The 57,671-nt window shown below is 62.8% G+C and carries 50 protein-coding genes and 1 pseudogene (1 of these 51 running past the window's edge); 25 read left to right on the top strand and 26 right to left on the bottom strand.

Going from position 1 to position 57,671, the window contains the following annotated elements; all coding sequences use genetic code 11:
• The 4 genes from N826_RS23990 to fabI all read right to left on the bottom strand — a co-directional run.
• On the bottom strand, positions 1–495 hold the 5' portion of the coding sequence (locus N826_RS23990) for a DUF2279 domain-containing protein (RefSeq protein WP_169789411.1). Its footprint begins 360 nt before the window's first position; the window shows 495 of its 855 coding nt (coding positions 1–495); it begins with the start codon at positions 493–495; its stop codon lies beyond the left edge, outside the window.
• Positions 496–748: 253 nt separating this feature from the next.
• A complete protein-coding gene (gene ppk2, locus N826_RS23985) occupies positions 749–1,585 on the bottom strand; it encodes a polyphosphate kinase 2 (RefSeq protein ID WP_044432929.1) in 837 nt (278 codons plus the stop codon).
• Positions 1,586–1,664: 79 nt separating this feature from the next.
• Positions 1,665–3,794, bottom strand: coding sequence for a mechanosensitive ion channel family protein (locus N826_RS40450; protein ID WP_052831921.1), 2,130 nt, complete (start codon positions 3,792–3,794; stop codon positions 1,665–1,667).
• Positions 3,795–3,831: 37 nt separating this feature from the next.
• Positions 3,832–4,602: an enoyl-ACP reductase FabI gene (gene fabI / locus N826_RS23975; protein ID WP_044432927.1), complete on the bottom strand. Its 771-nt coding sequence runs from the start codon at positions 4,600–4,602 to the stop codon at positions 3,832–3,834.
• Between the two features lie 308 nt (positions 4,603–4,910).
• Between fabI and N826_RS23970 the strand changes: the two genes are divergently transcribed.
• Positions 4,911–6,050: an AI-2E family transporter gene (locus tag N826_RS23970; RefSeq protein WP_084721120.1), complete on the top strand. Its 1,140-nt coding sequence runs from the start codon at positions 4,911–4,913 to the stop codon at positions 6,048–6,050.
• A 105-nt stretch (positions 6,051–6,155) separates the two neighbouring features.
• On the opposite strand, the gene N826_RS23965 is transcribed toward N826_RS23970, so the two are convergent.
• Both N826_RS23965 and N826_RS23960 read right to left on the bottom strand, forming a co-directional pair.
• Positions 6,156–6,674, bottom strand: a complete 519-nt coding sequence (locus tag N826_RS23965; protein WP_044432924.1) for a hypothetical protein — start codon at positions 6,672–6,674, stop codon at positions 6,156–6,158.
• A 220-nt stretch (positions 6,675–6,894) separates the two neighbouring features.
• Complete coding sequence (locus N826_RS23960; protein ID WP_044432923.1) at positions 6,895–7,140, bottom strand: hypothetical protein; 246 nt, start codon at positions 7,138–7,140, stop codon at positions 6,895–6,897.
• A 1,056-nt stretch (positions 7,141–8,196) separates the two neighbouring features.
• On the opposite strand from N826_RS23960, the gene N826_RS23955 reads away from it, so the two are divergent.
• The 7 genes from N826_RS23955 to N826_RS23925 all read left to right on the top strand — a co-directional run bounded on the left by N826_RS23955 (position 8,197) and on the right by N826_RS23925 (position 16,304).
• Positions 8,197–10,065, top strand: a complete 1,869-nt coding sequence (locus tag N826_RS23955; RefSeq protein ID WP_044432922.1) for a tetratricopeptide repeat protein — start codon at positions 8,197–8,199, stop codon at positions 10,063–10,065.
• A gap of 253 nt (positions 10,066–10,318) precedes the next feature.
• Entirely contained in the window at positions 10,319–10,816 is a 498-nt protein-coding gene (locus N826_RS23950) for a Rap1a/Tai family immunity protein (protein WP_147040697.1), read from the top strand.
• A 38-nt stretch (positions 10,817–10,854) separates the two neighbouring features.
• Positions 10,855–11,133 carry a glycine zipper family protein gene (locus N826_RS23945; protein ID WP_084721137.1) on the top strand — a complete coding sequence of 93 codons (279 nt, stop codon included), beginning with the start codon at positions 10,855–10,857 and terminating at the stop codon, positions 11,131–11,133.
• Positions 11,130–12,071: a DUF2092 domain-containing protein gene (locus N826_RS23940; protein ID WP_063772303.1), complete on the top strand. Its 942-nt coding sequence runs from the start codon at positions 11,130–11,132 to the stop codon at positions 12,069–12,071. The genes N826_RS23945 and N826_RS23940 overlap by 4 nt, the downstream gene beginning before the upstream one ends.
• Positions 12,068–12,919, top strand: coding sequence for a hypothetical protein (locus N826_RS23935; protein WP_044432920.1), 852 nt, complete (start codon positions 12,068–12,070; stop codon positions 12,917–12,919). The genes N826_RS23940 and N826_RS23935 overlap by 4 nt, the downstream gene beginning before the upstream one ends.
• 41 nt (positions 12,920–12,960) lie before the next feature.
• Positions 12,961–14,877, top strand: coding sequence for an esterase/lipase family protein (locus N826_RS23930; RefSeq protein ID WP_052831917.1), 1,917 nt, complete (start codon positions 12,961–12,963; stop codon positions 14,875–14,877).
• The gene (locus N826_RS23925) at positions 14,874–16,304 is read left to right on the top strand and encodes a hypothetical protein (protein ID WP_052831915.1); all 1,431 of its coding nucleotides are present in this window, start codon (positions 14,874–14,876) and stop codon (positions 16,302–16,304) included. Before N826_RS23930 ends, N826_RS23925 begins: the two co-directional genes overlap by 4 nt.
• A 355-nt stretch (positions 16,305–16,659) precedes the next feature.
• On the opposite strand, the gene N826_RS40445 is transcribed toward N826_RS23925, so the two are convergent.
• The 6 genes from N826_RS40445 to N826_RS23895 all read right to left on the bottom strand — a co-directional run bounded on the left by N826_RS40445 (position 16,660) and on the right by N826_RS23895 (position 22,815).
• Positions 16,660–17,577, bottom strand: coding sequence for a ParB/RepB/Spo0J family partition protein (locus N826_RS40445; RefSeq protein WP_084721118.1), 918 nt, complete (start codon positions 17,575–17,577; stop codon positions 16,660–16,662).
• Positions 17,578–17,580: 3 nt separating this feature from the next.
• Positions 17,581–18,540: a ParA family protein gene (locus N826_RS23915; protein WP_052831912.1), complete on the bottom strand. Its 960-nt coding sequence runs from the start codon at positions 18,538–18,540 to the stop codon at positions 17,581–17,583.
• A gap of 968 nt (positions 18,541–19,508) precedes the next feature.
• Entirely contained in the window at positions 19,509–20,117 is a 609-nt protein-coding gene (locus N826_RS23910; protein WP_084721135.1) for a DUF3102 domain-containing protein, read from the bottom strand.
• Between the two features lie 74 nt (positions 20,118–20,191).
• Positions 20,192–20,809, bottom strand: coding sequence for a ParA family protein (locus tag N826_RS23905; RefSeq protein WP_044432919.1), 618 nt, complete (start codon positions 20,807–20,809; stop codon positions 20,192–20,194).
• Positions 20,724–21,875 carry a hypothetical protein gene (locus N826_RS43285; RefSeq protein ID WP_147040701.1) on the bottom strand — a complete coding sequence of 384 codons (1,152 nt, stop codon included), beginning with the start codon at positions 21,873–21,875 and terminating at the stop codon, positions 20,724–20,726. The genes N826_RS23905 and N826_RS43285 overlap by 86 nt, the downstream gene beginning before the upstream one ends.
• Before the next feature lie 25 nt (positions 21,876–21,900).
• Entirely contained in the window at positions 21,901–22,815 is a 915-nt protein-coding gene (locus N826_RS23895) for a helix-turn-helix domain-containing protein (protein WP_147040703.1), read from the bottom strand.
• Between the two features lie 946 nt (positions 22,816–23,761).
• On the opposite strand from N826_RS23895, the gene N826_RS23890 reads away from it, so the two are divergent.
• A complete protein-coding gene (locus N826_RS23890; protein WP_044432916.1) occupies positions 23,762–25,141 on the top strand; it encodes a replication initiation protein in 1,380 nt (459 codons plus the stop codon).
• A gap of 56 nt (positions 25,142–25,197) precedes the next feature.
• Here the strand turns inward: N826_RS23890 and N826_RS23885 are convergent, their stop codons facing one another.
• On the bottom strand, positions 25,198–26,391 hold the full coding sequence (locus N826_RS23885; RefSeq protein WP_044432915.1) for a dimerization domain-containing protein: 1,194 nt from the start codon (positions 26,389–26,391) through the stop codon (positions 25,198–25,200).
• A gap of 294 nt (positions 26,392–26,685) precedes the next feature.
• Between N826_RS23885 and N826_RS23880 the strand changes: the two genes are divergently transcribed.
• The 6 genes from N826_RS23880 (at position 26,686) to N826_RS23860 (ending at position 32,749) form a co-directional block, all read left to right on the top strand.
• The gene (locus N826_RS23880) at positions 26,686–27,798 is read left to right on the top strand and encodes a PDDEXK nuclease domain-containing protein (RefSeq protein WP_063772302.1); all 1,113 of its coding nucleotides are present in this window, start codon (positions 26,686–26,688) and stop codon (positions 27,796–27,798) included.
• Positions 27,767–28,897 carry a site-specific integrase gene (locus N826_RS23875; RefSeq protein ID WP_044432913.1) on the top strand — a complete coding sequence of 377 codons (1,131 nt, stop codon included), beginning with the start codon at positions 27,767–27,769 and terminating at the stop codon, positions 28,895–28,897. The genes N826_RS23880 and N826_RS23875 overlap by 32 nt, the downstream gene beginning before the upstream one ends.
• 506 nt (positions 28,898–29,403) lie before the next feature.
• Entirely contained in the window at positions 29,404–29,772 is a 369-nt protein-coding gene (locus tag N826_RS23870) for a DUF6481 family protein (protein ID WP_044432911.1), read from the top strand.
• Between the two features lie 834 nt (positions 29,773–30,606).
• A complete protein-coding gene (locus tag N826_RS43280) occupies positions 30,607–31,482 on the top strand; it encodes a PEP-CTERM sorting domain-containing protein (RefSeq protein ID WP_147040705.1) in 876 nt (291 codons plus the stop codon).
• 79 nt (positions 31,483–31,561) lie between these two features.
• The gene (locus N826_RS23865) at positions 31,562–32,530 is read left to right on the top strand and encodes an IS5 family transposase (RefSeq protein ID WP_044432910.1); all 969 of its coding nucleotides are present in this window, start codon (positions 31,562–31,564) and stop codon (positions 32,528–32,530) included.
• 6 nt (positions 32,531–32,536) lie between these two features.
• Positions 32,537–32,749, top strand: a complete 213-nt coding sequence (locus N826_RS23860; protein WP_044432908.1) for a site-specific integrase — start codon at positions 32,537–32,539, stop codon at positions 32,747–32,749.
• A gap of 142 nt (positions 32,750–32,891) precedes the next feature.
• Here the strand turns inward: N826_RS23860 and N826_RS23855 are convergent, their stop codons facing one another.
• Positions 32,892–33,818, bottom strand: coding sequence for a LysR family transcriptional regulator (locus N826_RS23855; RefSeq protein WP_044432906.1), 927 nt, complete (start codon positions 33,816–33,818; stop codon positions 32,892–32,894).
• Positions 33,819–33,963: 145 nt separating this feature from the next.
• Here N826_RS23855 and N826_RS23850 point away from each other — a divergent pair, with 145 nt between their 5' ends.
• Together N826_RS23850 and N826_RS23845 are read left to right on the top strand one after the other, a co-directional pair.
• Positions 33,964–34,977, top strand: a complete 1,014-nt coding sequence (locus N826_RS23850; RefSeq protein WP_044432904.1) for a zinc-dependent alcohol dehydrogenase family protein — start codon at positions 33,964–33,966, stop codon at positions 34,975–34,977.
• Positions 34,978–35,039: 62 nt separating this feature from the next.
• Positions 35,040–35,336 (top strand): antibiotic biosynthesis monooxygenase family protein, encoded by a 297-nt coding sequence (locus tag N826_RS23845; protein ID WP_044432902.1) that lies wholly within the window; start codon positions 35,040–35,042, stop codon positions 35,334–35,336.
• Between the two features lie 131 nt (positions 35,337–35,467).
• Here the strand turns inward: N826_RS23845 and N826_RS23840 are convergent, their stop codons facing one another.
• The 6 genes from N826_RS23840 to N826_RS23815 all read right to left on the bottom strand — a co-directional run bounded on the left by N826_RS23840 (position 35,468) and on the right by N826_RS23815 (position 42,714).
• Entirely contained in the window at positions 35,468–36,364 is an 897-nt protein-coding gene (locus N826_RS23840; protein WP_044432900.1) for an NAD(P)-dependent oxidoreductase, read from the bottom strand.
• Between the two features lie 205 nt (positions 36,365–36,569).
• Positions 36,570–38,489 carry a TRAP transporter large permease gene (locus tag N826_RS23835; RefSeq protein ID WP_084721133.1) on the bottom strand — a complete coding sequence of 640 codons (1,920 nt, stop codon included), beginning with the start codon at positions 38,487–38,489 and terminating at the stop codon, positions 36,570–36,572.
• A gap of 5 nt (positions 38,490–38,494) precedes the next feature.
• The gene (locus N826_RS23830) at positions 38,495–39,526 is read right to left on the bottom strand and encodes a TRAP transporter substrate-binding protein (protein WP_244619595.1); all 1,032 of its coding nucleotides are present in this window, start codon (positions 39,524–39,526) and stop codon (positions 38,495–38,497) included.
• A 423-nt stretch (positions 39,527–39,949) separates the two neighbouring features.
• A complete protein-coding gene (locus N826_RS23825; protein WP_044432898.1) occupies positions 39,950–40,987 on the bottom strand; it encodes a transketolase family protein in 1,038 nt (345 codons plus the stop codon).
• Entirely contained in the window at positions 40,984–41,829 is an 846-nt protein-coding gene (locus N826_RS23820; protein ID WP_244619596.1) for a transketolase, read from the bottom strand. Before N826_RS23820 ends, N826_RS23825 begins: the two co-directional genes overlap by 4 nt.
• 135 nt (positions 41,830–41,964) lie before the next feature.
• Positions 41,965–42,714 carry an SDR family NAD(P)-dependent oxidoreductase gene (locus N826_RS23815; RefSeq protein ID WP_044432894.1) on the bottom strand — a complete coding sequence of 250 codons (750 nt, stop codon included), beginning with the start codon at positions 42,712–42,714 and terminating at the stop codon, positions 41,965–41,967.
• 171 nt (positions 42,715–42,885) lie between these two features.
• Here N826_RS23815 and N826_RS23810 point away from each other — a divergent pair, with 171 nt between their 5' ends.
• The gene (locus N826_RS23810; protein WP_345769883.1) at positions 42,886–43,848 is read left to right on the top strand and encodes a LysR substrate-binding domain-containing protein; all 963 of its coding nucleotides are present in this window, start codon (positions 42,886–42,888) and stop codon (positions 43,846–43,848) included.
• A gap of 107 nt (positions 43,849–43,955) precedes the next feature.
• Here N826_RS23810 and N826_RS23805 read toward each other — a convergent pair whose 3' ends face one another.
• Entirely contained in the window at positions 43,956–44,552 is a 597-nt protein-coding gene (locus N826_RS23805; RefSeq protein ID WP_044432890.1) for a TetR/AcrR family transcriptional regulator, read from the bottom strand.
• 246 nt (positions 44,553–44,798) lie between these two features.
• Between N826_RS23805 and N826_RS23800 the strand changes: the two genes are divergently transcribed.
• From N826_RS23800 to N826_RS23770, 6 genes are all read left to right on the top strand, one after another.
• Positions 44,799–45,326: a (2Fe-2S)-binding protein gene (locus tag N826_RS23800; protein ID WP_044432888.1), complete on the top strand. Its 528-nt coding sequence runs from the start codon at positions 44,799–44,801 to the stop codon at positions 45,324–45,326.
• Positions 45,323–46,393 carry an FAD binding domain-containing protein gene (locus tag N826_RS23795; RefSeq protein WP_044432886.1) on the top strand — a complete coding sequence of 357 codons (1,071 nt, stop codon included), beginning with the start codon at positions 45,323–45,325 and terminating at the stop codon, positions 46,391–46,393. The genes N826_RS23800 and N826_RS23795 overlap by 4 nt, the downstream gene beginning before the upstream one ends.
• A complete protein-coding gene (locus tag N826_RS23790; protein ID WP_044432885.1) occupies positions 46,386–48,638 on the top strand; it encodes a xanthine dehydrogenase family protein molybdopterin-binding subunit in 2,253 nt (750 codons plus the stop codon). Before N826_RS23795 ends, N826_RS23790 begins: the two co-directional genes overlap by 8 nt.
• 175 nt (positions 48,639–48,813) lie before the next feature.
• Positions 48,814–50,877, top strand: a complete 2,064-nt coding sequence (locus N826_RS23780) for a prolyl oligopeptidase family serine peptidase (RefSeq protein WP_044432882.1) — start codon at positions 48,814–48,816, stop codon at positions 50,875–50,877.
• 48 nt (positions 50,878–50,925) lie between these two features.
• On the top strand, positions 50,926–51,309 hold the full coding sequence (locus N826_RS23775) for a nuclear transport factor 2 family protein (protein WP_044432986.1): 384 nt from the start codon (positions 50,926–50,928) through the stop codon (positions 51,307–51,309).
• A gap of 191 nt (positions 51,310–51,500) precedes the next feature.
• A complete protein-coding gene (locus N826_RS23770) occupies positions 51,501–52,706 on the top strand; it encodes an ABC transporter substrate-binding protein (RefSeq protein WP_044432880.1) in 1,206 nt (401 codons plus the stop codon).
• A gap of 243 nt (positions 52,707–52,949) precedes the next feature.
• Here N826_RS23770 and N826_RS23765 read toward each other — a convergent pair whose 3' ends face one another.
• A complete protein-coding gene (locus N826_RS23765; RefSeq protein WP_052831949.1) occupies positions 52,950–53,471 on the bottom strand; it encodes a YkgB family protein in 522 nt (173 codons plus the stop codon).
• Positions 53,472–53,598: 127 nt separating this feature from the next.
• On the opposite strand from N826_RS23765, the gene N826_RS23760 reads away from it, so the two are divergent.
• The gene (locus N826_RS23760) at positions 53,599–54,075 is read left to right on the top strand and encodes a MarR family winged helix-turn-helix transcriptional regulator (RefSeq protein WP_169789410.1); all 477 of its coding nucleotides are present in this window, start codon (positions 53,599–53,601) and stop codon (positions 54,073–54,075) included.
• A gap of 75 nt (positions 54,076–54,150) precedes the next feature.
• Here N826_RS23760 and N826_RS23755 read toward each other — a convergent pair whose 3' ends face one another.
• From N826_RS23755 to N826_RS45390, 4 genes and pseudogenes are all read right to left on the bottom strand, one after another.
• The gene (locus N826_RS23755; protein WP_044432876.1) at positions 54,151–54,990 is read right to left on the bottom strand and encodes a type 1 glutamine amidotransferase; all 840 of its coding nucleotides are present in this window, start codon (positions 54,988–54,990) and stop codon (positions 54,151–54,153) included.
• A 449-nt stretch (positions 54,991–55,439) separates the two neighbouring features.
• Positions 55,440–56,618 carry an HAF repeat-containing PEP-CTERM protein gene (locus N826_RS40440; protein WP_169789409.1) on the bottom strand — a complete coding sequence of 393 codons (1,179 nt, stop codon included), beginning with the start codon at positions 56,616–56,618 and terminating at the stop codon, positions 55,440–55,442.
• A 260-nt stretch (positions 56,619–56,878) separates the two neighbouring features.
• Positions 56,879–57,310 carry an FAD:protein FMN transferase gene (locus N826_RS45395; RefSeq protein WP_282183078.1) on the bottom strand — a complete coding sequence of 144 codons (432 nt, stop codon included), beginning with the start codon at positions 57,308–57,310 and terminating at the stop codon, positions 56,879–56,881.
• Between the two features lie 29 nt (positions 57,311–57,339).
• Positions 57,340–57,671, bottom strand: a pseudogene (locus tag N826_RS45390) (IS1 family transposase); the annotation flags it as partial.

Below are 57,671 nucleotides of genomic sequence, written 5' to 3'. Positions count from 1 at the left end.
CAACTCGGGGACCGACCAGAGCAGATACCCAGCCGCCACTCCCAAGGTGTTGAAGAGCATGTCCTGGTAGGAAAACCCGTACCGGTCGCTGAATGCGTCTCCCACCTCGATCAATCCCGTGACGCCAAGGCTGGACAGCGCACCCCACCGAATTGCCTGGTCCTTGTCAAAGTCCCATCGCTCGTACTGTCCGGCGAACAGGTGGCTGAACAGATAGGCCGTGTAGAGGTGCCCCAGCTTGTCGGCTCCACCCTCCTTCGTTTCCCGATCGAACCAGCCTTCATCCTGAAAGCGGGGGCCGCCCGAACCGTAATCCCAGTTGGCGAAGCCCCACCCGAGCACTGCCGCGCCGACCCCGAGATTTAGGGCCAATGCCTTGTCCTCCTTGGACCAATCCGAAAACCATCCGGGTTTGCCGTCAGTCTGAGTAATGGTTCGAGTGTCGGCCTGAGCGAGCACCCCGGTGCTGATATGGCTAATCAGTGCGACGAACAAGAAGCAATCCCGCAACACGATCATCAATGATACCCCTGCAGGGATACAATAATTGCTCTTCCTCCATAACAAGACAGCCTCGAAGGCATCTTATCCTGGATCAAGTCGGTCTTAGCCTGAGGAACTGTTCTTTGGTATTAAAGCCAGCAGAGATTGCGGTGGCTGTTTTGGCGAAGGGCGATCATGCAAGCTGCGTAGGGGTTGGGAGTAAACGGGCGAACAAAGCTATTCACGTTCAAGTCGCTGATCTTCTTTACCCAGTGGGCCACGCTTTCTCCGGTATGAACTTGAACGGGAAGTGAGAATCTTTATAGCCGTCCGGCCCCTGTCGTTTCGGCAGCTTTACTTTTTCTCTATGCAATTCCTCATAAGAAATATTGTCAAGCAAGTGACTGATGATGTTCAAACGCGCACGTTTTTTATCGTCCGATCGCGCAACGAACCACGGCGCCCATGAAGTGTCGGTCGCAACGAACATGTCGTCCCGAGCACGGGAGTAGTCATACCAGCGGCTATAGGATTTCAAGTCCATCGGTGACAGCTTCCAGATCTTCCGCCCGTCATTGATGCGCGCTTCCAGACGCCTCGTCTGCTCTTCGGGACTCACCTCAAGCCAGTATTTGAGCAAAATGACACCCGACTCAACGATCGCCTTCTCGACGCTCGGCACAGCGGTGAGGAATTTCCTTGTCTGTTCTTCAGTACAGAAGCCCATGACCCTCTCGACACCGCTGCGGTTGTACCAACTCCGGTCGAATATCACCACTTCTCCGGCAGCCGGGAGGTGTGGAATATAGCGTTGCAGGTACATTTGAGATTTTTCGCGCTCGGTCGGAGCCGACAGGGCGACGACGCGGAACACGCGCGGGCTTACACGCTCCGTGATGGCCTTGATTGTCCCGCCCTTGCCAGCGCCGTCGCGACCTTCGAAAACAATGCAGACTTTCAAGCCTTTATGGATGACCCACTGCTGCAGCTTGACCAGCTCGACATGCAGCAGGGCGAGCTCGTCGTTGTAGACCTTCGTCTTGAGCTTTCCGCCTGGCTGCGGGGACTCCATCCGGTTGGCATCCTTCTTGTTTTTCGCCATGTTCAATGTCCTCCCTGGTGTTGTTCGGATGGGCTGGACGCCGCATCGCGGTCAAACGGCCTGTCGGAGCCATCGAGCCTCAATCGGCCTTGGACTTATCGTCAAGCACGCCACGGATTGCCTGCGAGGCGGCGAAGCCGACCGCACGCTCGCCGGCATGGGAATCGTCTACCCGGACGACCACGCCACGGCCGACCAAGTCGATCCCGTTCTCCTTGAAAGCCTTGAGGATGCGCTGATAGGCTTCCCGCCGGATGACGAACTGCTCGCCGGGCTTGGTAACGTACTTGATGCCGATGATCACGGCGTCATCCTCCACGCGGCGCACGCCCTGCGACTTCAACGGTTCGATAAAGCTGGGACCCATTTCCGGATCGGCCTGAAGTTCCTTGCTGATCTGCTTGATGATGCGCTTGACCAGGGACAGGTCGGTATTCGGCGGAACGCGGAATTCCAGCCGCATCAGCGACCAATCGCGTGTCTGATTGGTTAAAGCCTTGATCTGGCCGAACGGCAGAGTATGGACCGCACCGCGGTGGTGGCGCAGCTTGAGCGAGCGCAGTGAGATTCCCTCGACCGTTCCGTGCAGATTGCCGACTTCCACGTAGTCGCCGATGTGAAATGCGTCCTCCAGCAGGAAAAACACTCCGGACAGCACATCTGCGATGGTCGATTGCGCGCCCAGCCCAACCGCTAGACCGACCACGCCGGCTCCCGCCAGCAACGGGCCGATGGCGATTCCCATCGAGGACAGGACGATCATCACGACGATTGCGATCAGCACGACCTGGAGGAACTTCCTGACCAGCGGCAGCAGGGTCGCCATGCGCTGGGCAGTGCGCTGGTCACCCACGCTATTGGGCGTCATCACGCGATCGAACGACCGGCCAAGCACCTCCCACCCGACATAGCCGAGCAGCAGGATGACTCCAATGTCGAACAGCAGGCGCAGGACGATAGCCCCTGGTCTGCCACGGTCGCTCGGGTCGAAGCCCCAGATGAAGGCTGTTCCCACCACTCCCAGAACCATCAGGGCCGCCCATACCGCGCGCATCAGCCGGAGGGCCGTTTTGCTGTCCGGTTGTTCGCCAACTGACTGGTAGAACCGGATGACAGGTGGCCGAAGCATCAACGCCAGCAATGGGACAGCTGCCGACAGGAACAGGCTCAGCAACAACCGCAGCCCTATCCCGGTTTCCAGCCGCAGGCAAGCGGCGGCGGCGGTAAGCCACAGTCCGACAAGATAGAGAGTTGCCAGGGCCAGGCCCAAGACGAGGGTCGGAACATCCCGAGGCCCGAGTCCGAGCTGGCCCCCAAGCGTTTGGACCATCGCGGACCGGCTGCTCCAGAGCCGATAGATCAAGTAGATGAACGGCGCCGTGCTGATCGGAAGAACCAGGGCGATCAGCGGATCATAGGCCATACCCAGCGCGCCGAGCAGATCCGCGAGACCCAGCGTCGTTGCAGTGAGTACGGCGGTGACAACAGCTGTCCGGTGGATGGATCGGGCGCCCTCGTCGCCTATCGGCAGCAGCCGCCTGTCCGGGTGGTCCGGCGCGCACAGGAACCGGCTTACCAGATCGGCGATGAATACGGTGACCGCCCCTTGCAACACCGCGATCAGGATTGCCGGGGCCGTGGGGTGCGATGGCCGCAGGATTGCGTAGCCCAGCAGCAGACCGATCAGGAATGCAGAGGCCCGCACCGCATGAATTCCGAGACTGCGGGCCGAGCGGGACAGGGCTGTGCCGCCGGACATTGCTGCGGGTTCGGGCAATAGCCGCCGGGTAATCAGCAAAGCCGCAGTCCCGACGGCAAACAGGAATAGGATCGACAGACCGAGTTTTGCAGGACTCGTTGCGGCATTCCGCCCGTTCGGCCGGGCAAAGGCATCCGCTATTGCCCCAGGCACCTGCGGGAGGGCAGCAGCCACGGCATCGATCCGGTGTGCATAGGCTGCTAATGGGGCTGCTAACGGTGCTGCTTCCGGCGGGAAGGGCTTGGCCCCTTCCGGGCCGGCCAGCAGGCGCGGCCGCAAGGCGCGGCGCAGTTCAGCCTCGTCCATCACGCCGAGCACGGCATCTGCCTGCTCCGGCGTCAGTCCATTGGGGAATGCTCGCAGCAGGGTATCGACTTGATTGCCGGGTGCGCCCTCCACCGGCTGCGCCGAGGCGGATGGCGACACCGGTGAAAACAGCAGAACAAGCATGGCCAAGGCGATAGCCAGGGGCTGACTCGGCCCGTTCCTACCCGACAATATGATAACCACCGTCGATATAGAGCGTGAGCCCGGTCAACTGCCTCGCGGCATCGCTCGCCAGGAATGCGGCACACGGGCCGATATCGTCGACGGTGACAAGGTGGTGGGTCGGCGCCCGCTCCGCAGTGCGCGCAAGCAACTCGTCGAACCGGTCGATGCCCGACGCTGCGCGCGTCGCCATGGCACCGGGTGACAAGGCATGAACGCGAATGCCCTTGCCGCCAAGTTCGGCCGCCATGTAGCGGACGGAACTCTCCAGGGCGGCTTTCACCGGTCCCATCATGTTGTAGTGTTCGACCACCTTTTCAGCGCCGAAGAACGTGACCGTCATCAGACAGCCGCCCTCGACCATCAGCGGCTCGGCCAGCTTCGTCATGCGGATGAACGAATGGCAGGAAACGTCCATGGCCAGGGCAAACCCCTCGGCCGAGCAGTCGACGACCCGTGCATGAAGGTCCTCGCGGGGGGCGAACGCGACGGAATGGAGAAGGAAATCGAGCTTGCCCCAGCGCTCGCGAATGACGTCGAACACAGCCTCAAGCTCACCCGGCTTCCTGAGATCGCAGGGCATGATCAGATCCGAGCCCAGCCTGATCGCCAACGGCCGCACATGGGGCTCCGCCTTTTCGTTGAGGTAAGTGACGGCAAGATCGGCGCCCACTTCCTTGAACGCTTTTGCGCAGCCATAGGCGATGCTGTGCTCGTTGGCTATGCCAACGACGAGCCCGCGCTTGCCTTGAAGATCAAGCATTGTCATGGAGTGCCTCCGTCGAGTAGCCGCAAGCGTCAACGCGCGACCTCCGGCTTTTGAAATGACGCCCGGACCGCAGCGGACTCTCAAGCAGAGGGCGCTGTGCCGCAACCCCGCAACGGTAACAGGTAACGGTATCCTGCTGGCCCGGCCGCCATGCGGCGCCTCGTTACGGTAAGCTACTTCCATCGGCGTACGGAGTCGCCGATCCTGAGACCTGCATCCTCATCCCAGCCATAACAGCCTCTTATCTCGAACGATGTTCGCCTTGCGACGTTGGTGGCTTCGTTTGCTTTGTCAGGGAACCGCCGAACATGATGAGCAGACACTTGGGACGCGAGGTCCACGCCGCCAGCCTTGGCAGCCGCCCTCGGAACAATCCAAGTAGCCATTTGATCGAGCGCGCGGTAGCGCTGGTTTGCCTGCTGATCCTGGCGGTCGGGGTCTTCCTGGTGATGCAGCCGTTCCTGTCGGCGCTGCTTTGGGGCACCATTCTCACCATCTCGACCTGGCCGCTGCACGTCCGGCTCACGCGCGCGCTCGGCGGGCGTACGGGTGCGTCGGCGGCTATCCTGACGCTGGCCGCTTGCGCTGTTTTCCTGATCCCGCTTGCTTTGCTTGGCCATAACTTGGCTGAGAACGTGGCGCAACTGGCCAGCAATCTTCAGGAGTGGCGAAGCAAGGGTCTTCCGGAGCCGCCATCCTGGGTGGCGCCACTGCTGCTGGTGGGGTCGCGGATACACGAATTCTGGTCGGACCTGGCCGGCGGCACTGTCGAGGCGACCGCCAAGCTGGAACCCTACATCCAGTATGCACGCACCCGGATCCTGGGCTTCGGCGCCTTGATCGGCTTCGGTGCGATGCAGATCTTCATCAGCCTGCTCATCGCCTTCTTCCTGTATCGTGACGGCCGCCGTGCCGCGGCGGCCCTCGACTCCGTGCTGCAAAGGCTTGCCGGACGGCGCGGCCCGCGTCTGCTGGGCGTCGCGGCGGGCACCCTGAAGGGCGTGGTGTACGGCATCATCGGAACGAACCTCACAGAGGCCATTCTGGCGGCCGTCGGCTTTCGGATCGCCGGAGTTCCCGGCGCATTTCTGCTCGGGTTCTTCTGCTTTTTCCTGACGCTGGTTCCCGTCGGGCCGGTCTTGATCTGGCTTCCGGCGACGATCTGGCTGTTTACCATCGGCGAGACCGGATGGGCCATATTCCTGATCGTCTGGAGCATCATGATATTCAGCGTGCTGGAGGCACTGCTCCGAACATTCCTGGTCAGCCGTGGCAGCGACCTCCCGATGCTCATGATCCTCCTGGGCCTGTTCGGTGGCCTGCTCACCTTCGGCTTTATCGGCCTGTTCCTGGGACCATGCCTTCTTGCCCTGGGATATGCGCTGATCAAGGAATGGATCGGAATGGAAAGAGAGAAAATGGCGTCGTCCGGCGATAGCGGCGTGTAGGTGTCGGGCAGCGTTTCCAATCGCACTATCGGTCCCTGGAGAGCAAAACGCTCCAGCAAAAGTCTTCAAGACGCTACTCTCAATCCAGGGACCGAAGTCATCCGCTCAAGGCATCATCGGCATTTGTGAAGCGATTTGAAGATCGACGATTTTCAGCAAGGGCATCTCGACCTGATAGAACTGTGCGGCACGTCTGTTGGTCAAGGCTTTCTGGAATTTCGGAAGGTATTGCTGTAGGAGGCTGGTTCGCAGAATATCCAGTTCGATGGCCTTGCTGGTCAGTTCGCCTGCCTTGTCTTCAGTCATGGTCTTGTAGTTGTCGGCGTAATCTTTGATCAAGGCGAGCTTTTCGTCGCCCAAACGGTTCAAATCGGCTTCATAGCGCTCGTAAACCGGCCAGAACTTCTCAGCTTCGTCCTGTTTGAACGTCATTTGCTGTCCGATTATCTCGCGTGCGTCCTGACGCACATCCCGTCGCACCAACTCGATATAGTGTTCGGAATTCAACTTCTCGGCCTCGCTGCTCTGGGTTGCCGCAGTGCTGGAGGAGATGGTGAAGCCCCCGATGACCAGACCGAGGACGGTGCCGGCCCTGATGATCAGAGATGACGTGGTGCGGCTCATGGCTTAGCTCCCGGAATGTGATTTTGTTTTTTGGAGAATATGCTCACGCATTGGGGACCGCGGAGTGGGCCACATACATGCGTTGAGGACCACAGGATGGGACTGGGCGCGGATCGGCGAAAGTGTGATACGGTAACAGATGTCAGGTCGGACTGGCGGTTGATCAGACGTGTGGGCGGCCCGCGCTCCGGTCACAAACCAAGCCTGCATGATCGGACCATCATCCGTTCCACTGATGCAGTTCAAGCAGGATTTCGCGTTCGAGGTCGAGGATGAGGGCGCGGCAGGCGTCGGCACGTTCGAAGGCTATCGAACTGTCCAAGTTCTGGCATTGATGCAGTGCTTCGACCGCCTCTCCGTAGTCCTCGCACAGCCCATGGAAAAAACGGTTGTCTGAACTGTACTGTTTGACGGCGTCCGCCAAATCCGGAAACCGCTCAACGACGTACCTTGCCCTCTCCGACATGGGTTCTCCCGCCGGCTGTAGAGTAAACCGATCAAGTCGATAGCATATGTAGAGTCCAATGAGCGGCAAGTCGCGATCCTTGCAAACACTCACTATGAGGACTTCAACATCGACACCATTGCCGCATTTCGGATCAGGACTGCTCTTTTCGCCGCCTCCACCGGCTTGATGTTTACATTGTATTCGAGAGTCCAGCCGTCCCAAGGGTCGAACTGGCTGGGAGTTCGATATGATGTGCGGACTGGTGCGCCGTCAATATATCGAGCCGGCCGCCTGCCACAAAGGCCGCAACTGTAACCTTGATACCGTAAACAAGCCTTACACGCTGTCGTCGTATAAAAGAAGATTGCCGCTGCCAATCGCTTCCGGTCCGCAGGCGTCAGGCTTCTTTGGATTTGGTCGGTTTCGGCTCAAGGGTAGCCATACGATCCAGCAACGCCAGGATCAGCGTGTCCTTGCCTCCCAAGTCCAGATGCGACAGGTCGAGCGTGTCAGACCGATGCTGATTCACATCCACACCGTCAAAGAACCCGTTCCTTCGCGTTCCCGACAGGCAGGTCCCGCCTGTAACCCGTCCTCCCCGGGGCAGCGGTCAACCATCTCCGGAAGTAATTATCATCCAAACATACGAGTGAGGATAACTCCAAAGGTTATGTCATGCATCAAGAATGCGTATGTTAACCGTATCAAAAGGCTTATTCTCAAAAGACTATAGAAACAAGCACACAATCAATAAATTTCAATAATACAATGGGATATCAATTAAGTTTATAATGTTACTATTTTCGTTATGTACATCATTTAGTTATCGTAGCGTAATCACTAATAAGAGGTATGCGGTGTAATTGCTAAATGTGAAGGTTCATGATAAAATTGGCTGGCGATTTGCCATTAACATACAGCCGACGCCGTACGATTCTTTGAAGATAATTGATTTCGATCAATCACACTCTTCGATTATCTTATAAAACTTAGGATCAGATGAACGCTGCCGTACCTGCAAAGCGCGATGTATGTCTTCCTGTTCGAGCATGACCAAACGGCTGGGCAAGACCAATGATACACGATACCAACGACGCGATCCCACATCAGCTTATTCATGACGCGCTTGAGCGTGTCATCAGCAGCCGGGAAATCGTCAATTCCGATCGGAAGAAGCGCTTTCTGCAGTTCATCGTGAAGGAAACGCTTGCCGGAAACGCCGACAGGATCAAGGCCTACACCATCGCTATAGACGTCTTTAACCGTGATTCGAGTTTCGACCCCATTTCCGACCCTGTCGTCCGGATCGAGGCTGGCCGGCTGCGCCGTTGCCTCGAGCATTACTATCTGGCCGAGGGGGCCGCAGACCGGCTTCAGATCATTATCCCGAAGGGCAGCTACGTGCCGCAGTTCGTCATGAGGGAAGTAGCCGCCCCTACCCTTCTCCGAGCCCTGGACGATGACAAACAATCGACCTCGGAGCGATTGCCGGAGATCGTTCCAGCCGAAGCAGAGTTCAGTCAAGCACCTGTAGCGGCGACCTCTTCCTATCAGCCTCCTGGCACGGCACCGTCACGCGTCCCCCTTCTGAAGCGTCCACGGCTCCTGGCGGGCCTTTGTTCTCTTTTGGCGATACTGACTATTGCTTTAGCGGGAACAACTCTTTTCCAGCGATACCAGGTTTCCGTGAGTAGCCGGGCAGTTCCCAGCCAAGTTCCGACCCTCATGGTTCTACCATTTGAAAATGACAGCAGCGATCCGGCGCAGAACATGTTTGCCAAGGGCGTCACCGAGGAAGTGATCGGTGCCCTGATCCTCTTCAAGAACATTCTAGTCCTCGGTGCCGACACCAGCTTCCAATTTCGGACGGAGACGGCTCTGCGCGACGCCGTTCCAAACGTGCCGATAGACTATGTGCTGAAGGGCAGCATCGACCGGACGGAGGGCCAGATACAGGTCAACGCCGCCCTGCTTCGGGCGGCGGATCATCAGTATCTCTGGTCCGGCAGCTTTCGCAAGGACTTCACATCTAAAAGCATGCTCGATCTCCGACGCGATATCGCTACGCAGGTCGCCCTCATCCTGGTGCAACCGCATGGCGTTATCGACAAGGCGGAACTGCAAAACACCGTCGGGCGCCCTTCGGAGTCGCTCACGTCATATGAATGCGTCCTGCGGACCCGTGAGTACTGGCGCCAGCCGAACGCGGAGATGCACAAGCAGGTCCGGACCTGCTTGGAACGGGCAGTCCGGATCGATCCCGACTACGCGGATGCCTGGGCAGCCCTCGCGTTCATTTACACCGATGAGGCGCGGATCGATTTCAACCCAAGTGCCGAGCGCCCCGATCCCACCCTTACGGCCCTGGAAATAGCCCGACGCGCCGTAGCACTGGCGCCAGACAGCCCCCTGCCCCTCCAGGCCCTGGGGATTGCCCACTGGCTCAGGCGCGAACCGGCCCTCAGCATTGCGGCGTACGAACAAGCGCGGGTCCTCAACCCGCATGACAGCGACATCCTCGCCGATCTCGGGAGGGCTTACAGCCTGACCGGTGACTGGGAAAAAGGCATTCCTCTCATAAGGGAAGCCTTTGATCGCAACCCGGCGCAACCCACCTGGTACCGGCTGTTCATCGCCCTGTATCATTATGTGAATGGGCAATACGCCGAGGCCTTGGCGCAGGCCCAGAAGATCGGAACGCCGAATCTCGTCTACACCCATGTCGTGCTGGCGATGATCTACGGCCAGACCGGGGACAGGGATAACGCCGACTACGAAGTCGATGAAATCCTGCGGCTCTACCCGAATTTCGGCGACAAAGCCGTGTTCGAGTTCGAGCGCCGGAACATCGATCCCGCCATCATCTCCAGGATGCTCGATGGGCTGAGGAAGGCCGGGCTCGATATGGACCCGGATCGGGAGGTGGCCAACGAGAAAGACTGAACGAGGCTGATTGAACGCCCACCAGTTCCTCAATCGCTTCGATGATACGGTTCATGTTACGGTATCACTGTTAAAATTGCCCGGATGTTACTTCTATTTTCAGTCCCGATTTGGTTAAATATTCCCGTGGCTTAGTAAAGCCATACGGTTTGCAAAGCAGGACAAAAGGTCCTCAAGTGCTTTGCCGTCAAGATCGCGAAGATCAATCAAATCTATAATTCATGAGATGCGCTGCCGACTGAGCAGGAGCCACATGAATACTGGCTACGCGCTCACAAAAGGCGGCCCGCTGAACCGCGACGCTTCGTCGCCGATGGTTGCTACAAAGGAGCGTACGATGAAACGCCGACAAAAGCCTTTTCTGCTGGCGGTCATGGCAGCCTTGGCGGTCATGACGATTATTCCTGCTGTACGCGCACAGCCGGTGGCCGATCCTACCGAAACCGATTTCCAAGTCATGACCACGGGCGATCTCGTACGGCTGTGCGAGGCCACGCCGGCCGATGCTACGGGAATCGCCGCGCTGCACTTCTGCCACGGCTTCGCTGTTGGGGCTTACCAGTACCATCAGATCGCTGCGGCGGCCGAAGCGAAACCGCCCCTGTTCTGTGAGCCCAGGCCGAGACCGATGCGCAACGAGGCCGTCGCCGGCTTCGTCTCCTGGGCTAAGCAGAACCCCCAAGCCATGAACACGCTGCCGGTCGAAGGAATCTTCCGCTATCTGGCTCAACGCTATCCGTGCCGTCGCTGACCGCTGCTTTCGGATCGGGAAGACCTATGGAGATGGACATGGCTTTTCAAGATACAACTAAACGGTTGAGCTGCGTCGCGGCGGTTGCGCTCTCCCTCGCTGCCTGCAGCGACATGTCGGCGACGCAGCAACGTGCGCTGACCGGCACGACCGGCGGGGCCGCCGGCGGAGCGCTGATCGGAGCCATCGCCGGCAACGCCGCCATGGGGGCGGCCATCGGCGCCGGCGCCGGCTTGGCCGGCGGCATGCTTTACGACTACCACAAGAAAGGCGAGGAATCGGCTTACCAGCGCGGTGTGCAGGAGGGACAGCGATGAAAGGTGCCAGGTGGCTGGTATGGCCCGCGCTCCTCCTTTCCTTGATGGCCGAGCCTGCGGTGAGCGCCGATCAACAGTCGCCCGAACAGCAGTCGTCCGAACAACAACCCGCCGATCAGCAGTTTTCCGATGAGGAGCAATCGGGCGATGACGCGCCGATGGACAGTGAGGCGCTGGACGCCCTGCATCTCATGGCCGAGACGCTCGCCCAGGCCCAGGGATTCAGCGTAACCATCCGGGCCGGCTTCGACGTCGTGCAGGACAACGGCCAGAAGATCACGTTCGGCGAGCGGCGCAAGGTCACGCTGATCCGCCCCGACCGGCTGCGGATCGACGCGGAGGAAAGCGACGGCAAGCGGAGCCTGGTGACCTACGACGGCAAGGTGATCACCGTGTTCAATGCGAATGACAATGTCTACGGACAGGTCGAGAAGATCGGCAGCGTGGACGATGTGGTGCGCTACGTGGTCCAGGATTTGGACATCAGGCTTCCACTGGCGCTGCTGCTGGTCAGCACCCTGCCGGCTGAACTGGATCAGCGGCTTGAATCCATCGATTTTGTCGAGCGGGATGTGCTGACCGAGGTTCCATCCGACCATCTGGCGGGGCGGAGTGCCGGTGTGGACTTCGAGGTCTGGCTGGATAGCGGCGGCACGCACCTGCCACAACGGGTGGCAATCACTTACAGGGATGAGGAGGGCGCGCCGCAGTACCGGGCCGAATTCTCGGAATGGAAACTGAATCCGGAGGTTCTGCCGGTGGATCTGGCCTTCAACCCGCCTGCTGGAGCCGAGCGCATCCCGTTCCTGGTTCGAGTTCGCCAGCACGCGGCCGACCAGCCGGCCACAGCCGGTGAAACCCCTGCCGGTGAAGCCCCCGCAATTGACGCGCCCGCAACATCGGCGCAATCCGGCAGCATGGAAGGATTGCCGAAATGAAATCGCGATCAGCAAGACTCACCATCTCGATCGCTTCGTCGCTGCTCCTGGTCGTCGCCATGGTGGCTGACGCCAACGCGCGTGGAGGCGCGCGGGCCGGCGGCGGCGGTGGCGGTGGGCGCGGTGGCGGTGGCGGTGGCGGCGGTGGTTACTCCCGTTCGGGCGCCGCGGCCAGCGGCAGCTTTTCGGCGCAAAGACCTGCCTCGGGGGGAGGAGCCGCACGCCAGGCCGGAGCCACCGACCGGTCGGGCCAGCGTGCCCAGACGCAGCAGACCGCAACGCGCCAAGCCGGAGCCAGCGAGCGATCGGGCCAGCGCGCCCAGACGCAGCAGACGGCGACTCGTCAGGCAGGGGCCACCGAGCGGTCGGGCCAGCGCGCCGATACGCAGCAGACCCGCACCGAGACAAGGGCAGAGACACGCACATCGGGCCAGGCGGAGCGGACCGAGCGGTCGGACCAGCGGCAGACTGCTTCCACCGAGCGGACCGACGCCCGCCAACAAGGGTCCACTGAGCGGACCGACGCCCGCCAGCAAGGCCAGACCGAGCGTACCGAAGCCCGCAGCAATGCCGCGCAGAACATGTCCGACGACTGGGATCATCATCATGACTATGATGATGACGATGACTGGGGATGGGCGGTGGCCGGATTGGCGGTCGGCGCGACCGTGGGCTATGTCGCCGGCGCCGCGTCGTCGCCGACCTATGTCACGGTGCTCCCCTGCTCGCCCACAGTCGTGGCGACTGGCGGGGTAAGCTACTATGGGTGCGGCGGCACCTGGTATAACCAAGCCTATGTCAACGGAAGCGTTACCTATGTGACCGTCGGCGCCCCTCCTGGGTACTAGAGCCTATGTTTCATCGGGTTGCCGACAGGAGTGTCCTCCGCATGACGTGGCCGATCTTCCGATATTCCGTTAAAGGCACGATTTTGCTGGCAGGAGTGCTTCTGGCTATTGGCTGCGCCGGTCCGATCAGCGTCGAACGCGTGGACCATGCCACGGTTCATCAGGAACTCACCCGCAATGTCCTGTCGGCTCATACGCTCAGCGATCAGACCCGGAACGTGCTGCGGCAGCGGTCCTTGACGGATCTCTACCAGGAGAAGCCTGAATACGCCATTGTCGACCTCCATACGGCGGTCGTCGAGGGACAAGGCGGTGCCAACGAGGTGTTCGCCCTCGCGGAGATGTCGTTCCTGCACGCGGAGGAGCGTGGTGGACGCCCCTATTATCTGGCATCCGCGCTATACGCCTACGCCTTCCTGTTTCCTGGGACAGCCAGCCAACCGCCCGATCCCTACGATCCCCGGCTTCGGCTCGCCAGCGACATGTACAATCGTGGTCTGACCTCGGGACTGGCTACTGAGGAAGGCGACGAGATAGCCATCCGGCCGGCAAGCTATCAGCTACCGTTCGGCCAGCTCGACGTCGCCTTCGATCCGCGCGACCTCGCTTGGGGAGGGCGCCAGCTGACCGGTTTCTTTCCAGCCGCCGAACTGGAAATCAGCGGCCTAGACAATCGTTACCGTCAGTCGGGGATCGGCGCGCCCTTGGCGGCGGGAACGACCCAGGGTCAACTGGCCAAGGGCTTTCAGGTCGCCGTGCGTGTCAAGACGCCGGTGACCGCCCTACTGCGCATCGACGATCCCTGGCGCCAGCTTGGCGGCGGGATCGTTCGTGGGCAGCTCGAGCTGCATCCTTCCTCCGACGTCAAGACGATCCTGATCGATCAGCGGCAGGTTCCGCTGGAAGTGGAGTATACCGCCTCGCTCGCCTACATGCTGAGCGGCGTGCCGGCCTGGGAGTTCGAGTACGGCGGCTTCCTGAGGGGCAATCTGCTGGATAAGAACGTGCCGTCGCGGCTGGTGGCCCTGGAGCCGTATCAGTCCGGGCGCATTCCCGTCGTTTTCGTCCACGGGACGGCGTCAAGCCCCGTGCGCTGGGCCGAGATGCTGAACGATCTGAGGGGCGACCCGCGCATCCGCGACCATTTCCAGTTCTGGTTCTTCTCATATGAAACGGGCAATCCGGTTCCCTACTCCGCCATGCTGCTGCGCGATGCCCTTCGGGAGGCGGTTGCCGCCCTGGACCCGTCCGGAGAGGACCCGTCGCTGCACGAGATGGTCGTCATCGGCCACAGCCAGGGCGGGCTACTCACCAAAATGGCGGCGATCGATGTGGGTGACAGGTTGTGGAATTCGGCATTCAAGAAGCCGCCCGAGGAACTGGACGTCAGCCCGCAGAGCCGCGAGATACTCAAACAGGCGCTTTTCATCAAGCCGGTTCCCTCCGTCCGGCGCCTCATCTTTATCGCCACGCCCCATGGCGGCAGCTATGTTGCCGGTGACCGGATCAGCCATTTTGTCGCAAGCTTGGTACGATTGCCGGGAAATCTCCTGAGGGCGACGTCGGAAATCAGCAAGCTGGACAGGGAGAGCACTGTCTTGGTAGGCCAACCTGGTTTCGGCAGCATTTACGCCATGACGCCGGGCAGCCTACTGGTAAGGACGCTGGCGCGCACCCCCATTGTCAAGGGCGTCAAGGCGCATTCGATCATCGCCGTGCGCGGAGACGGCCCGGCCGAAACCGGCGACGATGGCGTCGTCGAATACAAGAGTGCTCATATCCAAGGCGTCGACTCCGAGTTCGTCGTCCGCTCCGGTCATTCGACGCAATCGGATCCCCATACGATCGAGGAGGTCCGGCGTATTCTACTTCTTCACTGGGCGGAGTCCTGCACCAAGAGCCGAAACTGCGGGCTGATGCCGGATAGTCCTTCGATGATGGCGAGCAAGACGCGATGAGTTCCGCCCCGCATCGCGTGGTCGTGCTTTTAACCCTGCTCCTGACCGGCATGCTGATGTGCCGGGCGCCGCTGTCGGCAAACGAGGCATCCTGGCTGCCCGTGTCACAGGTTATGTCCGAGCTGTCCCAAAACCCGGACTTCGTGGAGGCGCTGTACACGCGCCTGGGCCGAAATCCGAAAGCCGGCGGGATTCTTGGACCCGACGAAATCAAGCGGCTCCGAGAGCTGATCCTCGGCAAAAACTTCGAGGCTTTGGACCGCTTTCCAGGCATGACCGTAACCGGAATGGGCCGGGCCGTCCGGCTTGCGGCGGCGGCGATGGACAAGTCCACTGATACAGCCATTCCGCAGCCGGACGCGGTCGAGGGGACTGATAGGGCACCCATCGAAGAGGAGCTCGGCATCCCCGCTGCCGGCAGGTCTCCGGCACCGGATGCCTATCTACGATCCCTGGGCTTCGGACTGGAAGTCGGCGATCGGATCGACCCGGAGCTGGCCGGCCGCTATGCCGATAGTCTGCGGCTCGCCGAGGTGCTGAACCGCCTCTCCTTGGACTCCCGGGATGACGCTTCAGGGTATCACGTCGTCATAGGTGGACAGCCTGTTGACACGCCAAGCGCTCTCATGAACGCCCTGACGGAGGCCGGCCACGACCTGGAGGTCAGGGATTCCAGGTATTTCGCCAATTTCGGCGACCTGATCTATCAGGGACGCGACGTCTTAACGCCGTTCTGGATCGATACCGGGATCACTGTCCCTGGAACTGACCGTCTCCTGTTGGTTCCGGTCAGCCATTCACAGCACGAATTCATCGTCCGCGGCCCTGTGGTCAATGCCGCCCTGTCGTTCTACTTCGGGATCGACGGAGAAGCCGTGTTCCGCCCGAGTGTGACGCGGGATCAGGCCTGGGTCATGGGCAATGTCGCACATCGTTACCAAGGTGCGGAGGCCCTGGAAGTCACCCGGCTTGCCAGCGGCATCGTACGTGCCTACAGCATGATCAAGCAGCACCATCCGGAGCTTCCGTTCGGCGGCTACTATGCCTTGGGCGTCTGCAACGACGTCAACGCAATGATCGAGCTTAAGATGCAGGGCGAGACATCCCTATTCCCATTGACGCTTGACCCGCAATTCTTCGCAGGCGATGGCGAAGTGGAGCGACTGGCCCGGCGTCTACCGCTGGACAACGGGCGGGACGCCAAACCGGACCCCCGGCGCATTCTAGGATCGATCCCGGTCGCTGAGCTTTCCATGCTGCCGCTGCCGCTCCTGAGGCAGGATTTGGAAGAGGTCCGTGCGGCCTGGGGAAACGGCAGCTTGGCCTTCAGCAGTTCGCGTGGTGCGTTGATCTGGGTTCTTACAGCCATAGCGTGTTTGTTAGCTTTTCTTTTGCTCGTTCGAAGCCGGCAGGCTAGCGGAAAATAAAAGTCGGTTTGTAGACGCCAAGCGCTGATTTCCTGGGTCACGAGGCGGACGAGGTGACCTTCTGCCAGCTTGATAACCGCAGGCGCTGCCAGCGAATCAAATCCCATAATACCTGGAGCCTAAGAGTTTGACCGGTCTGGAGCATTAGATGTCGGGCTGAAGAGGCCCGATATCTTTGCCGGATTTCACCAGGAGCGGTCCCCGACGTTCGATGTCTTACAGCCGGAGAGGTGCGCTCCGATGCGCCACGCTTGGTCCAGCCTCCGGAGTTGCAAGTGTCATCGCACGGCCCGTCCAAGTGGATTGGCAAAGTCGCCTGTGCGGTTCCGCACACGACTACCGGCTTCCCCCTGCCCTACCGTTTCAGTATCCGATCGATACGCTCCCGCAGAGTCTCCAGCTGCAAGCGATGGTCTTCATCGATCCGGTCGCCGGTGCCGTCCAGGTGCCCTATCGTAAGTGACAAATGCTCGATCATATCCAGTAACTTCTTGCCCATCTTCAGCGGGCGTGCGGAGCGGTCGCGCGACGGGGACGGCCCCCTCGAAGGTGCCTCGCCCTGCCCGGCTTCGGCGCCGGCCGCCGTCTCATTCCCGGCTGCGCTACGCTTGGCCTCGCGCAGCTCGCGCTCCGTCAAACCGGCCTTGGCCAGCGTCCAGAGAACGCGCTGGCGCTCGTCCGATCCGCCGGAGGCTACTTCGAACAACCGTGTCGCCGAGATCTCGTCGACCCTGTCCCTGTAGTCGTCCAGGATGTCCTGCGGCATGCGGAGAACGCCGAGGAAGCGGCTGATCCGCGAGCGCTCCATGCCCACGAGGTCGGCGATCTGACTTTGATCCTCGACGCCCATCTGCTCCATCATGTCGCGGATCGCCAAAGCGGTTTCCACGACGTCCAGGTCCTCGCGCAGCAGGTTCTCCGCTATGGCGACAGCCGGATCCGACGTCAGGAAGACGCGGGCGAGAATCGTGGTCTCGCCAAGGTGCTGATGGGCGAGCAGCCGGCGCTGACCGGCCCGGAGTTCGTACTCGCCACCATCGCGATAAACGACGGTAACCGGATTGATCAGCCCGACCCGGCGGATGTTCTCGGCCAGCGCGACGATCTTCGACTGATCGACGTTCTTCCGGGGCTGGTTGGGGTTCGGTCTGATACTGGCTATGGGAATCCGCTGCTGACGCCCGTTGGGGTCCGCTTCCCCCACCTTGGCCACAAGCGCCTTGGCCTGCCGTTGCATGCTGGTCGGCTCACGCCGTGCGAGAAGATTTGCCATGGATCAGTCCGCCTGCTTGCTGGAGGTTCGTGCCGCCTTCATCTTGGACAGGATCATCTTCACGTAATTCCGATAGGTTCCAACCGCTTTGGAACGCCCGCTGGCGCGCAGGGCAGGGTGCCCGGATGCCGAGGCCTTGGAGAACACGGTGGCGCGCGGGACCGGATCGAAGATGGGCACGATGTCGGAAACGAGTTGGCGCAGTTCACCCAAAGTCGCCTGCTCCTGGCTGTTCCGCTCGCTGAACATCGTGGGCAGGATCGGCAGGATGGTCAGGCCGGGATTGTAGTTGTCGCGGACCTGGGAGACTGTGTCGAGCAGGCTCAGCGTGCCATGCGCCGCCAGATATTCGGTTTGTACGGGGATGATCAGGAAGTCCGCCATGCTAAGCGCGTTGATCGTCAGCAGGTTGAGGTTGGGGCCGCAGTCGAAGATGACGACGTCGAAACGGCCGCTGACGCTGCTGACCTTCTGGAACAGCCTTTTCTCGCCGCCGATCTCCGTGCTGAGTTGGCGCTCGACGTCTGTCAGGGCCTTGGCGCTGGGCGCTACCCAGAGGTTGGTATCGCTGTACTGGAGCAGGATATCGTCCATGTCATGCTGGCCGCGAAGAACCGCTGCCATGCTGAGCCCGCTCTCCTGGATCTGGGATATGTCGAAGCCGAGATCCGAGGTGGCATTTGCCTGCATGTCGAGATCGACGATCAGGCAGCTGAGGCCTGAGTCGGTCAGACCCCATCCGACATTGCAGGCTGTTGTCGTCTTGGCGACCCCGCCCTTCAGGTTCGTGACCGCCAGGACGAACGCCCGCTTCGGAGCGGATGCTTTGGTGGATTTGCCAACGGACTTTGCCAATGGCTTGGCGGCTGCCTTCGTTGATGTATCGACGGACTGCTCGGCGGTAAAATCCTCGATTGGAACAGCGTCCGCCGCCTCCGCCTTTTTCTTCGCTGCACGCGCCATCACCGCTTCTCCGCCCAGGTCGATCGATCTGCGTCGATGTTTCTAGTGCGTGATCTGATCTGTCAATCGCTGCCTGATTGGCCCCGTCGATTATTCATGAACCTGTGTGCGGAACCGCACACTGCATTTGGCCCGGTCATGAGAACCGATGTCAGGCGGGATCGCCCCATACTTCCACAGCCATGAAAACCCTGTGCGGTTCCGCACAAGGCCGATCGGACGGCATTGAATACCTTCGACAAGGGAAACCGATGTCATTGCATGATCGCCCTCCTGGCTGAGGACGCTAATATTATGGTAGCGCAAAGGTTGCTTCCTGTCTCCAAACGGTTCATGCGCATGAATTATCCTAGCTGCAAGTCCCCGAAACATTTGGAGTACATATTCTTTAAGGAGGCGGAGAGAGGAACCCTCACAACGAGTTCGTTGTTCCATTATGGAAACTGGCGTCTTGAATGGCATGTGGGAGTGTTTCTAAATGCAGTTCGTCCATTGGCGTGATCTTGGTTCTCCTACCCGGCCGGGAAGCGCTAACGTTCCTGAAGGAGTCGTACAGGTGACTGAGCTTCACATTGCTATTGCTGCCAAACACAGTGGACAATGCAGCTTCAGGATCGATGATGCGGTAGGAAACGAAGGTCGTGGACGTGAATATGATTTAGGGAGGCTGGCATATCCCGACTGAGTGAGGTCAAAGGGGGGAGGGCGCCAACTGCTTGTCCCCTGACCGAGGCCGCCGGAGTCGAGAGACCAGCTCTCGATTCCGCATTCGGCAACAAGGAAGCGCTCTCCACGTGGCCTGCCGGCAAGTTCACCGTGTCCTCCCGCCAAAGCAGGTAGTGGGGCGGTGCAGGGGAGGCGGCGAGGTTCCATGTACTTTGGGGGCGTAGCGTCCTCAATCCTTGAAGAAGGCCAGCCCTTGAAGAAGGCCAGGGGGTCGGCGTTGATGGCTTCCACGCGGATGGCCGCTAAGCGGCTCCGTTCCGTTCTGTCCGAATCGCAGCCAGTTGCCTGTCGATTTCGTCAATGCGTTTCAACAGCCGTACACGCTCCGTCTCGAGGCTCAAGGCTCTATCCTCGGCAGCTCGTCTCATCCGCCTGCGAAACTCGGTCACGTCCTTGCGCTGCATATCCGGACGTACGATGCCTTCCTCGACTGCCTGCCGGCGCTCGCTTTCCGAAAGCGTCAGGAGTTCGTAGATAGTCGCGTAGCTCGGGGGGAGTTGATCGGCGGGCAGGGCACCGGCGTCGAGAGCGGCCGCGACCTTCATCAACCGGTTCGCCGTGCTGTAGCGGAACGGAAGGTCGGTTTCGATCATTCCCATGAATTCGCCATGGTTGAGCACCGATTTGGCATGGTTCATGTAGCGGCCGATCGCGATGAAGTTGTCTTCGGCTTCGGTCCAGATGCCCCGTATAGCTTCCGCGAAGTTCGCACGTGTGCGAAGTTCTGAAAGCTCCGGCCGGAGCTTGCGGCGCGGCGGCATGATCTCGGCTTCCCGGGCACTCTGGCTGGGAAGCAGATTGGCCAGCGGCGCCACCTCGCGCCTGATCTGCTCCGGATCGAGCAGACGCATCGCGGTCTTGGGCTTGCGGGGGCTGGGATCGGGCGTACCATTGCCGCCTTCCGCTGAGCTCTTCCGGGTAGCCATCAAGTACTTTCCATCAGTTCGGTAACGGCAAGGGCGATGGCGTTTATGTCCTCGCGCACGAAGGAGTCGTTCAAGGGCGAGCCGGTGTAGCTGGCCTGTTGATAAGCGGTGCGGGCGGGTATGTCATGTGAAAGATACGGCACCCCCAAGGCGTCGAGTTGAGCACGCGTCTGCGTCGTGACGACAGCCTTGCGGTTGACTTGGCTCAAGATGGCCGCGTGGGGGATCTTGCGGCGGATCATGGCTTCGGCTTGGCGGATGACCTCCTGAGTTCGCACCGCCTCGACAACGTCGTTCCGGTCGGGCCGGCATGGAATCAGAACGATGTCGGCTGCCGACACAGCATAGAGCAGACCTCGCGCCAGCGTGCCTGCGACATCCACGATGACGAGGCCGGCTCGTTGCGACGCTTCGCCGATGGTCGGCAGGATGGCCTCTTCGTCAACCGACACGCAGGGAATGCCGGTTCCGCTCAATCGGGCGAGTAGATTACGGTTCGGGTCGGTATCGAGGGCCTCGACGCTGCCCGGGTCATTCGCCCAATAGGCGGCCAGGCAGGCGGCCAGGGTGCTCTTGCCTGAACCGCCCTTGGTGGTGGCGACGACAATTATGGCCATGAGGATATTCCACCCATCGGAGTTCGCAGTCACCCTGCTGTTTCTTCAAGTCGGCTGTCAAGGTTTTGGAAGGAGCCAACCGACGGACACGTGCGCCTCTTCGGCGCAGAACTCGGTTCGACCCGCCTGCTGGAGCAGGTGTGTCATCCACAGCGCCCACGCCGGCAAAGTGCTGGCGGTCGATCTGCGAGCGATGCGCGGTCGGGTCGCGGACTCCGGGAATCTCAAGACTGACCGTTGCATCTCTCGATAGTCGGCCTCGATCGGCACTCATGCCCAAGCGATCGTTTCGGCAGGTCGGCGGCGGGCTCTTTCCTGGGCGGTGTCTTCTTTCCGCCTTGTTGTTCGGCAGGATTGCCGATCCTCCACCGCCCGCCTTGACGACTGCCAAGGGGCTCGATCTGGATCGGTCACTTCGGAGCCTGTAAGGGAAGGCTTGAGTTCGGCTTGCGTGCTTGTCCGATGAAACTGAAGAATTTTCGCCGACATCGGCACCGTGCTCTTCCGGCAGAACGGGTTGTTCCGCTGCAGAACAGGACGCTTGTCCGGCAGCCGAATCGTCAATCCCGGATCGATTTTCCTGTGGTTCCACCATAGCCGGGCTGGGGTGAACCGGGTCTTCGGCCTCAGGACCGGAGCCGGTATGGGAAGCTGCCCGCCCTGCCGCAGCCCGCAGCGTCTCCAGTTCGCGCTCGCGGCGCGCGGCGTGGCGTTGCCTGGCTTCCTGATCGAGCCTCTCCCGCATCCTTACCGTCTCCAGCTTCAGCTTGAGGGACTGAAGCCTGGCGAGCCGTTCCCGCCGCTCGGTCATGGCCATCTTGATGGGTTCGTAGAAATCGGCGACTTCCGGCAACCGCCTGTAGGCAAAGCGCTCCCAGACAATGCGGAAGGCCCTGACGAAGAGGTCCCTCGGCCATGATGCCAGGACTTCGACGTCCATCTCGAGGGCGATCCCGTCCGGCAGGTCGAAACCGCGCCGGGTGGCGAGCGCCTGGAGCGCTTCGATAACCTCGACCGCCTGGCCGGGAGCCAATGCGGCAGTCGCTTGGGCGATTGCTGCCGGCAACTGCGATTCGAGATCTCCAAGCCGTTCAGGAAGAAAGATGCTCGGTTCGTCGTGCCAGGATACGGCGTAGGCAATCGTCGGCGGCCGCGCGGTTCCGCTGTGCGATGCCTCGATGATCGTGGATCCTGGTGCTGGCGCGGGTGGCGCCGTCCCGGTGGGATCCAGTATTGCGGTTCCGGGCGTCATGGACATCGGATTTGATCTCTCTCTTGATCCAGGAACGGAAGATTGACGAGGGGTCGGGAAGCCGCTGGCCGCCGTATCGGTCAACGAACTTTGCGGTCACGGCGGCCACGTCTGAGGCCGTCAGGTCGCTTCGAGCGGTGCCGGCGAATGCCAGATCGGCATCGGTCGGGGTCCATCCGGGAGACAGCGGAGCAGGGTAGTCCGGAACAGCCGATTTGCTCGGCTCCGATCCTGTCCCGGCATTGATGCCCGGCTCTCTCCCCGCGCGCTCCGTCGCGCGAGAGAGAGAATCTTCTGTAAGGTGTTCAAGGTGTTCGTGTTCGTCGTGCCGTTCGTCATCGGCGTAAACCCGCTCACCAGCAGGGTTCCGCGAGAGTCCGGCCTTTGGACCGGTATCTTCTCCAAGCAGTCCGTCGACGAGACGGGCATGCCCGGTCAACCGGTACATCCAGCACCGTATTGCAGGGTCCGGATGAGGCAGCCGCTCGACGAAACCCAATGCCGTCATCTTCTCCAGACGTCGGCGGACCTTGCCGCGGTCCAGTTTAACGGCTTCGGCAATGGTCGCGAGACCCAGCCACAGATAGCCGCGTCGGCAAGCATGCGTGGACATGAACCCATAGATGCCCTGCTCCTCGCAGCCGCAGTCCGGGTGCTGGAAGATTGCAATGGGCACAAGGCCGACTCTCTGCCTGGATTGCTCCTCCATGCAGTCATTCCTTTCCAAAAACGGCGTCGAGCCGTGACGTGTCATCCGCGGTATCGGCTGACCCTGCCGCTCGATCCGGCGCTCGCACGGGTACCGTTCCGTGGAGGGCGACGAAACCGGAGGCCGCCGGGTCAAATTGGTCGCTGATGGTTCTCCGTGGTGTTATGCAGGGTTCATTCAAGGCATGGCTTCAGCATCATTCATCGCCATTACGGCCCCCGTGGCGTCACAGTGACGTTCCGGAGGGAATACTGGCATCCGTGACCGTGCCTCGATGCCCCTTGTGCCGACATCGTGACATCGAGTGGAGCATGATGGCGCCATCGGCCCAGGTGCCTGCATGCCCCATGGCGCGTCACTGTGTGCGAATCCCATGAGGTGGAGACCTGCCGTGACGATCCGGGCCGGTCGACCGCTCACTGCCGAGCCTTCATGTCCCCTGAGTCGTCACGGAAGGCGCAGCGTCCCACTTATCGGTAGGTGCGGCGGACGCGTCTCCAGCCATGATGACCTCCGATCCGTCACGGTGACGCACCGGAGGCCATAAAGGCGGGACGATGGGATTGGATCATCGGCACTGCGGCGACCTGTGTCCTTCACCGACTTCGGTCAAAGGCGCTCGGGTGCCGTCATGCCCCCTGATAAGTCACCGTGACGGAGTCGGGACCATGGATGCGCGGGTGCGGTGCGCCGATGCCGTGCCGGCGCCATGCCGGTGCCGTTACTCCCTCCGGTGCGTCACGATGACGTTGCAGAGGGCATGACGGCATCTGTCCGCAGATGGAATGGGGCAGCTGGGCGTGTGGCCGATCTATGATCGGCCGGATTCCGTTCGACGTTGGATGCGGTACGGGGCCATGATGCCTTTATGGCCCCCGCTGCGTCATCCTGATGCTTTTTCGCGTGTGTGCCGGGTTGCCAGCATGGACCCCAACGAGTCACCATGACGGAACGGGGGCCATGGCGGAAACCGGGAGCGGGTGGGGCTTTCTTGCAGGACATCGACGACGAGGCAGTGTCTGACCCGGAACCGCTCCGGAAAGCGCGGGCCGTGCAGGCTGACCCCTCCCCGCGGACCAGCCCCTTGGCCGTTTCCAACTGGATTCACGGCGATCCGAGTTTTCTCAAGGTCAGGGAGCTGATCGAGGTCGTCGATCCCGAGCTTTCCGTGACCGACCGCAAGCTGCTTGACGCAATGCTGGCGCATGCGACCGACTCGGTCGTCAACGTGGTTGCCAGCGGCAGGTCCCAGCCCGGCACGATCCTCTATTCGGCGCTTGCCACCGACATCAAGCGGGCAATGGGCTGGGAGGGCCACAAGAGCAACAAAAGCCTGCTGGCCGCGGCCAAGAAGCTCCAGGGCTCGGTGATCACCATCGGCTATTTCGCGCCGGGCGACGACAACCTGCGCCACATGAACATCAGCCTCGTGACGCTGTCCGACGTACCCGAAAACCAGGGTATCGTGTACTGGCGCTTCAGTCCCGAGCTTGAGAAGCTGATGTCGGTGCGCGGCGAGCGCTTCCTGGTTCAGCTCAAGGTCCTGGCCAAACTCACCTCCGGCTACAGCCACCGCCTGTATCAGCTGCTGTGCGCCAATGCCGATCGTGAAACCTTTTCCTGGACCGTGTCCGTCGGAGACCTTCGCCAGGTGCTGAACGCGGCGGCGTCGAGCTACGATTCATGGGGCGCGTTCGAGCGCCGCGTCCTCAGGGTCGCCGTCGAGGAGATAAACAGGTACGCGTCGTTCCATGTGCGGTATGAGCTGATCGCCGACGAAAGAACGCGCCGACGGACCCACGTTACCTTCGTCGTCGAAGGGCCGGCCGGCATTCTGCCGCCGCCCAAGATGGAGGCCGTGTTCCAGGATGCCGCCACCCAATTGGCACTCGATCTGCCGCCGGTCGGTACAGGGCCGGAGATCAGCCCGGCCCTGCTGGGGCGCAGGCTGACCAGACAGGCGCGGGATCGGCTGCGGGCGGAATTTCCGGGCGCTCCCATCGACGCCCTGGTCGACGTATGGTCCGTGTGGTGCGGCCGGCACAGGGTCAAGGTCGACCGCCCGGCGCGCGTCTTCGAACGCTGGCTCACCACGATGTTCGGCGATCTCGTTCTTCTGGGTCGTAGTGGTCAGCCGGCCGATTGGTCCGCTGGCATGACCCGCGATCTCGATCGGCCTGCATGCCGCGCCATGTATCTGCTGAGTACCATGGTAGCGCAGCAGCGGCAGAGATGGCTCAACCTTGCCAGAAGCAAGGCGATGGACCGGCCGCTCAGGTCGCGGCCGTTGGGCACGTCGGTGGATGCCGTACATTTCCACCAGTGGGTCGACTTCATTCTCGACGAGTTCGCCATGGCCAATCCGCTCTGATCGGCCGGCTTGGTTGCGTTCCAGTCTCCAAGACCGATCCTCCTGTCTCGGCACGATCAGAATGTGGACGTTCCTGGTTCTTCTGTTTCGCCATTCCGAAGGACGGGCTTGTAGCCGCGGGCGATCCGGTCGAGCAGGCGGCGAACGTTGCGGGTCCGCTCGTCGGCGGCGGCAACCAGCCGATCCAGGGCGTCGAAGTCAAAGCTCGCGGGCGCCAGGCGCGCCGGCTCGGCGGGTTCGACATCCGGCGTCGCTTCCGCCATGCTGGGGCTGTCGGTCAGTTCGGCAAAGGGTGCGGTCAGGACCCGCTTCGGCCGTCCCCGCTGCCCGATCGTCGTCCGGCGCTGGGGTGCCGTGGTCACGGCACGGATCGGCAGCAGGCGCTTGAGGCCGTAGAGCCGACGCGCCCCCCGCCCGGTCCGGCCGGTTACCTCGGCGGCGACCTCGAGCTGGACCAAGGCATCCAGCATCCGCGAGGCGCCTTCGATCGAGCAGTCCAGCGCCTCGGCGAGGGCGGAGATTGACAGCAGCGGCGCAGCGGCCAGGAGATCGACCGCGGCAGGCAGCCGGGAAGTCGACCGGGCGCCGGTGCGCCGACCGACCTTCGTCCGCGCGTCGCGCCATTCCCGCTCCATCGTCAGCAGCATGTCGCGGCTGTCCGCAGCCTCGCGCCGGACAGCGTCGAGGAAGCGCACCGCGAAGCCGTCGGGATCGTCCGACCCGGATCGCAGGGCATCGCCGCCGGTGACGGCGGCCAGCGCGTGGATCGTGACCCCGCGCTCGCGCAGGAAGAGCGGCACGGCGGTCCGGATGGCAGGCCGGCTACCCTGTCCCGCCAGCCAGTCGAGCATGCCCCGGGCGGCGGCGACCAGCGCCGGCTGGCCGCTACCGCAGTTCCGCAGGCTGTCGACGGCGATGTCGCGCAGGCGTACCTGTTCGGGATCGGGGGCCGCCATCCAGGAGCGCAGCTCGATCGCGTAGTTCAGGCCAGCGATCTCGCGGCCGCGCTCGGGCGCGGAGGTGGTGTCGCCAAGCCGAAGCGGCAGGCCGTGGAGGTGCGCGGCGAGGCGGAACAGGTCGACCTTCCGGCCGTCGGCCTCGGCGTGGCGCCGGGCGGCGTCGAGTTCGCTCCAGAAGGTCCAGGCGCGCCGGAGCGGGTTGCCGGCCAGGGCGGCATCAAGCCGTCCAACGGCGATGGCGGCGTGCTCCAGCGCGGCGACGGTTTCGCCGGAGACGAACAAGTCAGCCATCCTTCTGCCCACAGCGGCATGCCGTCACTCTCCAAGCACTCCCGATTCTGATATTTATCGAATTAATACAATGGTTTGAAGCTGTCTATCAAATCAAAAGCACTTTGACTTGAGACATGTACCTTTTTCTTAATGTCGATGTCCAGGATCCGACAACGCCTTTCGCCAACGAACAGGTGCAATGTCCGACAATTCATCTTTTCGGACATTGCGCACGGGTGAAACTTACGTTACAGCTACCTCGAGGAGAAATTGAGGCTATTGGCACGGCGCGGCGGCGGGGCAGGGGGGGACATGGCGGAGGACACGGTGCCCGGGCCGGCGGGCTACGCGGAGTGGGTGGCGGACCTGAAGGACCGCATCCGCCATGCCCGCCTGCGGGCCGGCCTGGCCGTCAATCGCGAGCTGGTCCTGCTGTACTGGCAGGTCGGCACCGAGATCCTCGAGCGGCAGAACCGCCTCGGCTGGGGCGCCCGGGTGATCGACCGTCTGGCTGCTGATCTTCGGCGCGAGTTTCCCGGCGTTGCCGGCTGGTCTGCCCGGAACCTCAAATACATGAGGGCCTTCGCTGCGGCCTGGCCGGACCGCGACTTCGTGCAAGACGTCCTTGCACAATTGCCCTGGTGGCACCAGATCGCCCTGCTCGAGAAGGCCGGCGATGACGGGACCCGCCGCTGGTACGCCCAGGCCGCCATCCAGCACGGCTGGAGCCGCAACGTCCTGGTTCACCAGATCGAGAGCCGTCTGCATCTGCGTCAGGGCAGGGCGGCGACGAATTTCCGACGGACCCTGCCGGCTGCCCAGTCCGATCTGGCCGAGCAGATCTTCAAGGATCCCTACCAGTTCGATTTTCTCGGGCTGGGCGAGGCGGTACGCGAGCGTGACCTTGAAAGAGGTCTGCTCGAACATCTCAGGAAGTTTCTGATCGAACTCGGCATGGGCTTCGCCTTTGTCGGCAGCCAGCATCCCCTGGAGATCGGCGGGCAGCCGTTCTACCTCGACCTGCTGTTCTACCACCTCGATCTCCGTCGCTTCATCGTGATCGACCTCAAGATGGGTGACTTCATCCCGGAATATGCCGGCAAGATGAATTTCTATCTGGCCGCCGTCGACGACCTGCTGCGGCGCGACTACATGGCCCCGAGCATCGGCCTGATCCTGTGCAAGGCGCGCAACGGCCTGGTCGTCGAGTACGCGCTGCGGGACATCGCCAGCCCGATCGGCGTCGCCGAGTATCGGCTGGCGGAGGCTCTGCCTCCCGACCTTGCCGGTCGGTTGCCGACACCCGAACAGATCCTGGCCGAGTTCAGGCCCGGAGAGCGGCCATCCGAACAAGCCCCTGATCCCGCGGAAACCTCTGGTGAGGAGAACGGTGATGACGGTGCCGCCGCGCCCGAACACCCCTGATCCCGACCCGCTGGCTGACGTGGCGGATCGGGGAGACCTGATCATCGCCACCGGCATTCTCGGCGATCTCGTGCTGCCCGCCGGCGGCTTTGATCCGGGGCGCGCCGACGAAATCCGCGACCTCGCCGCCCAGGCCGCGATCTACGCCACCCAGGCCCGTGGACCCGGCACACTGCGCGCCTACCGCTCGGCCTGGCGCCAGTACGACGCCTGGTGCGTCCGCCTCGGCCTGCCGGCGCTGAGCGGCGACCCCGGGATCGTCGGCATGTACCTGACATCCGCAGCCGAACGCCTCGCCGTCGCGACGCTCCAGGTCCACCTCGCCGCGATCGTCACCGCCCACCGCCTGGTCGGGCTGTCGCTCGACCCCGGTCACCCGAGCATCGCCCTGCTGATGGACGGCATCCGCCGGCGCCGGGGCACCCGGCCCGTGCGCCAGGCGACGCCGATTACGCCGGCGATGCTGGCCCGCATGGTCCGGGCCCAGCCCGACACGCCGCTCGGCCTGCGCAACCGCGCCATCCTGCTCGCCGGCTTCGGCGGCGCCCTGCGGCGCTCCGAGATCGTCGCTCTCGATGCCGGCGATCTCGAGTTCGTCGACGGCCGGGGTGTCGTGCTGACCGTTCGGCGCTCGAAGACCGACCAGTATGGGGCTGGGCAGGCGGTCGCGGTCTGGCGCTCCGACGATCCCGACCTGTGCGCCCCCACCGCGCTGCGTCGCTGGCTCGACCACCGGGCCGCCCGCCACGCCGACGATCCCCTGTTCGTCGGCCTGCGCGCCGGCGGCGTCATGACCGTCACCCGGCTGTCGGACAAGGCGGTGGTCCGGCTGGTCAAAAGTACCGCCGAGGCAGTCGGCGACGGCGATCCGGGGCTAATGGAAAGCACCTTCGGCAGCCTCGTTGTTGGCGCCACCCGCAGCTACTCCGGCCACAGCCTGCGCGCCGGCCTCGCCACCGCGGCGGCCGAGGCGGAGGCCCAGCTCCACGACGTCATGCGTCAGACCCGCCACAAGAGTGTCGAGGTCGCCCGCCGCTACATGCGCTCATCCGACCTGTGGCGCAACAACGTCACCGAGAAGGTCATGCGCCGAACCTGAGGACGGGTACAGCGGTGCGGCCGCCAAAGCAAAGCTGGGATCGCAGGGAGCCATCGGCAAAACAGCCTGTCGGGCTGTCAGGCAGTTGTAGGGGTGGACCCAAGTCAGGCCTCCCACAAGGAATGGCAGGTTCCGATTAATCGAGCGGGGACATCAGGGGCGCTGACATGCGCTGCCCGGCGACAGAGAACCCGGACCAAAGTACTCAAACCTTCCGAGTGTCCCGCCAGATCGCCTGACCTATGTGGAAAAAGACGAAAGTCACCAACTCCTTGATTTCTGCACTAAAGTTTCTTTTCATCTCTTCACTGCTGGGGCGGGGCGCCGAGGGCGCGGAATTGAAGGGTCTGCTTCCCACGACAAACCGTTTACGAGAGGCGTCCGAAGGCGCTAAGAGATCAAACCGGAACGGGTTTTACCCCCGATTCGGATCGGGCCGATGGCGGCGGATCAACGCCACAGTCTGCTGAGACAACGGTGAAGTCAGAGAACGTGGATTGAACAAGATGAGCGGTACCAGGGAAAAAGGTTTTAACGAGCGGCTGAACGCCGCCGCGGAAGCCCGAAAGGTCCAGCTGGACAAGTTCCGCGCGAAGCCGGGGCCGGATGACCCTGCAGTTGTCGAACGGCAGGCAGCCCGCCGAGCCGCAGTCATTGCCCGGGACGTCCGGGCCGCCGAGCGGAAGATCGCCAAGGCCCAGCTGGCCGCCAAAGAGGCCGAACGGTATGCCGCTGAGCAGGCTGAAAAAGCCATGCAGGAAGCGGATGCTTTGCAAAAGGCCGCAGACCAGGCCGCGCGCGACGTCACCTCCCTGATGGAGCAAAAAGCCGCCCGTGACGCCCGCTATGCCGCCCGCAAGGCGCGGCAACGGTAACCGTACAACGTTGTATGGACCGACGACGTCCAACGCCGGGGACAGGGCTCCAGCACGCGGACACAAAAAACTCAGAAGAAATCCTGGGCGGTTCAAACGTGCCAGATCCGTCAGTTCTGATTCCGCCCCCTTATCAGAAGTAATGAAAGGGCGGCAGGAATGGACGGTGGTGGTACGGCGCTGCCGCTGTTATCGGTTGCGGGACCAGGGAAGCGGGGTCGGCGAGCCGCTGGAAGCGCGCAGCCGCGAGCGCTCCCGCTCAACCTGGTAGGGGCCGCCGGGTTGTGAGCAGTGAGAGGGGCAGGGTGCCGTCAGGCAAGTTCAGGGCTATCGCCGTTCAGTCCAGCCGACCACCGGGTTCCAGCTCGGGTGCGGGTGATTTTCTCCGTCGCGTCCTCGAATGGGCAGGAGCGGGCTGTTCGACGTCACTCCGGCGCCGGGATTGGGGAGCACCAAGAACCGTGGGAGGTTAGCCAGCTTGGATCAGTGCGGTGCAGATCTGCTGGCCAAATTACTTGGAAAATCGGAACGCTTGAGCGTGCAGGCGTCCCCGCTGCTGGAGCATCTCCCACGGTTCTTGGTGCTCTCGCCGGCACGTCCTGTCTGCGAACAGCTTCTCAATACGCATCGTCGTCCCAAGGGTTGCCGCTGCTGCAGCGGCCAGCCTATCCGCCGCAAACGTCGCCTACTACCCTGATCTCCCATACTTTGACATGCTCTCCAGGCCGACATGGTTCTGCTTGTCACGCAGGAATGCGAGTGTACACTCGTTAGCCGATCTGGGCCTTGAGACGATTTTGGCCTTATCCCGACGAAACAAGCGGGGACGGTTCAATGAAACTTATGAAAATGCATCTCGCCGTATGCTTCGTACTCTTGGCCGTAGTGACCTTCGGTCCACGGCGAGTGGAGGCGGGTCCTATTTTGAGGGACATTGACATCACTTCCATTCTCAGCCGACACCCAGCAGGAAACTCCCTTGGCCTAGCGTACAATCCTGTCTCCGACGTTCTTCATCTTGCTCACGGGTCCGGCTCCGGAGGAGGCTTCATTTACACTCTGGATCTTGATGGAAACGCAATAAAAGAATTGGATTTCGAAGAAGCCTACCGAGCAGGATCCTATCCAACGTCCCTAAGCTTTGACCGGGTTACAGGTCATCTATTTGTGTTTGCTTTTGGTGTTGGCGATGGAGTAGGTAATATTGTTGAGATGCGCACGGACGGGTCTGCTATTTTCAGGGAGTTTACAGTGCCGATTGGCGGCGGTGGCGGTATTCTAGTCAGGGGCGATAGCATTTGGCAGGCAATGTTTGCGAGTGACGTTATTCGCCAGTACGCCCGGGATGGGAATGTCGTCAGAGATGTGTCGGTCTCCAATAGTTTTCCGGGATTTCCGGGGCCAGAAGACATAACTTCATCGTTTACAAACGGGTTTTTCCTTAATGATTTTTTTGGCGAGAGAATCGTCGAGGTTGATGCCGGAGGAAGGGAAATCGCCGCAATATCGACTGCCGCATTGGGTCGTGGATTGGGCATTGACGCTGATGCAAGTACTCAACGGATTTTCTTGCAGGTAAACAACAGTGATATTTATGTCCTGTCATCCGATTTTATAGGGCAAATCCCTGAGCCGAGTACATTTACGGTGTTCGGGAGCGGCGTCTTGGGCCTGATAGGTTGCTATCTCTCGCGAAGGCGCTGCTATTGAGGATGTATGTTGGCGTGTTGCAGGGATATGCGGGATCGCGTAAGGGACAACCTGTTTCGATGCTCCGGATCCCGCCTTCATGCCGCATAAAGCCAACGCTGCCCGCCGCCACCACATTCCGCGGCCGAAGCGACGCGTGACGAACTGGTCCGATTATAACGAGGCTCTGCGGCAGCGTGGCAGTCTCACCGTGTGGTTCACGGATGAGGCGATCGTCGCGTGGAAAGCGGCGCCGCGGACTACGCCGGGCGGTCAACCTCACTACTCGGACCTCGCAATTACGACAGCTCTGATCCTGCGAGCTGTGTTCCGCCTGGCGCTGCGCCAGACCGAGGGACTGATCGGCTCGATCCTCCAGTTGCTCGGCCTCGACCTGCCGGTGCCAAACTTCTCCACCCTCAGCCGACGGGCCCAGACGCTGGATTTGCCGGCGCAGGCCCGCATCACCGGTGGTGCGATCCACCTGCTGGTCGACAGTTCCGGGCTGAAGCTGAGCGGTCCGGGTGAATGGCTGGTCGAGAAACACGGCACCAGCAGGCGGCGCTCGTGGCGCAAACTGCATATCGGCTTTGACGCGGTGACCGGCCGGATTGTCGCCTCCATCCTGACCGACCGCGACGTCGATGATGCGTCGCAGGTCGAACCCTTGCTCGACCAGATCGCCGAGCCGGTCGAGCTTTTCCTCGGTGACGGCGGCTATGACAGAACCGGCGTGTACACCACCCTGGACGAGCGCCATCCGGACGCGAAGGTGATCGTCCCACCCCGCGCTGATGCCGTGTTCAGCGCCACAGCCGACACCGAGCCCAACCAGCGCGACCGTCACATCCAGGCGATTGCCGGGAAAGGGCGGATGGCCTGGCAGCGCGACAGCGGCTATAACGAAAGAGCCCGCGTCGAGGGCCAGTTCGCGCGCTGGAAGCAGGTCATCGGTGATCAGTTGCGTTTCCACAGCGACGGGGCCCGCGCCACCGAAGTCGCCATCGCCGCCCAGGTCCTCAACCGAATGCTCGATCTTGGATGCCCGAACTCCGTCCGCGTCGCCTGATCAACGATGGGGAATGGGGGCTCGTTTGCCTCTTCCCCCTCCGCGCAACACGCTGGCCTGCGCGCCGGGCTCGCCACCGCGGCGGCCGAGGCGGAGGCCCAGATCCACGACGTCATGCGCCAGACCCGCCACAAGTCGGTCGAGGTCGCCCGCCGCTACATGCGCTCATCCGACCTCTGGCGCAACAACGTCACCGAGAAGGTCATGCGTCGGACCTGAATGCGGGGCAGGAGGTGCAGCCGCCATGAGCAAAGCTGGGATCGCAGGGAAACGAAAACACACCTGCGTCCGCCGAAATCGGTTCGACCCACCGGCTGGTCGATTGGACGGGTCCAGCAATCCGAGTGTTCAGGAGCGAGCGTCATCGGCTGTTCCCTAAGATCCTCTCGAGGCCTCGATCCCAGTACGGTTGGCCCCCAAATCTCTCGACGAGCCAGTCGATGAAGACCCTCACCTTCGGTGCCAGTTCGCGCGAACTTGGGTAAAGCACCCAAAGCGTCTGTGTCGAGACGAGCGGGTACTCGGGAAGGGCTGGTACGAGGGCGCCGGATCGAAGCTCGTCCGCGGCGCACCAAGTGGCCATCAGAGCGATGCCGAGCCCCGCACAGGCCGCATCGCGCACGGCACCGCCGTCATTGATTCGTAGGCCGGGGGAGACACGCCGCTCTATCAGCTCTCCACCCTTTCCTCGGAATGTCCAGAGATCGAGCGTACCGACAACGAGGCAGGCGTGTTCCGCGAGGTCGTCGGGCGTATTCGGCCGCCCGCGCCGCTCGATGTACTCGGGCGACGCGACCAGCACCCGTTTATCTGGAGCGAGCCGCCGCGCGACGAAGGACGAGTCGCTGAGATCGGTATAGCGAACCGCCACATCGAAGGCACCTTCGACGAGATCGGCAACGCTGTCCGAAATGCGCAAGTCGAGGGCCAAGTCGGGATATTGTCTGCAAAAGCCGGGCAGACCTGGCACGATATGCATGCGCGTGAACGAGGCCGGAGCCGCCACCCGCAGGGTGCCGCGCGGAGCGGCTTGCTCCCGCCCGAGCGCCGCTCGGGCGGCCTCTGCTGCGATCACAACGTGCTCCGCATGCGGCAGGAAGGCGAGGCCGTCCTCGGTCAAGGTCGCCTGTCGCGTCGTTCGGTGGAGAAGCCTGGCCCCGAGCTTTCTCTCGAGCGCCGCCAGTCTGGCGCTCGCTCCCGCCGGAGTGACACCCAAGTCGCGGGCCGCGGAACTGATGCTCCGGAGTTGAGCGATGCGCACGAACAGATTCAAGTCGTTCACGTCCATGGCGCCGCTTTCAAAGTATCGTTGAAACTGATCCTAAGTCAGACCCGCTACCGAGGGCAATCACGACAAGTCAAATAGGAACTGTCCCCACGGGACCATGGGCCACGGAGCCCGCCTCTGCCTCTCCTACCGAAAGGACAGCGTTATGACCAAGACCATGAAGGCAGCCGTTCTCACCCGCTTCGGCGGGCCGGACGTGTTCGAACTGCGCGAGGTGCCGGTGCCGGAGGTCGGTCCGCGCCAAGTGCGGGTGCGGGTGCACGCCACTGCCGTCAATCCGCTCGATTACCAGATCCGCCGCGGCGACTACACGGACTACGTGCCGTTGCCCGCGATCATCGGCCATGACATCTCGGGCGTTGTCGAGGAGTTGGGCTCGGACGTTCGCGAGTTCGCAGTCGGCGACGAGGTCTACTACACACCGAAGATCTTCGGCGACGCCGGCTCCTATGCCGAGCAGCACGTCGCCGACGTCGAACTCGTCGGCCGCAAGCCCCGGAACCTCACGCATCTTGAGGCGGCGAGCTTGACGCTCGTTGGCGGCACGGTTTGGGAGGCGTTCGTCCAGCGCGCGGAGCTGAAGGTCGGCGAGACGATCCTCATCCACGGCGGCGCGGGCGGCGTCGGCACGATCGCGGTTCAGGTTGCGAAGGCGATCGGCGCGCGGGTGATCACGACGGCGCGCGCCCGCGATCACGACTTCGTGCGCTCGCTCGGCGCCGACGAAGCGATCGACTTCACCACCGAAGACTATGTGGAGGCGGTTGCCCGACTGACTGGGGGAGAGGGCGTGAACGTCGTCTTCGACACGATCGGCGGTGACACGCTCACGCGAAGCCCACTCACGCTTGCGGCATTCGGGCGCGTGGTCAGTCTCGTCGACATCGCGCAGCCGCAGAACCTCGTCAACGCCTGGGGCAAGAACGCGGCCTACCACTTCGTGTTCACCCGTCAGAACCGAGGCAAGCTCGACGCGCTCACAAGCGTCGTCGAGCGCGGCCTGGTCAAGCCCGTGATCGGCGCGACGCTGCCGCTCGCCCGCATGTCTGAAGCGCATGAACTGCTGGAGAACGGCACCGCACGGGGACTGCGCGGCAAGGTCGTGATCGACGTGTCCGGCGAGGCGGCTGCTCCGCCCTCAGCCCAGCGAGCCGCCTGACACGTCGCGTGGACGGTCGGGGAGGGCTTGCCCAGACCGTCCGCCCCGAGAGGAGAGAACGAATGATCACCGAACTTGCGCTTCTGCGCCTTCTGCCTGGTTCCGCCCCTGCGTTCGAGCGCGCATTCGCCAGCGTCGCGCCGCTGCTCGCCGGAGCGGACGGCTGCTTGCGGTACCGCCTCGTGCCGACGCTCGACGACCCCGACGTCTACCTGCTCGAGGTGATCTGGCGTGACCTCGCGGCCCACACGCAAGGCTTCGAGCCGAGCGACGCGCACGCGCGCTTCATGGCGCCGCTCGAGCCGATGCTCCTGAGCGAGCCCATTGTCATGCACTTACCGGCGGGAGAGCCGTCGTGACGTGGGCGGCTGCGCCCGCCCAAGTCGTTTTGGCCTGTCGTTCGATTGATCGTATGGTTCATGACCGCGCAAGGGACTTTTCCCATCCCCGGAGGATGTCGCCGGTGACGGAGCTTCCGTAGGATCGCCGTCTAGTTCCCTGAAGGGAGATCGCGGGTTCCGTTCATCACGTGGTATGTGCGGATCACCTGGCTGTCATCGGCAGCCCCGTCGCCGCGTCCGGAAGTGGCGAGGAAGAGCTGGTGGGCGACGGCGGCCAGCGGCAGCGCCACCTTTGCGTCACGGCCAGCTTCGAGTACGATCCCGAGATCCTTCACGAAAATATCCACCGCACTCGTGATTTCGGGATCGGCCATGAGCATGCGCGGTCCACGGTCCTTCAGCATCCAGCTCGACGCCGAGGAACCGCTCATGATCTCAAGCAGGATGCCCAAGTCCACGCCCTTCCTGACAGCGAGCGCGAAGGCTTCGGCTACCACCGCAATGTGAACCCCGCAGAGCAGCTGATTGACGGTCTTGACCGTGGCGCCCTGTCCCGGCTCCTCCCCTACGTGGTAGACCTTGTCGCCCATGGCCTCAAGGATGGGCTTGGCCGCTTCGAACACCGACCGGCGCGCCGCCGCCATGATCGTGAGCGTGGCGCCAACGGCACCGACGACGCCGCCCGAGACGGGGCAGTCCACGAACCCTCGGCCCGTGGCCTCTACCCGCGCGGCGAGATCCGTCACAACTCCCGGCGGGCAGGTTGCCATCAACGCCACGATCCCTCCGGGTGCCAGCTGGTCCAGGGCTCCGTCCGTGAACAGCACCGTTTCGGCCTGGGCCGCGTTCACCACCATGAGCACCAGCGCGTCGGTTCCGCGTGCCGCATCGACGGCTGTGCCGGCGCCTGTCCCTCCGGCATCTTCGAGCAGCCCGACGGCGTCGGTCCGCAGGTCGAATCCCCGCACGCCGAAGCCCGCCTTCAGCAGGTTGAAGGCCATGGGCAGACCCATGGAGCCAAGGCCGATGAAGCCGATCGTCGTCATGTCATTCCTCCACTCGTTATTTATGATTGATCAAGTGCGGTGCGTGGCAGCAAGTGTTGGGACAACTTACCGGGAAGCGTTGTTCCCGGACACGTGACCAGCGTTCCGGATGGTGTCGGACAAGGCCGTAACCCGCCCCCGCAAGGCACACCGCTCCTTCTGGTGCGATCTTCATGAGCGGTTCCCTTCGGGAGCGGTGATCTGCTTAGTCCAGGAAGCCGATCGAGATCCAAGGCACGGCAGCGACCACGATCAGGCCGGCGATCAGTGCCAGCATGTATCCGACGATCGGCTTCATCCCCTCGTCGGGATGGATCCGGCTGATCGCGCAGGCGGCATAGTAGCCGACACCGAACGGCGGCGCGAACAGGCCGATGCCCATGGCGAGCACCACGACCATGGCGTAGTGGACCTCATGCACCCCGATCTGTCGGGCGATCGGGAAGAGAAGCGGTCCGAACAGCACGATCGCGGGAATACCCTCCAGCACGCTGCCCAGGATGATGAAGGCGACGATGGAAACCGCCAGGAAGGACACGGTGCCGCCCGGCAGGGAGGTCATCGCGGTCGCCAGCATGCTCGAAAAGCCCGACTGGGTCAGCGCCCAGGCCATGCCGGTCGCGGCTCCGATGATCAGCAGGATAGCACCCGACAATGCCGCGGTTTCAATCAGCATCGGCATCAGCCGGCGCCAGTCGAACTGCCGGTAGACCAGCAGGCCTGCCAGGATCGAGTAGACGATGCCGATCGTGGAAACTTCCGTTGCGGTAGCCACGCCCTCGACGACTGCGGCACGGATCACGAACGGCAGGGCTATCGCCGGCAAGGCGATCACCAGCGACCGGCCGATCTCGCCGGCGCCGGCGCGCCGGACATGCGACAGGTCCTCGCCCCGGTAGCGCCACCATACCATTATGCAGAGTGCTGCACCGAGCACGACGGCCGGCAGCATGCCGCCGGTGAAGAGGGCGGTGATGGAGACACCGGTGACCGACCCGATGGTGATGAGCACGAGGCTCGGGGGAATGGTCTCCGTCTGGGCGCCGGTGGCGGACAGCAGGGCAACGAGATCGCCGGGCTTGGCGCCGCGCTGCTTCATCTCCGGGAAGAGCACCGGGGCGATGGCTGCCATGTCGGCCGCCTTGGAGCCCGAAATACCCGACACCAGGTACATCGCCCCGATCAGCACGTATGACAGCCCGCCCTTGACGTGGCCGAGCAGGCTGGCGAGAAAGGCGACCATGGCCCTGGCCATTCCCGTCATCTCGATCAGCAATCCCAGGAAGACGAACAGCGGCACCGCCAGCAGGATGAGGTGCGACATGCCCTCGTCCATGCGGCCGATCACCACCATCATGGGCATGTGGGTGGTGGTCGCGAGATAGCCGAAGGTCGCCAGTCCGAAGGAGAAGGCGATCGGTACACCGGCGAACACCATGGCCGCGACCAGACCCACGAAGAAGATGAGCAGGTTGTAGTTGCCGAGCGGGCGCAGAACAGGTGACAGCGCCAGAAGCAGCGCGCCGATCGCCAACACCAGCACCAGTGCTCCCGTCACCAGCCGCCAGTTTCCCACCTGGGCGAGCCTGAGCAGGCCCATCGCGATCATCAGCGCCGTACCCACGGGAATCGCAGCGGCCCGCCAGGCGTTCTGGATTTCCAGCGCCGGGGTCGTGATGTAGGTTTCCTCGTAGGCGAACTCAACGCCGGGGTACATAATCAGCAGCAGGAATGCGAGCGGGAGGGCAATCGCAATCACTTCGAGGAACGCCCGCACCTTCGGAGACGCCATCCCGATGAGCGCCGTCATCCGCATGTGCTCACCGCGCTGGAACGCTACGACGGATCCCAGCATGGCAAGCCACAGGAACAGGATCGAGGCCAACTCGTCCGACCAGATGAGCGGTTCGTGGAAGACATAGCGCGAGATCACGCCGGCAAGCAGGACGCAGATCTCCACCACGACCAGCAGTGCGGTCGGGATCTCGACCAGGATTCCCAGCGTCTCCTCCAGCCTGCCCGCCAGGGTGCGTTGTCGGGGATCGGGCGTATGGCCCGTCACGGAATGCACGGAAGCCGGGCTATCGCCCGCTGCCGGGAGCATCGTACTTTCAAACTTTGTCATGTCGATCACACCAGGCTTCCGGTTGTCTTTTCGAGGATGCGCCAGGCTTCGTCGCCGAACTTGGCCTTCCAGTCCCGATAGAAGCTGGTCTTGCCCAGCGCCGTCCGGAACGCGTCGGTATCGACGTCGTTGAACTGAAGTCCCTTGGCGGACAAATTCGTACGCAGCGTCTCGGTGAGCTTCGCGATGTCGGCACGCTCATCACCCGCGGAGTGGTCGAGCTCGGCCGATACGATGTCGCGAAGGTTCTCCGGCAAGGCCTGCCAGGCGCGTCGGTTAGCCAGGATCCAGTAGCCGTCCCAGACATGGCCGGTCAGGCTGCAATATTTCTGCACCTCGTAGAGTCGGGTCGTCGCGATGATGGCGAGCGGGTTTTCCTGAGCTTCCACCACCCCGGTCTGGAGCGACGAGTAGAGTTCGTTGAAGTTGATGGGAGACGGTCCCGCATTGAGGGCTCTGAACACCGAGGTCAGCATGGCCGCCGGCGGGACGCGGATCTTCAATCCACGCAGATCCTCCGGCGTCTGGATCGGCCGTGTCGAGGTCGTGACGTGGCGGAAGCCGTTGTCCCAGACGCGCGATGCGGTCATGATCCCGCGCTTGGCGATCTCGGCACGGACATAGGCGCCGAGGTCGCCATCCAGCGCATGCCACACCGCATCATAATCCGGGAAAACGAAGCCGGTGTTGACGATGCTGGCTTGGGGCACAAGCGTCGCGACGATGGACGAGGACAGGTTGAAGAACTCGACGGCCCCCATGCGCACCTGGGACAGCAGGTCGGTGTCCGATCCGAGCTGGTTGCCTGGGAACAGCCTGATGTCGAGTTGGCCGCCGGTCGCCTCACGGATACGGTCAAGCGCTTCCTGCGCGCGGATGTTGAGCGGGTGCGTCGGGTCCTGGCCGGTTGCCAGCTTGTAGCTGAATTCGGCAGCCGAGGCTCGGCGCGTTATGATGCTGCACAGCGGCAGCGCGGCGCCGGCTGCCAGCAGGGTCCGACGGGTGATGCCCCGCCTTTGTGGGCTGCACTTGATCACGGTTTTCCTACCTATGTTTGCGTTGTGCAAATAAAGCTGTAACGGCATGAATAGTTTTTACGAGGGTCCGAAGACATTGACTTGTATGGTCAATGTTTGTTGGGCCACGGCCCAACCTACAGGCTCCTGCTTCGTAGGTTGGGCCGTGGCCCAACACTCGCCGACCGTCGGTAAAACTCTTCGGCTCATGGAATTACTGGACTTGATGTCCTCCCTAATAAATGGAGGCGAATTTTTTATTTTTTGAAAGGCTTGTTAGTCTTGATCATCCGCACGACGCGGTGCGGGCACGGGATGGCGCAGGGGCCACGGCTCGTCGCCGACCAGCGGCCGCCTGTCGCTGAACGCGGGTACCGGCCTCACCACCGCCAAGGTGCCGGTCGATGGCGGGTGACCCTGGCACCTACCGGCACATCGATGAGCTTACCCGAGCCAGCCCTTGATGGTCGTCGTCATGGCCTCGGCCGAGATGCCGTAGCGGTCGTGAAGTGTCGGCAGGGCGCCGGCGAGCAGGAACTCGTCCGGCAGGCCGATGTGCCGGAACTTCGGTGTCACCCCGGAGCGGAGCAGCAGGCCGGCAACCGCCTCGCCCAGGCCGCCGACGACGGTGTGGTTCTCGGCGACCACCACCATGCGGCCACTGCGCGCGGCTTCCCGCAGGATCGTCTCGCCGTCCAGCGGCTTGATCGTTCCGACGTGCAGCACCGCCACGTCCACCTTGTCTGCTTCCAGCGACTTGGCGACTTCCAGGGCTCGCATGGTCATGATGCCGGAGGAGATGACGAGCACGTCGGCGCCGTCGCGCAGCATCTTCGCCTTGCCGATCTCGAACTGGTAGCCGTACTCGTCGAGCACCAGCGGCACGTGGCCACGCAGCAGGCGCATGTAGACCGGACCCTGATGGTCGACCATGGCGGGCACCATCTGCTCGGTCTCCAGCGCGTCGCATGGATCGAGTACGGTCATGTTCGGCATGGCGCGGAACAGCGCCAGGTCCTCGGCCGCCTGGTGGCTCGGTCCGTAGCCGGAGGTCAGGCCCGGCAGGGCGCAGGCCAGTTTGACGTTGAGGTTCTCCTCGGCAATGGTCTGGTGGATGAAGTCGTAGGCTCGGCGCGAGGCGAACACCGCGTAGGTCGTGGCGAAAGGTATGAAGCCCTCATGCGCCATGCCCGCCGCCGATCCCATCAGCAGCTGCTCGGCCATGCCCATCTGGTAGTAGCGGTCAGGGAACTCCTTGGCGAAGATGTGGAGATCGGTGTACTTGCCGAGATCGGCGGTCATGCCGACGATTTCCGGCCGGCTCTTCGCCAGCTCGACCAGGGCGTGGCCAAACGGCGCCGGCTTGGTGCGCTGGCCCTCGGCGGCGATCGAGGCGATCATCGCCGACGTCTTCAGGCGCGGCTTGGGACTGGCGCCTTCGTTGGTGTCAACGTTCGGGTGGGTGTCGGTGGTGCGGGTCATGCCTTCCTCCCGGCATCGAGGGCCTCCAGGGCCATCTGCCATTCGTGCTCATCGACGCGGATGAAGTGGTTCTTCTCGCGGGCTTCCAGGAACGGCACGCCCTTGCACATCCTGGTATCGCAGACGATCATGCGGGGTTTCGGCTCGGCATGGTCGCGGGCGGCGTCGAACGCCGAGCGCACGGCCTCGATGTCGTTGCCGTCGATGCGCTGGACGAACCAGCCGAAGGCTTGCAGTTTTTCCACCAGCGGCTCGAAGGCCATGACCTGGCTCGAGGGTCCGTCGGCCTGCTGGTTGTTGACGTCGATGATCCCGATCAGGTTGTCCAGCTTCCAGTGGGCGGCCGACATGATGGCTTCCCAGACGGAGCCCTCGTCCAGCTCGCCGTCGGAGAACAGGGTGTAGACGCGGGACGACGAGCCGTTGCGCTTCAGTCCCAGGCACATGCCGACGCCGATCGACAGACCCAGCCCCAGCGATCCGCCGGACATCTCCATGCCTGGCGTGTAGGCGGCCATGCCCGACATCGGCAGGCGGCTGCCGTCGCTGCCGTAGGTTTCCAGCTCCTCTTCCGGCACGATGCCGGCTTCGATCAGCGCCGCGTAGAGGGCGATTGCGTAGTGGCCGTTCGACAGCAGGAAACGGTCGCGCTCTTCCCAGTGAGGATCTTCCGGGCGATAGCTCATGGCGTGGAAATACGCCGTGGCCAGCACGTCGGCGATATCGAGCGCCTGGCCGATGTAGCCCTGGCCCTGAACCTCGCCCATCAGCAGCGCGTTGCGGCGGATGCGGTAGGCGCGTTCGGCCAAGTCCACGTTGTGTCCAAGTGGATTAGTTTGCACAATTATCTCCAGCATCGTCGGTGTCGGGCGCGGTCATGCGCGCGTGCATGGGCATGGGCACGGGGGCGCGGCCATAAGGCGTAGCGACACACGAGTGAGGTGACGGGGCGGCCGAGCAGTGCCGGCCACCGCTTCTTAGTGGATCAGCATGCCGCCGTTGACGTCGATGGTGGCGCCGGTGATGTAGGAGGACAGGTCCGAGGCCAGGAACAGGCAGGCCCTGGCGACATCCTCGGCATTGCCCAGGCGGCTGAGCGGAATGCCCTTGATGATTTCGGCCTTGAGATCGTCGGTGAGCTTGTCGCCGGTGATGTCGGTCTGGATCAGGCCGGGGGTGACCGAGTTGACGCGGATACCGTCCGGACCCAGTTCACGGGCCATGGCCTTGCCGAGACCCAGCACGCCGGCCTTGGCGGCGCTGTAGTGCGGTCCGCCGAAGATCCCGCCGCCGCGCTGGGCCGAAACCGACGACATGTTTACGATGGAGCCCGAGCGCTGCTTGCGCATCTGCGGGATCGCCGCTTGGCTCATGTAGAGTGTGCCGCGAAGATTGACGTCGAGCACCGCATCGTAGTTCCCAGGCGCGATGTCCATGAACTTCAGCGGCTGCGTGATGCCGGCATTGTTGACCAGCACGTCGATTTGTCCGAACTCGCCGACCACCCTCTCGACCGCGGCGATGCAGGCGTCCTTGTCGGTCACGTCGCAGGCGATGCCGCGATGGGCGTCGCCCAGCTCCGATGCAGCCGCTCTGGCCTGTTCCTCACTCAGATCGAGAATAATCGAGCGGCCGCCGTACAGGGCGAACAGTTTGGCGGTTGCCCGTCCGATACCGCGCGCAGAAGCGGCCCCAGTGACCACGCAGACCTTGTTAGCGAGAAGCATTTCCCACCTCGTTTGATATTGTGTATTCAGCGATTAAATCGCACATTTTACCGTGCAGTTCTCATATCTCATTTTGAGTACACTGGAGATTTGCTTTGCCCCGGTGCCGATCGCTGAGACAAAATGTAAATGCTTGTGGTTAATCTCTCAAACGAATAAAATCAGCTATTGATGAACTCAGTTCATGTGTCTGCTGCAATGCAAAACAGGATCTCCATCAAATCGATTCAAGCATTTGAGGCCGCCGCACGACTTGGCTCCTTCGCAGGTGCAGCAGAAGAATTGGCCGTCACGCCGTCCGCGGTAAGCCATCAGGTGAAGCTGCTGGAAGCGCAGTTGGGGATCGCCTTGTTCAACCGGGTCCACCGCGCCGTTGTCCTGACGGAAGCGGGCCGGCACTACGCCGCCGAGATCATCGCCGCCTTCGCCCGCATCGAAGCCGCCACGCGCAACGTTGCCGTAGCCGGCATCAGTGCCGTCATGACCGTCCATTCGACACCGAGTTTCGCGTCGCAATGGCTGATGAGAAGACTGGCTCAGTTCGGGGAGACGCATCCCGAACTGGACATCCGCCTGCATGCCTCCCTGATCCCGGTCGACCTCGGCCAGGGCGATGTCGATATCGATATCCGTTATAATCCCGGTCCACCTTCGGCCGGCAGCGTCATGGTCTCCTTCCCGGATGATATGATCGTCCCGATGTGCTCGCCAGCGCTGGCCAACGGAACCAAGCCGATCCGCCGGCCGGACGACCTCGCCCGGCACACGCTGATCCACTCCGAGGTCACGGTCCTGGGATGGCGCGACTGGGCGCGCCGGCATCGAAAGGTGCGGCTCGACCTGGAGCGCGGGCCGCGCTTCGACCGCTCCTTCATGGCGATCAGCGCCGCCGTGGACGGTCTCGGTGTCTGCCTGGACAGTCTGTTGTTGGCCGAACAGGAACTCCGGAGCGGCAAGCTGATCATCCCGTTCGCCGGAGACATCATGACGGTCCAGGGGCATGGCTTCGCGACGCTGCGTTCGAAGGCCGATCTCCCCAATATCAGGAATTTCCGCAAATGGCTCTTCGATGAACTGGCGGCGACCCACGACTGGGCCAACCGGTTTATTGCGACCGGGCTGTCGAATTCCTAGTTCATCCCGCTCGCCGATCGGCGGCAAATGGCCCTGCGGGCGGTCTATGGCGGCTCTATGGATCGACTGTAATGGAATCCGTGGGCCTTGCCTCCCCTTGACGCCGATCAGGGCGCCTTTCCGTCGGGCACCCTGCACAGCCCGTCGACGAAGACATCGACCAGCCGGAGTACGCTGGCCTGCCAGCCCGGCTGGTCGTTCATGTAGCACATGCCGACCAGGGCACGCAGAAGGTCTTCCGGACTGATATCGGCCCGAACCTCTCCGGCCGCCACGGCCCGGTCCAGCAGTTCTCGAACCGCCTTCGTCAGCCGGTCGAACGTATAGGCGGAGAGGTCGGAGGAGCTGTGCGCAACGATCGCGAGCGCTACCGACATGCCCTTCTTGGTGGCGACGAACTCCACGTTGGAGCGCAGCCAGATGCGAAGCGCTTCAGCAGGAGCCGCCTCCACCTTCAACTGCTCGGCCAGATTGGCGAGATGTTCGACCTCGCGGCGATAGACGGCCTCGAACAAGGCTTCGCGGGTCGGGAAATGCCGGTACAGCGTGGCGATGCCGACGCCGGCACGCCTCGCGACGGCTTCGAGGCTCGCATCGGGACCGCCGGCGTTGAAGACGGCTTTGGCAGCCTCCAGGACGCGCTCGCGGTTCCGAACCGCATCTGCGCGCGGCCTCTTCGCCGTCCTGCCGGAACAATCTTCCATTCTGCCCGCCTTCTTAACCTTCTTCGCCTTCTCCCCTTGCAAAACGGAGGAACCCTCCATATCATTTTTGCAGTGAGTACCGATGCAGGGCGCACTCGTTAGTAAAGCGCATCCCTGAAGATGTCCAACCCGCGGAAGGCTCCGCGGCATCGTCGTCCAGCGCCGGGCTGGCTGCGAACTCATTTACCCATACATACAGCATCTTGACGGTACCACAGCCTACAGAAACTCTCATCGGAGGACCGCATGAGCCTATCAGTTTCCCTTACCGTGAATGGTACGGTGCGAGACGTGGTGCTGGACGACCCAAGGGTTACGCTGCTCGATCTCCTCCGCGAGCGCCTGGACCTGACCGGAACCAAGAAGGGTTGCGACCGCGGACAATGCGGTGCCTGCACGGTCCTCGTCGATGGGCGAAGGATCAATTCCTGCCTCGCTCTTGCGGTCAGCCATGACGGCGCCGACGTCCTCACGATCGAGGGCCTCGCGCAGGGCGACGAACTGCACCCCGTTCAGGCCGCCTTCATCGCCCATGACGGCTTCCAGTGCGGTTTCTGTACGCCGGGCCAGATCATGAGCGCGGTCGGCCTGATCCAGGAAGGCCAGACCGGCGACGACCCGGAGCGCGTGCGCGAAGGCATGAGCGGCAATCTCTGCCGATGCGGCGCCTACGCCGGGATCACGGAGGGCGTCATCGCAGCGCAGAGAATTCTGGCCGGACAAAACTTGGCTGAGCAGAACTTGGCCGAACTCGAGCGGAAGCAAGTTGTATGAACATCTTCGACTTCGTCAAGCCCGCTACGATCACGGACGCCGTCGCGGCGGCCTCGGAACCGGGAGCCGCGTATCTGGCGGCCGGCACCAATCTTCTGGACCTGATGAAGGGGGGCATTACCCGGCCGACCCGTCTGGTCGACGTCAACCACCTCCCTGGGCTCGACCGGATCGAGCACCTGCCCGACGGCGGCGTGCGGATCGGCTCCCTCGTCCGCAATGCCGATCTGGCGCATGACCTGGACTTTGCACGACGGTTCCCGGCGGTTGCGGAAGCGCTGCTGTCGGGTGCGTCGCCCCAGCTTCGCAACGCTGCTACGGCCGGCGGCAATCTCCTCCAGCGGACGCGATGTGCGTATTTCTACGACGTCGCGAGCGCCTGCAACAAACGCCATCCGGGCTCCGGCTGCGATGCCCGTGGCGGCGAGAACCGGCTTCATGCCGTGCTGGGATGGAGCGAGGACTGCATCGCGACGCACCCTTCGGACTTCTGCGTCCCGCTCGTCGCTCTCGACGCCGTGGTGGAGATCGAGGGCAGGGCAGGGCGTCGTGAACTCCCGCTCGAAAGTTTCCATCGCCTGCCTGGAAACACGCCGGAGCACGAGAGCGCGCTCGAGCCGGGCGAGCTGATCGTAGCCCTGCGCCTGCCGGGCGACGCCGCCGGCTTTTCCGCGCATGCGCGCTACCTCAAGGTCCGTGAGCGCACCTCCTACGCCTTCGCGGTCGTGTCGGCTGCCGCAGCCCTGAAGCTCGACGGTGGAACGATCGGGGAAGCGCGGATAGCGCTGGGCGGCGTCGCCCTGAAGCCCTGGAGATGCCGGGCCGCGGAGGAGGCGTTGGCCGGTGCCGTTCCGGGCGCCGGCGTGTTCCGTGCCGCCGCCGAGGCGGCGCTTGGCGATGCCAGACCGTCCGGCGACAACGCCTTCAAGATCGAGCTCGCGCGGCGGGTCGTGACGCGCGCACTCACCCTGGCCGCAGCCGGAACGCCCGAGCGCGTGGCGGCACTGCCGGCCTCTCCCTTCGCATCAGGTACCGCATCAGGTTCGGGAGTTCATCCGCATGTCTGAGATTCCCCTCACCCAGGCTCCGGCTCATGTTCGGCACGGATCCAGCATCGGTCAGCCGCTCACCCGCCGCGATGGGATCCTCAAGGTCACGGGCGGCGCCCGCTACGCTGCCGACAACCACCCGCCTGAGATGCTTTACGCCGTGCCGGCGGTCAGCAGCATCGCGCGCGGCCGGGTTGCCTTCCTTGACGTCGCGGCCGCCAAGGCTCATCCGGGCGTGATCGAGGTGATGACTCCGGTCAACAGACCGCCGCTTGCCCAGGATCCGGACGTAAGGACCAATCCCTTCGCCTTCCGGCTCGACGTTCTGCAAAACGACAAGGTCCGCTACGCGAACCAGCCGATCGCGGTGGTGATCGCCGATACGCTCGAGGCTGCGACGGAAGGTGCGGCACTGCTGGCGCCCCGGTACGAGACCGAGCCGGTCCGCGCCGACCTCGACGCGAACGGGAGCTTCACCCCACCGACCGTCGGCGTCGGCAATCCGGCCGAAGCGCATCGGGGCGACGTCCACGCCGGTCTCGCCCAAGCCTCCCGGCAGATCGACGCCACTTACGAAACGCCGGCACAGTATCACAATGCGATGGAGCCGCACGCGATCGTGGCAGCCTGGGACGGTGACAGGCTCTCGATCGACATGCCGACCCAGGGTCTGGCGATGACCCAGGGGCGTCTGGCGGAACTGTTCGGACTGCCGGTGGAAAACATTCATATCCGCAGTCGCTTTCTGGGCGGCGGCTTCGGGTCCAAAGGCGGGGTGTCCGGACCTCAGGTCCTCGGTATTCTGGCGGCCCGCTTGACCGGCAGGCCGGTGAAGCTGGTGCTCAGGCGGGAGCAGATGTTCGGCCCCGTGGGCCATCGCGCGCCGACCCGGCAGACGCTGCGGGTGGGTACCGACGGCGATGGCGTGCTGACCGCGCTTTCCCACCACACGAAGACCACCTCCAGCACCTTCGACGATTTCTTCGAGCCGGCCTCCGACGTCTCGCACACGCTATATGCGAGCCCGGCCATCGCCACGTCCCATGAGGTCGTCCGGCTCGATACGGGTACGCCGCTGTTCATGCGCGCACCCGGCGAGGCGACGGGCTCGATCGCACTGGAGAGTGCTATCGACGAAATGGCGGAGGCCTGCGGGATGGACCCTCTGGCGTTCCGTCTCAGGAACTATGCCGAGGTCGAGCCGATTTCCGGCAAGCCGTTTTCCTCGAAGGCCCTGCGCGAGTGCTACGCTCAGGGCGCCGAGCGCTTCGGCTGGGCAGGGCGTCCCCTGGCGCCCCGGCAGATGCACGACGACGAGGGACGCCTTGTCGGCTGGGGCATGGGCACCGCGACCTTCCCGGCCCTGATGTTCCAGGGCAACGCGCGGGCCGTCATCCGCAGCGACGGCACCGGGATCATGGAGGCCGGGGCGCATGACATGGGGCAGGGTGCGGGGACCGCCTTGGCGCAGATCGCCGCCGACAGCCTTGGCCTTGATCTTGACGAGGTCGAGTTCAGGTCCGGGACATCCGACCTGCCGGACGCCGGGATCGCGGGCGGCTCGGCGCATACCGCAACGGCCGGCATGGCGATCCACGAAGCGGGCGCGGATGCGATCGCGAAGCTGGCCGACCTTGCGACAGGCGACCAGCGCTCGCCGTTGTTCGGCGCCGGGAACACCGGCGTCGTGGCGCGGGGTGGCCGGCTGTTCCGGCGCGACGACGAGAGCAGAAGCGAGAGCTATGCCGACATCCTGGCCCGCGCCGGGCTGGCGGAGATCGAAGGCCGCGGTAAAAGCGCTGCCGATCCTGCCGCACAATCATCCTACGCCAAGCATGCGCACGGGGCCGTTTTCGTCGAGGTCAAGGTCGATCCCGACTTCGGCCAGATCCGCGTGACGCGCCTGGTCGGTGCCTTCGCGGCCGGACGGGTCATCAATCCCCGGCTGGTGCGCAGCCAGTACTACGGCGGCATGATCTGGGGCATATCGTTCGCTCTGCACGAGAAGGCCGTGATGGACTTGCGATCCGGCCGTCCGATGAACCCGAACCTCGGCGAATACCATATTCCCGTGAACGCCGACGCTCCGTCGCTCGAAGCGATCCTGGTCGAGGAACACGATCCGCACGTGAACGCGCTGGGTATCAAGGGGGTTGGCGAAATCGGCATTACCGGAACGGCGGGCGCCATTGCGAACGCGGTCTGGCATGCGACCGGAAACCGGATACGGCAGTTTCCGATCACCCTCGACCGCCTGTTATAGATCGGCCTCCGGGATGGGCTGATCAGCCGATATCGCAACTACTGGAATCCTCCGACCGTTCTTTCCGCCCTCGGCAGCGCCGATAAAGCCAATGCCGTACTGAAACTCGTCAACCCGGCCCTTTCCGGTCGATCCAGCCGGTTCGGCCCCTTTCCTGTCGGTAGCGGAGGCTAGCATGCCCGAGATCATCCATCCCCGGACGCGCCGGATCGATGTCGTCGAGGAACATTTCGGCCGATCGATCCTCGACCCTTTTCGCTGGCTGGAAAACAATGCCCGCAGCGACCGACATGTGGCCGAATGGATCGCGCAGCAGAATGCCGTAACCCAGGACCACCTGGAAAGCTTGTCCGGACGCAGCGTATTCCGGGAACGCCTGACGGCCATGCTGAACCACGAACAGTTCAGCGTTCCGGTGAAGCGGGGAGGGCGGTATTTCTTCACCAGGCAGTCCGGCGAGGACAACCAGCCGAAACTCATCCTCCGCAGTGGTGAGGATGGGCAGGACCGCGTCTTGATCGACCCGCATGGCTGGTCCTCGGACAATGGCGACGCGCTGGCGGAATGGGCGCCGTCGGATGAGGGTGCGCTGCTCGCATACGGCGTGCAATCGGGAGGAACGGACTGGCGGACGATCAGGGTGCTCGATGTCGACACGGGCGAGACTTGGGGCGATGAAGTCCGGTGGGCGCGCTTCATGCAAATCGTTTGGGCAAAGGACGGATCGGGTTTCTTCTATTCGCGCTATCCCGAACCCGAGGGTGGCGCGACCGACACGGCCGGCGTCGCCAATCACGCGGTCTACTATCACGCGTTGGGAACGCCCCAGTCCGCGGACCGGCTCGTCTATTCGGATCCGGAGCGCCCGCAGGTGCTGCATCTGGTCGAGCGCACCGACGACGGCCGCTATCTCGTCATCTATTCCACGCCGGGTGCCGGCATGAATGCGCTGGCCATCGTCGACCTGACGGCCCCCGGATGGGTGGCGCGCAGATTGGTGGCTGGGCTCGATGAAGAGTGGTCGGTGATCGGCAGCGATGGCGACGTGCTCTTCGTCCTGACCAGCCAGGATGCCGAGCGGCGCAGGATCGTGACGCTCGACCTCGCCGACCCCGAGCCGTCGCCGGTCGAGATCGTGCCCGAGGATGAAGCCGTGCTCGCCAGCGCCGCCCTATGTGGCGGTCGTATCCTTGCCGCCTACCTGGTGGACGCCAGGACGGAGGTCCGCCGCATCAAGCCTGACGGGACGCCTGACGGCGTGGTGCGACTTCCCGGTATCGGCAGCGCCGGTGCCTTCGAGGGCAGCGGCAAGGACAACGAGGCCTTCTTCCTTTTCTCCAGCTTCGACACGCCGATCACCATCTATCGCTATGACGTGGCGGTCGACAGCTACGAGGTCTGGGCTCAGCCGCAGGTCGCCGCCGATCTCGACCGGATAGCGGTAGAGCAGCGCTTCTACCGATCGAAAGACGGGACCAGCGTGCCGATCTTCATCGTTCGCAAGCGCCACGCCGCCGGTCCCGCGCCGACGCTTCTCTACGGCTATGGCGGCTTCGGGATCAGCATGGTTCCCATCTACAATCCGATGCACATAGCCTGGATCGAGCAGGGCGGCGTGGTCGCGATCGCGAACATCAGGGGCGGCGGCGAATATGGGCGGGCCTGGCACGCCGCCGGCCGGTTCGAGAACCGACAGAACGCATTCGACGACTTCATCGCCGCCGGCGAGTTCCTCAAGAGGGAGGGGATCACCCCGGCGGACGGTCTTGCGATCCAAGGCGAATCCAACGGCGGCCTCCTCGTAGGCGCGGTCACGAACCAGCGTCCGGACCTCTTCGCGGCAGCGCTGCCGGGCGTGGGCGTGATGGACATGCTGCGCTATCATCGCTTCACCGGCGGCACGATGTGGATATCGGATTTCGGAAGTCCGGACGACGAGAAGCACTTCGCCGGTCTCCTTGCCTATTCGCCCTACCACAACATCCGCCCGCGCAGGGATTATCCGGCAATTCTCGCCACGACGGCCGATGCCGACGACCGCGTCGTACCCGGACATACATTCAAATACGTAGCCGCGCTGCAAGCCGAGGATCTCGGCCCCAAACCGCGCCTCGTCCGGGTGGAGACGCGCGCCGGTCACGGGGCAGGCATGTCGCGCGACAAGCTTGTCTCCCTTTATGCGGACCTATGGGCCTTCGCCGCCCATTGGACGGGCTTGAAGATCAGGGAGGTGCCCTGATCGACGGGTTGCCAAGCCGAGGAGTGCCTCATGAAGAAGGGGGAAAGCATGTCCGGACTCGCGCAGAACAAGGCGAACGTGATCGCCTTCTATGAGCTCATGTTCAACGACGGCCGGCCGCGCGAGGCGATCGAGCGCTATGCCGGCGACGAGTACATCCAGCACAACCCGCATGTGGCGACCGGCAAGGACGGCTTCATCGCCTATTTCGAGCGCATGGCGCGTGAGTGGCCGGGCAAGCGGGTCGAGGTGAAGCGGGCGGTCGCCGAGGGCGATCTTGTGGTGCTCCATTGTCTCCAGCACTGGCCGGGCGACCACGATTATGCGGCCATCGACATCTTCCGGCTTGATGGCAGCGGCAAGATCGTCGAGCACTGGGACGTACTGCAGATCCTGCCGGATGCTTCCGCCAATCCGAACGGGATGTTCTAAGGGGCTGGTCGCGGATGGGCTCCGTGCCGGCCGCGTCAGGCTCTTTTCCGCAGCTCTTTTCCAACGTTTGCAGGCCGAGGATTAGCCTGTAGATTTTTGATACAGCTAAAGAATTTGCATCGCACCAGCCGCTGTGCTGTTGACGGCATGCGACCTTGCAGAAGATCATCCGCCGTCGGGGAGGAACAAAAATGCGCAAGACTACTTTGGCTGCCGGCTTTGTATTCGCTGCCATCGCGCCGGTTTCGGCGCAGGCCCAAGTCTCTGACAACATGATCAGGATCGGCGTCCTGACTGATCTGTCGGGCATCTACTCGGACATCAACGGCGAGGGCTCCGTCGTGGCGGCGCGATTGGCGGCCGAAGAGTTCGGTAATGAACTGGGCGGGGCGCGGATCGAGATCATTGCCGGTGACCACCAGAACAAGGCCGACATCGCCGCGAACCTGGCCCGAAGCTGGATCGACACCGACAAGGTGGACGTTATCGCGGACGTACCCAACTCGGCCGCGGCTCTGGCCGTTCAGGGGATCACACGGGACAACAAGCGGATTTTCCTCATGTCGGGTCCGGGATCGACGGAGCTGACGGGCAAGCAGTGCAGTCCCTACGGCTTTCATTGGACCTGGGACAACCATGCCCTGGCCGCCGGCACGGCCCGCGCCCTCGTCGAGCAGGGAAAGAAGAGCTGGTACTTCGTGACGGCCGACTATGCTTTTGGCCATTCCTTGGAAGCGGAAGCCTCCAGCGTCGTCAAGCAGTTGGGCGGCACCGTCGCGGGTGGTGTGCGCCATCCGCTCAGCACGCCGGATTTCTCCTCCTATCTGCTGCAGGCGCAGGGCTCGGGCTCCCAGGTCATAGCCTTTGCCAATGCCGGGGGCGATACCATCAACGCGGTCAAGCAGGCTGCCGAGTTCGGCATCACCCAGTCCGGCCAGAACCTTGCGGGCCTGTTGCTGAATATCAACGACATCCACGCGCTGGGCCTGGAAGCCGCGCAGGGATTGGTGCTGACGAACTCCTTCTACTGGGACATGAACGATGAAACCCGGTCCTGGTCGAAAAGGTTCGAGGAACGGACCGGGCGCAAGGCATCGATGAATCAGGCCGGCGTCTACTCTGCCGTACGGCATTATCTGAAGGCGGTACAGGCGGCCGGTACCGACGATGCGGACAAGATCGCCGCTAAAATGCGCGGAATGCCGGTCGACGATATGATGATGAAGAGTGTCTCGATCGGTGAGAATGGCCGCGTTCTCAATGACATGTATCTGTTCAAGGTGAAAACGCCGAGCGAGTCCAAGGGTGCCTGGGACTATTTCGACCTGGTCAAGACCATCCCGGCTGCACAGGCTTATATCGATCCGAAGGAGAGCGGCTGCCCCTTGGTGAAGTAGGTCCATGCTGCCGATTGTTGGGTGCGGGCGGCGGCGATGCGGTTGCGGCGGAAATGCTCGGGCCATTAGGCAATGCCTACGGGCGGTACGCCCGGCAAGATTTCCTTCGTCGCCGCGCCAGGGGGGCTCGGTTTCTGCAACGTACCGCCCGGAAGGCGTTGCCTTGGCCCGCTCTGGACTGCGTTCGATTTAGGCGAGATGACCATTACAGCATCGGGGGGAGTGTCCGATCATGCGATCCTCTCAAACCGGATGGCGCCTCTGCTTCAGGCGAGCAAGACCTTCACCGAGCACGATGATGCTGACGCCCAAGAGCGCAACATCCTTGATCAGGAACTGGCCGGTGGCGTTGAGCCATGGGAAGCCACCCAAGGACTCTTCCCAGATCGGCAGCGCGAACATGGTGGAAACGGTGACGGCAAAAGTCAGCGAGCCGAGCGCGCCGGCAGCCACACCCGCGCGTGCCGACCAGGGCGAGGCGGCAAAAAGCACTACGGTAAGGAGTTCGACGGTGCCGAGAAGGTATGACGCACCCGCCTCGCCGAAGACAGGATAAAGCCAGGCGAGCCAGGGTGTCCCGCCGATGAGGGGTTTGAGCGCGTCGATCTCGATTTGAGTGAACTTCAGGATGCCGATCAGGAAAAGCGGCAGGATGACACCGGTGAGCGCCAGGCTTCGACCTGCAAACATGAGATGCTTAGGCGGTTCCGTCCGGGAGAGAAGCTCGGCTGCGTCGAAGGCGGAGCGAGCGGAATCGTTTGGCATGAGTTTGTCCATAAATTTGTATGCGCGAAGCATATAAAACGATTAAAGGATTGATATGCATGCGTCAAGCATATAATTCTGATGAATGACCCATGATAGAACTGCGAATATCGTCGGGGCGCTCGCCTTGGCCGTCGTTGACACCCTGCTCCGCGAAGCTCAGGCCAAGGCGCCCGAACCGGGACCTGCGGCGGCCGCCATATCGCTGCTCGCTCACGAGCCGGGCATGTCGATCGACCGGCTGCGGCGGGCACTTGGTCTCTCGCATCCGGGTGCGGTGCGTTTGATCGACCGTCTCGCGGCGGAAGGGGTCGTGATCCGGGAAACCTCCGAGCGAGATCGCCGCGCCGTTGCGCTCAACCTGACCGAGATGGGCCGAACGACCTGCGCGAACATTCGAGCCGCGCGGATGGGCACCCTCGACAAACTGCTTGGTTTGCTCGATGTCGACGAGCGTGCCACTCTGGGCATTCTGGCCGAGAAGCTGCTGATCGGTATTGTCGAGAGCGAGGATCATGCTTACTCGGTCTGTCGTCTTTGCGACGAGGGCGCATGCGCGAACTGTCCCGTCGAAAGTGCGCTGAGGTCTGCCGGCGCGTCATGAAAGCGGCCTTGCTGCTGTTCGACGACTTCGCAAGTCTGGTCCAGGTCGACGTGACGATGCGCCCAGCCGGACCGGTCAGCGGTTTAGCAGACTGAGGAAGCTGCGCAGTTCGCTTGTGCGCTTTTTCGCATCGGTGATCTCGTCGTCGATCCCGATCCGCCAGGCGATGTCCCTGCGTGCGGCGTCGTTGTGCAACTCATCCAGCAAGGCTGCATAATCCTCGATGGCCGTGCTATCCCTCGCCATATCCTGCGCGATGAGGTCGTCCGCCTGGCGGCGCAGGGATGCGGCGATCTCGGCGATCGTCAGCTCTGGATGATACTGCACGCCCCAGAAGATCCCGTTCCGCGACCGGATCTCTGCGGCTTGGATCGGCGTGCTCTTCGTTCTTGCCAGAACGACGCCGCCTGCCGGCATGGTCCCGATGATGCTGGAGTGCATGGCCGGAGCATCCCAGACGACCGGTCGCCCGCGCAGGAGCGGATGGTCGCGCCCGGCTTCCGTTGCTGTGATCCCACGCGCGAACCCGGCCTCCATCGTCGTTTCACGCGGCTTGCACGTCCCGCCTGCCGCGACGGCCGCGATCTGGAGACCCGCGCACGATCCGAACGCCGGCGTTCCGGACTCGAAGACGTCCGTTGCGAAACGAGCGGCCGAACGGCTTTCCTCTGTATCCTCATGCATCTGGATCGGAGAGCCGGCGAAGAAGATGCCGTCATACCGACTGAGCTCCGGAGGTGAAGGCGTCCGCGAGCCATCGACGCAGGACAAGAAATCGATCGAAGCATCATCCGTGAGCGAGCGTACCGTCGAGGCATAGGTCTCGTGCGACGCGGCCCCAACCGACCGGCGGCGCGCTTCGGCTTGATCTGGCGTTTCACTGGCGACGACTAGAAGGTGAAGGGACACAGGCATCCAATCTCTGGCTATAGCGGACTTTGAGATGGGCGATCAGCACCGTACCGGAAGGTGTGCCGGTACGCGATTTGCCGCCTAACTCTACCTTTGTTGTAGATTTCTCAACCTTCCCATAAAGATAGCGTCCATATCGCGGTGCTCAACGGTCGAAGCCGATTTCCCGGCGGTCGGAACCTGATTCGGCCGGCCGGCACTGCCTTATGCGTGACCCTGTTTAAAATCGCCCTTGCCCGGCCGCTCATTGAAACGATCAGCACCGCTCGTCGCGAATAAGGAGTAGCGCACTGTCCGGCACGGCTGGCCCATCTAAGTCCCGCTTCCTGTGATGCACATTCGAACACGAGGAGAGCGCATGCTCATTCCCCTTCCGCTCCCGCTGCCGCGCCTTGGTGTGGTCACCGGCGTCGCGATCGCAACCTCCCTAGGCATGGGATTGGCGCTCGGCGTCACGACTGGCGTCGGTCTCGTCGCGCTCGATGCCTTGACCAGGAAGATGGAGAACCGGCAATGATCCACGTGGCTGCTCTCAGCGCGATCCATTTCTCAGCCGCGTTCGCCCTTGGTGCAAGCGCCGTGCTCTCCGTAAAAGCATTGTCCGACATGGCCGCGCCGCGTGTTCCACGAGTGCCGCGACGCTGACGCACGATCACGGCGGCGAGTAGGCCATCACCCGGCAATCGACAGATCGGGAGGCTGATCCCTAGCAGAAGCCATGTCTCGCGGCCGGAACTAGCACGGCGGCGCAGCAGACCGAATCCAACGACACCGATGCCGATCAAAGTCAGCGTTCCTGGTTCCGGCACCTCCGTCACCGCTACCGGCGTCAGCAGAAAACCGCGCTCCACGCCGCCGAAGCTGCCAGATCCGGTAATCTGGCCGGTGTCGTTGATCGCCAATCCTTGCCCGAGTATCCAACCCGATCCGGGAGGGATCATCCGGTTCAGATCCTGCATGCCGGTCGCCGGATCCCATAGGAACGCCCGGAGACCGACGTCGATAGTGCTTGCTCCCGTCACCTGGCCGCTGTCGTTGATGTCGTTGCCGAAGCTGGAAATGTTGGAGCCACCGAGGTTGCCGAGATCCCGCATGCCGATTACGGGATCCCACAGGAACGTGCGCGGGGGAACACCCTCGCTATCGTCCATTCCGGTTACCTGACCGCGGGAGTTGATCCCCAGCCCGATGCTGTTGGTGCCGCCGAGGGTGCCGAGATCCTGCATTCCGCCCACGGCGTCCCACAAGAACGCATGGGTCTGGAAGGACCCCGGGGCAATCTGGCTCGTTCCCGTAACTTGGCCCTTGGCATTGATGCGGTGGCCGGAGGCTTGGCTTCCTCCAAGCGTACCAAGGTCTTGCAGACCGGTCGCCGGATCCCAAAGGAAGGCACCGCCGTCACCTCGGCTCCCGGTTACTTGACCGTTTTCGTTGATACCCCTTCCGATGCTGTTTTCACCGGGAGTACCGAGATCCTGCATGCCGGTCGCCGGGTCCCATCGGAAGGCATGCATGAAGCCGGACGCCGTGACGCTTGCTCCCGTCACCTGGCCTTTGTTGTTGATATCGGCACCGAAGCTATCCGGCATGTCGCCGACAGCATGTCCGCCGAGCGTGCCGAGGTCGGTCAACGTATAGGCAGGAACGGCGAATGCGGGACCTGCAAGCATGGCAACGGGAGTTGAAGCGAGCATGCCAACGAAGAGCAGACACTGTAGGCGCATAATCGGCCTCCACGGATGATCCGTTCACTATCGCTGATCTCTCGGCACGTCCAAGCGTGCGACGTTAGGCACTGTACTTGAGGAGGTGCGGCTGGTCCGTCGAGTTTGCCGCCAGCTTGCCGTTGTTCGGTGATCGCCGGTGGAGCTTGTGTATTTGCCCAAGGCTCCTATCCGCACGATCGGGACGGTTCGTCCGCCAGGGTGATCCTTACCCCAAGGCCGGGTAGGCTGATGGCCATGGTTGACGCAAGCCGGCACGGCATCGCCGCATGAGCCGTCGAGGCTGTGTCGGCGGTGGTCGCATCCGGAGCGGTGACGGTCACTGAAACCGGCCGCGTCTCGCAGGCGCCGGTAAATGGATCGAAGATGTGCCCGAAACGTCCGGCGGGGTCGAACACCGTGGCCCGGCTTGAGGTTGTCGCCACGGCGATATCGATGCCGTCGATCGCTTCGTTCTTCCGCCTCTCATCTCCGTTCTGCACTTCCATGCGCCAGGGCCGCCCGCCCGGATGGCGGCTCAGTGCCAGTACTTCGCCCATGTCCACCAGCACGTCCGTCGTGCCTTCGGCCCGCAGACGGCCGGCGACGTGGTCGGTGATGTGAGGGTTTAACGGACTAATGTTGCATTTTAGGCAAATGGGAGGACTCCGCCAGATTGGATTGGCAACCTGTACATCTCGGGAGCAGCATCCTTGTTGACATGCAGGTGGGCGAATAGAGCGACCCGGCGCTCGATCATGGCGAGCGACTTGGAAACGACGGTGGAGCGGCGGCGCAGAGCCGCGGTCCAATGGCGTTGCTGACCATTATTGCGTTCCAGGCCGACCGTCAGCACCAACGGGTAGAAGACATAGTTGTCGGAGCAGAACAGGCATACTTTCCAGCGGGCGAAGCGCTCGAACAGCCGCCGGAAGGTTCGTTCGTCGCGAGCGCCGCATTCCCAGTCAACCAGCCGTCCGG

Origin of the sequence: Skermanella aerolata KACC 11604, assembly GCF_000936425.1 — a bacterium.
In the GTDB taxonomy this organism is placed as follows: Bacteria; Pseudomonadota; Alphaproteobacteria; order Azospirillales; family Azospirillaceae; genus Skermanella; species Skermanella aerolata.
This window is presented reverse-complemented; position numbering and strand designations above follow the sequence as displayed.

Coding starts and splice junctions, on each gene's coding strand:
- N826_RS23815 (WP_044432894.1), bottom strand. CDS start 42,714: ATGCTTCTCGCTAACAAGGTCTGCGTGGTCACTGGGGCCGCTTCTGCG.
- N826_RS23775 (WP_044432986.1), top strand. CDS start 50,926: ATGTCCGGACTCGCGCAGAACAAGGCGAACGTGATCGCCTTCTATGAG.
- N826_RS23825 (WP_044432898.1), bottom strand. CDS start 40,987: ATGACCCGCACCACCGACACCCACCCGAACGTTGACACCAACGAAGGC.
- N826_RS23925 (WP_052831915.1), top strand. CDS start 14,874: ATGAGTTCCGCCCCGCATCGCGTGGTCGTGCTTTTAACCCTGCTCCTG.
- N826_RS23865 (WP_044432910.1), top strand. CDS start 31,562: ATGCCGCATAAAGCCAACGCTGCCCGCCGCCACCACATTCCGCGGCCG.
- N826_RS23795 (WP_044432886.1), top strand. CDS start 45,323: ATGAACATCTTCGACTTCGTCAAGCCCGCTACGATCACGGACGCCGTC.
- N826_RS23915 (WP_052831912.1), bottom strand. CDS start 18,540: ATGGCGCGTGCAGCGAAGAAAAAGGCGGAGGCGGCGGACGCTGTTCCA.
- N826_RS23885 (WP_044432915.1), bottom strand. CDS start 26,391: ATGGCTGACTTGTTCGTCTCCGGCGAAACCGTCGCCGCGCTGGAGCAC.
- N826_RS23930 (WP_052831917.1), top strand. CDS start 12,961: ATGACGTGGCCGATCTTCCGATATTCCGTTAAAGGCACGATTTTGCTG.
- N826_RS23800 (WP_044432888.1), top strand. CDS start 44,799: ATGAGCCTATCAGTTTCCCTTACCGTGAATGGTACGGTGCGAGACGTG.
- N826_RS23805 (WP_044432890.1), bottom strand. CDS start 44,552: ATGGAAGATTGTTCCGGCAGGACGGCGAAGAGGCCGCGCGCAGATGCG.
- N826_RS23880 (WP_063772302.1), top strand. CDS start 26,686: ATGGCGGAGGACACGGTGCCCGGGCCGGCGGGCTACGCGGAGTGGGTG.
- N826_RS23875 (WP_044432913.1), top strand. CDS start 27,767: ATGACGGTGCCGCCGCGCCCGAACACCCCTGATCCCGACCCGCTGGCT.
- N826_RS23910 (WP_084721135.1), bottom strand. CDS start 20,117: ATGCGTCTGCTCGATCCGGAGCAGATCAGGCGCGAGGTGGCGCCGCTG.
- N826_RS23845 (WP_044432902.1), top strand. CDS start 35,040: ATGATCACCGAACTTGCGCTTCTGCGCCTTCTGCCTGGTTCCGCCCCT.
- N826_RS40445 (WP_084721118.1), bottom strand. CDS start 17,577: ATGGCAAATCTTCTCGCACGGCGTGAGCCGACCAGCATGCAACGGCAG.
- N826_RS23960 (WP_044432923.1), bottom strand. CDS start 7,140: ATGTCGGAGAGGGCAAGGTACGTCGTTGAGCGGTTTCCGGATTTGGCG.
- N826_RS23850 (WP_044432904.1), top strand. CDS start 33,964: ATGACCAAGACCATGAAGGCAGCCGTTCTCACCCGCTTCGGCGGGCCG.
- N826_RS23945 (WP_084721137.1), top strand. CDS start 10,855: ATGGCTTTTCAAGATACAACTAAACGGTTGAGCTGCGTCGCGGCGGTT.
- N826_RS23855 (WP_044432906.1), bottom strand. CDS start 33,818: ATGGACGTGAACGACTTGAATCTGTTCGTGCGCATCGCTCAACTCCGG.
- N826_RS23870 (WP_044432911.1), top strand. CDS start 29,404: ATGAGCGGTACCAGGGAAAAAGGTTTTAACGAGCGGCTGAACGCCGCC.
- N826_RS23755 (WP_044432876.1), bottom strand. CDS start 54,990: ATGCCTGTGTCCCTTCACCTTCTAGTCGTCGCCAGTGAAACGCCAGAT.
- N826_RS23860 (WP_044432908.1), top strand. CDS start 32,537: ATGGGGAATGGGGGCTCGTTTGCCTCTTCCCCCTCCGCGCAACACGCT.
- N826_RS43280 (WP_147040705.1), top strand. CDS start 30,607: ATGAAACTTATGAAAATGCATCTCGCCGTATGCTTCGTACTCTTGGCC.
- N826_RS23940 (WP_063772303.1), top strand. CDS start 11,130: ATGAAAGGTGCCAGGTGGCTGGTATGGCCCGCGCTCCTCCTTTCCTTG.
- N826_RS23780 (WP_044432882.1), top strand. CDS start 48,814: ATGCCCGAGATCATCCATCCCCGGACGCGCCGGATCGATGTCGTCGAG.
- N826_RS23895 (WP_147040703.1), bottom strand. CDS start 22,815: ATGACACGTCACGGCTCGACGCCGTTTTTGGAAAGGAATGACTGCATG.
- N826_RS23970 (WP_084721120.1), top strand. CDS start 4,911: ATGATGAGCAGACACTTGGGACGCGAGGTCCACGCCGCCAGCCTTGGC.
- N826_RS23835 (WP_084721133.1), bottom strand. CDS start 38,489: ATGACAAAGTTTGAAAGTACGATGCTCCCGGCAGCGGGCGATAGCCCG.
- N826_RS23955 (WP_044432922.1), top strand. CDS start 8,197: ATGATACACGATACCAACGACGCGATCCCACATCAGCTTATTCATGAC.
- N826_RS23770 (WP_044432880.1), top strand. CDS start 51,501: ATGCGCAAGACTACTTTGGCTGCCGGCTTTGTATTCGCTGCCATCGCG.
- N826_RS40450 (WP_052831921.1), bottom strand. CDS start 3,794: ATGCTTGTTCTGCTGTTTTCACCGGTGTCGCCATCCGCCTCGGCGCAG.
- N826_RS23965 (WP_044432924.1), bottom strand. CDS start 6,674: ATGAGCCGCACCACGTCATCTCTGATCATCAGGGCCGGCACCGTCCTC.
- ppk2 (WP_044432929.1), bottom strand. CDS start 1,585: ATGGCGAAAAACAAGAAGGATGCCAACCGGATGGAGTCCCCGCAGCCA.
- fabI (WP_044432927.1), bottom strand. CDS start 4,602: ATGACAATGCTTGATCTTCAAGGCAAGCGCGGGCTCGTCGTTGGCATA.
- N826_RS23810 (WP_345769883.1), top strand. CDS start 42,886: ATGAACTCAGTTCATGTGTCTGCTGCAATGCAAAACAGGATCTCCATC.
- N826_RS23765 (WP_052831949.1), bottom strand. CDS start 53,471: ATGCCAAACGATTCCGCTCGCTCCGCCTTCGACGCAGCCGAGCTTCTC.
- N826_RS23840 (WP_044432900.1), bottom strand. CDS start 36,364: ATGACGACGATCGGCTTCATCGGCCTTGGCTCCATGGGTCTGCCCATG.
- N826_RS23905 (WP_044432919.1), bottom strand. CDS start 20,809: ATGGCCATAATTGTCGTCGCCACCACCAAGGGCGGTTCAGGCAAGAGC.
- N826_RS23790 (WP_044432885.1), top strand. CDS start 46,386: ATGTCTGAGATTCCCCTCACCCAGGCTCCGGCTCATGTTCGGCACGGA.
- N826_RS23950 (WP_147040697.1), top strand. CDS start 10,319: ATGAATACTGGCTACGCGCTCACAAAAGGCGGCCCGCTGAACCGCGAC.
- N826_RS23935 (WP_044432920.1), top strand. CDS start 12,068: ATGAAATCGCGATCAGCAAGACTCACCATCTCGATCGCTTCGTCGCTG.